General features: G+C 38.9%; 49 protein-coding genes, 11 tRNA genes and 1 pseudogene (1 of these 61 running past the window's edge). 26 read left to right on the forward strand and 35 right to left on the reverse strand.

Going from position 1 to position 57,671, the window contains the following annotated elements; all coding sequences use genetic code 11:
• The 10 genes from G6R09_RS11760 to G6R09_RS11805 all read right to left on the reverse strand — a co-directional run.
• Positions 1–555: alcohol dehydrogenase catalytic domain-containing protein (locus G6R09_RS11760; RefSeq protein WP_163922580.1), on the reverse strand; the 555-nt coding region annotated here is incomplete at its 3' end.
• 377 nt (positions 556–932) lie between these two features.
• Positions 933–1,502: an S-(hydroxymethyl)glutathione synthase gene (gene gfa, locus G6R09_RS11765; RefSeq protein WP_065168016.1), complete on the reverse strand. Its 570-nt coding sequence runs from the start codon at positions 1,500–1,502 to the stop codon at positions 933–935.
• 307 nt (positions 1,503–1,809) lie between these two features.
• The gene (gfa, locus tag G6R09_RS11770) at positions 1,810–2,421 is read right to left on the reverse strand and encodes an S-(hydroxymethyl)glutathione synthase (protein WP_163922583.1); all 612 of its coding nucleotides are present in this window, start codon (positions 2,419–2,421) and stop codon (positions 1,810–1,812) included.
• 190 nt (positions 2,422–2,611) lie between these two features.
• A complete protein-coding gene (locus tag G6R09_RS11775) occupies positions 2,612–3,838 on the reverse strand; it encodes an NAD(P)/FAD-dependent oxidoreductase (protein WP_163922585.1) in 1,227 nt (408 codons plus the stop codon).
• A gap of 553 nt (positions 3,839–4,391) precedes the next feature.
• Positions 4,392–5,285, reverse strand: a complete 894-nt coding sequence (locus G6R09_RS11780; protein ID WP_061000402.1) for a LysR family transcriptional regulator — start codon at positions 5,283–5,285, stop codon at positions 4,392–4,394.
• A 258-nt stretch (positions 5,286–5,543) separates the two neighbouring features.
• The gene (locus G6R09_RS11785; RefSeq protein WP_163922588.1) at positions 5,544–6,770 is read right to left on the reverse strand and encodes an NRAMP family divalent metal transporter; all 1,227 of its coding nucleotides are present in this window, start codon (positions 6,768–6,770) and stop codon (positions 5,544–5,546) included.
• A gap of 237 nt (positions 6,771–7,007) precedes the next feature.
• On the reverse strand, positions 7,008–7,727 hold the full coding sequence (gene budA, locus G6R09_RS11790; protein ID WP_240345735.1) for an acetolactate decarboxylase: 720 nt from the start codon (positions 7,725–7,727) through the stop codon (positions 7,008–7,010).
• A gap of 12 nt (positions 7,728–7,739) precedes the next feature.
• Complete coding sequence (gene alsS / locus G6R09_RS11795) at positions 7,740–9,404, reverse strand: acetolactate synthase AlsS (RefSeq protein ID WP_087846833.1); 1,665 nt, start codon at positions 9,402–9,404, stop codon at positions 7,740–7,742.
• A 270-nt stretch (positions 9,405–9,674) separates the two neighbouring features.
• Positions 9,675–10,865: a NupC/NupG family nucleoside CNT transporter gene (locus G6R09_RS11800; protein WP_163922594.1), complete on the reverse strand. Its 1,191-nt coding sequence runs from the start codon at positions 10,863–10,865 to the stop codon at positions 9,675–9,677.
• Between the two features lie 644 nt (positions 10,866–11,509).
• Positions 11,510–12,979 (reverse strand): lytic transglycosylase F, encoded by a 1,470-nt coding sequence (locus G6R09_RS11805; protein WP_163922597.1) that lies wholly within the window; start codon positions 12,977–12,979, stop codon positions 11,510–11,512.
• A gap of 192 nt (positions 12,980–13,171) precedes the next feature.
• Here G6R09_RS11805 and G6R09_RS11810 point away from each other — a divergent pair, with 192 nt between their 5' ends.
• The 3 genes from G6R09_RS11810 to G6R09_RS11820 all read left to right on the forward strand — a co-directional run bounded on the left by G6R09_RS11810 (position 13,172) and on the right by G6R09_RS11820 (position 15,933).
• Positions 13,172–14,068, forward strand: a complete 897-nt coding sequence (locus G6R09_RS11810; RefSeq protein ID WP_240345736.1) for a lipoprotein — start codon at positions 13,172–13,174, stop codon at positions 14,066–14,068.
• 77 nt (positions 14,069–14,145) lie between these two features.
• Positions 14,146–14,637 carry a DUF1456 family protein gene (locus G6R09_RS11815; protein WP_163922600.1) on the forward strand — a complete coding sequence of 164 codons (492 nt, stop codon included), beginning with the start codon at positions 14,146–14,148 and terminating at the stop codon, positions 14,635–14,637.
• Positions 14,638–14,850: 213 nt separating this feature from the next.
• Positions 14,851–15,933, forward strand: a complete 1,083-nt coding sequence (locus G6R09_RS11820) for an aspartate/glutamate racemase family protein (protein ID WP_240345737.1) — start codon at positions 14,851–14,853, stop codon at positions 15,931–15,933.
• Between the two features lie 64 nt (positions 15,934–15,997).
• Here G6R09_RS11820 and G6R09_RS11825 read toward each other — a convergent pair whose 3' ends face one another.
• From G6R09_RS11825 to G6R09_RS11845, 5 genes are all read right to left on the reverse strand, one after another.
• On the reverse strand, positions 15,998–16,498 hold the full coding sequence (locus G6R09_RS11825) for a copper-binding protein (protein WP_163922603.1): 501 nt from the start codon (positions 16,496–16,498) through the stop codon (positions 15,998–16,000).
• A 3-nt stretch (positions 16,499–16,501) separates the two neighbouring features.
• On the reverse strand, positions 16,502–19,657 hold the full coding sequence (locus tag G6R09_RS11830) for an efflux RND transporter permease subunit (protein ID WP_163922606.1): 3,156 nt from the start codon (positions 19,655–19,657) through the stop codon (positions 16,502–16,504).
• Entirely contained in the window at positions 19,657–21,375 is a 1,719-nt protein-coding gene (locus G6R09_RS11835) for an efflux RND transporter periplasmic adaptor subunit (RefSeq protein WP_163922609.1), read from the reverse strand. Before G6R09_RS11835 ends, G6R09_RS11830 begins: the two co-directional genes overlap by 1 nt.
• A gap of 8 nt (positions 21,376–21,383) precedes the next feature.
• Positions 21,384–22,754, reverse strand: a complete 1,371-nt coding sequence (locus G6R09_RS11840; protein WP_163922612.1) for a TolC family protein — start codon at positions 22,752–22,754, stop codon at positions 21,384–21,386.
• 223 nt (positions 22,755–22,977) lie between these two features.
• A complete protein-coding gene (locus tag G6R09_RS11845; RefSeq protein ID WP_163922615.1) occupies positions 22,978–23,373 on the reverse strand; it encodes a hypothetical protein in 396 nt (131 codons plus the stop codon).
• 292 nt (positions 23,374–23,665) lie between these two features.
• On the opposite strand from G6R09_RS11845, the gene lgt reads away from it, so the two are divergent.
• Positions 23,666–24,466: a prolipoprotein diacylglyceryl transferase gene (gene lgt / locus G6R09_RS11850; protein ID WP_065168030.1), complete on the forward strand. Its 801-nt coding sequence runs from the start codon at positions 23,666–23,668 to the stop codon at positions 24,464–24,466.
• Positions 24,467–24,521: 55 nt separating this feature from the next.
• On the opposite strand, the gene G6R09_RS11855 is transcribed toward lgt, so the two are convergent.
• The 5 genes from G6R09_RS11855 to G6R09_RS11875 all read right to left on the reverse strand — a co-directional run bounded on the left by G6R09_RS11855 (position 24,522) and on the right by G6R09_RS11875 (position 31,684).
• A complete protein-coding gene (locus tag G6R09_RS11855) occupies positions 24,522–27,125 on the reverse strand; it encodes a TRAP transporter permease (protein WP_163922618.1) in 2,604 nt (867 codons plus the stop codon).
• 128 nt (positions 27,126–27,253) lie between these two features.
• A complete protein-coding gene (locus G6R09_RS11860; protein WP_065168032.1) occupies positions 27,254–28,216 on the reverse strand; it encodes a TAXI family TRAP transporter solute-binding subunit in 963 nt (320 codons plus the stop codon).
• Positions 28,217–28,590: 374 nt separating this feature from the next.
• Positions 28,591–29,433, reverse strand: a complete 843-nt coding sequence (locus tag G6R09_RS11865) for an energy-coupling factor transporter transmembrane protein EcfT (RefSeq protein ID WP_065168033.1) — start codon at positions 29,431–29,433, stop codon at positions 28,591–28,593.
• Positions 29,434–29,435: 2 nt separating this feature from the next.
• Complete coding sequence (locus G6R09_RS11870; RefSeq protein ID WP_065168034.1) at positions 29,436–31,130, reverse strand: ABC transporter ATP-binding protein; 1,695 nt, start codon at positions 31,128–31,130, stop codon at positions 29,436–29,438.
• A 2-nt stretch (positions 31,131–31,132) separates the two neighbouring features.
• On the reverse strand, positions 31,133–31,684 hold the full coding sequence (locus G6R09_RS11875; protein WP_065168035.1) for an ECF-type riboflavin transporter substrate-binding protein: 552 nt from the start codon (positions 31,682–31,684) through the stop codon (positions 31,133–31,135).
• A gap of 663 nt (positions 31,685–32,347) precedes the next feature.
• Between G6R09_RS11875 and uvrY the strand changes: the two genes are divergently transcribed.
• The 5 genes from uvrY (at position 32,348) to G6R09_RS11900 (ending at position 37,076) form a co-directional block, all read left to right on the forward strand.
• On the forward strand, positions 32,348–32,992 hold the full coding sequence (gene uvrY, locus G6R09_RS11880; RefSeq protein WP_061000441.1) for a UvrY/SirA/GacA family response regulator transcription factor: 645 nt from the start codon (positions 32,348–32,350) through the stop codon (positions 32,990–32,992).
• Positions 32,992–34,845, forward strand: a complete 1,854-nt coding sequence (uvrC, locus tag G6R09_RS11885; protein WP_163922621.1) for an excinuclease ABC subunit UvrC — start codon at positions 32,992–32,994, stop codon at positions 34,843–34,845. Before uvrY ends, uvrC begins: the two co-directional genes overlap by 1 nt.
• 134 nt (positions 34,846–34,979) lie before the next feature.
• Positions 34,980–35,537 carry a CDP-diacylglycerol--glycerol-3-phosphate 3-phosphatidyltransferase gene (gene pgsA, locus G6R09_RS11890; protein WP_065168045.1) on the forward strand — a complete coding sequence of 186 codons (558 nt, stop codon included), beginning with the start codon at positions 34,980–34,982 and terminating at the stop codon, positions 35,535–35,537.
• Positions 35,538–35,729: 192 nt separating this feature from the next.
• Positions 35,730–36,521, forward strand: coding sequence for an SDR family NAD(P)-dependent oxidoreductase (locus G6R09_RS11895; protein ID WP_065168036.1), 792 nt, complete (start codon positions 35,730–35,732; stop codon positions 36,519–36,521).
• 63 nt (positions 36,522–36,584) lie between these two features.
• Positions 36,585–37,076, forward strand: coding sequence for a permease (locus G6R09_RS11900; RefSeq protein ID WP_163922624.1), 492 nt, complete (start codon positions 36,585–36,587; stop codon positions 37,074–37,076).
• A 181-nt stretch (positions 37,077–37,257) separates the two neighbouring features.
• On the opposite strand, the gene cobA is transcribed toward G6R09_RS11900, so the two are convergent.
• From cobA to nirB, 4 genes are all read right to left on the reverse strand, one after another.
• The gene (gene cobA / locus G6R09_RS11905; RefSeq protein ID WP_163922626.1) at positions 37,258–38,115 is read right to left on the reverse strand and encodes a uroporphyrinogen-III C-methyltransferase; all 858 of its coding nucleotides are present in this window, start codon (positions 38,113–38,115) and stop codon (positions 37,258–37,260) included.
• A gap of 39 nt (positions 38,116–38,154) precedes the next feature.
• A complete protein-coding gene (nirC, locus tag G6R09_RS11910; RefSeq protein ID WP_163922629.1) occupies positions 38,155–38,970 on the reverse strand; it encodes a nitrite transporter NirC in 816 nt (271 codons plus the stop codon).
• 111 nt (positions 38,971–39,081) lie between these two features.
• On the reverse strand, positions 39,082–39,408 hold the full coding sequence (gene nirD, locus G6R09_RS11915) for a nitrite reductase small subunit NirD (RefSeq protein ID WP_163922632.1): 327 nt from the start codon (positions 39,406–39,408) through the stop codon (positions 39,082–39,084).
• A complete protein-coding gene (gene nirB, locus G6R09_RS11920) occupies positions 39,405–41,954 on the reverse strand; it encodes a nitrite reductase large subunit NirB (RefSeq protein ID WP_163922635.1) in 2,550 nt (849 codons plus the stop codon). The genes nirD and nirB overlap by 4 nt, the downstream gene beginning before the upstream one ends.
• Positions 41,955–42,503: 549 nt before the next feature.
• Between nirB and G6R09_RS11925 the strand changes: the two genes are divergently transcribed.
• The 11 genes from G6R09_RS11925 to G6R09_RS11975 all read left to right on the forward strand — a co-directional run bounded on the left by G6R09_RS11925 (position 42,504) and on the right by G6R09_RS11975 (position 43,995).
• Positions 42,504–42,577, forward strand: a tRNA-Cys gene (locus tag G6R09_RS11925).
• A gap of 16 nt (positions 42,578–42,593) precedes the next feature.
• Positions 42,594–42,669 (forward strand) — tRNA-Gly (locus G6R09_RS11930).
• 64 nt (positions 42,670–42,733) lie between these two features.
• A tRNA-Leu gene (locus G6R09_RS11935) sits at positions 42,734–42,820 on the forward strand.
• A 52-nt stretch (positions 42,821–42,872) separates the two neighbouring features.
• A tRNA-Cys gene (locus G6R09_RS11940) sits at positions 42,873–42,946 on the forward strand.
• Positions 42,947–42,962: 16 nt separating this feature from the next.
• Positions 42,963–43,038: transfer RNA gene (locus G6R09_RS11945), tRNA-Gly, on the forward strand.
• Between the two features lie 170 nt (positions 43,039–43,208).
• Positions 43,209–43,295, forward strand: a tRNA-Leu gene (locus G6R09_RS11950).
• A 54-nt stretch (positions 43,296–43,349) separates the two neighbouring features.
• Positions 43,350–43,423: transfer RNA gene (locus tag G6R09_RS11955), tRNA-Cys, on the forward strand.
• Positions 43,424–43,440: 17 nt separating this feature from the next.
• Positions 43,441–43,516, forward strand: a tRNA-Gly gene (locus G6R09_RS11960).
• A 170-nt stretch (positions 43,517–43,686) separates the two neighbouring features.
• Positions 43,687–43,773 (forward strand) — tRNA-Leu (locus G6R09_RS11965).
• A gap of 45 nt (positions 43,774–43,818) precedes the next feature.
• Positions 43,819–43,892 (forward strand) — tRNA-Cys (locus G6R09_RS11970).
• Between the two features lie 18 nt (positions 43,893–43,910).
• A tRNA-Leu gene (locus G6R09_RS11975) sits at positions 43,911–43,995 on the forward strand.
• Positions 43,996–44,328: 333 nt separating this feature from the next.
• On the opposite strand, the gene G6R09_RS11980 is transcribed toward G6R09_RS11975, so the two are convergent.
• Complete coding sequence (locus tag G6R09_RS11980; protein WP_163922638.1) at positions 44,329–44,970, reverse strand: hypothetical protein; 642 nt, start codon at positions 44,968–44,970, stop codon at positions 44,329–44,331.
• A gap of 200 nt (positions 44,971–45,170) precedes the next feature.
• Between G6R09_RS11980 and G6R09_RS19930 the strand changes: the two genes are divergently transcribed.
• Complete coding sequence (locus tag G6R09_RS19930) at positions 45,171–45,524, forward strand: Arm DNA-binding domain-containing protein (protein ID WP_240345740.1); 354 nt, start codon at positions 45,171–45,173, stop codon at positions 45,522–45,524.
• A gap of 30 nt (positions 45,525–45,554) precedes the next feature.
• On the opposite strand, the pseudogene G6R09_RS20005 reads toward G6R09_RS19930, so the two are convergent.
• The 9 genes and pseudogenes from G6R09_RS20005 to G6R09_RS12030 all read right to left on the reverse strand — a co-directional run.
• Positions 45,555–45,653, reverse strand: a pseudogene (locus G6R09_RS20005) (winged helix-turn-helix domain-containing protein); the annotation flags it as partial.
• Positions 45,653–45,958, reverse strand: coding sequence for a helix-turn-helix domain-containing protein (locus tag G6R09_RS11995; protein WP_163922640.1), 306 nt, complete (start codon positions 45,956–45,958; stop codon positions 45,653–45,655). The pseudogene G6R09_RS20005 and the gene G6R09_RS11995, both read right to left, overlap by 1 nt.
• Positions 45,959–46,017: 59 nt before the next feature.
• On the reverse strand, positions 46,018–46,914 hold the full coding sequence (locus G6R09_RS12000; protein ID WP_087843352.1) for an AraC family transcriptional regulator: 897 nt from the start codon (positions 46,912–46,914) through the stop codon (positions 46,018–46,020).
• 167 nt (positions 46,915–47,081) lie between these two features.
• Positions 47,082–47,306 carry a hypothetical protein gene (locus G6R09_RS12005; RefSeq protein WP_163922642.1) on the reverse strand — a complete coding sequence of 75 codons (225 nt, stop codon included), beginning with the start codon at positions 47,304–47,306 and terminating at the stop codon, positions 47,082–47,084.
• Positions 47,296–48,516 carry a 4Fe-4S binding protein gene (locus tag G6R09_RS12010; protein ID WP_163922645.1) on the reverse strand — a complete coding sequence of 407 codons (1,221 nt, stop codon included), beginning with the start codon at positions 48,514–48,516 and terminating at the stop codon, positions 47,296–47,298. The genes G6R09_RS12005 and G6R09_RS12010 overlap by 11 nt, the downstream gene beginning before the upstream one ends.
• A complete protein-coding gene (locus G6R09_RS12015) occupies positions 48,516–49,778 on the reverse strand; it encodes a tetratricopeptide repeat protein (RefSeq protein WP_163922648.1) in 1,263 nt (420 codons plus the stop codon). Before G6R09_RS12015 ends, G6R09_RS12010 begins: the two co-directional genes overlap by 1 nt.
• A gap of 47 nt (positions 49,779–49,825) precedes the next feature.
• Entirely contained in the window at positions 49,826–50,146 is a 321-nt protein-coding gene (locus tag G6R09_RS12020) for a hypothetical protein (protein WP_163922651.1), read from the reverse strand.
• Positions 50,146–51,693, reverse strand: a complete 1,548-nt coding sequence (locus G6R09_RS12025; RefSeq protein ID WP_087843357.1) for a 4Fe-4S dicluster domain-containing protein — start codon at positions 51,691–51,693, stop codon at positions 50,146–50,148. The genes G6R09_RS12020 and G6R09_RS12025 overlap by 1 nt, the downstream gene beginning before the upstream one ends.
• A gap of 311 nt (positions 51,694–52,004) precedes the next feature.
• Positions 52,005–52,955 (reverse strand): metallophosphoesterase, encoded by a 951-nt coding sequence (locus G6R09_RS12030; RefSeq protein WP_163922654.1) that lies wholly within the window; start codon positions 52,953–52,955, stop codon positions 52,005–52,007.
• Positions 52,956–53,418: 463 nt separating this feature from the next.
• On the opposite strand from G6R09_RS12030, the gene G6R09_RS12035 reads away from it, so the two are divergent.
• The 4 genes from G6R09_RS12035 (at position 53,419) to G6R09_RS12050 (ending at position 56,141) form a co-directional block, all read left to right on the forward strand.
• Positions 53,419–53,760 (forward strand): helix-turn-helix transcriptional regulator, encoded by a 342-nt coding sequence (locus tag G6R09_RS12035; protein WP_163922656.1) that lies wholly within the window; start codon positions 53,419–53,421, stop codon positions 53,758–53,760.
• Between the two features lie 89 nt (positions 53,761–53,849).
• Positions 53,850–54,908: an ACR3 family arsenite efflux transporter gene (arsB, locus tag G6R09_RS12040; protein ID WP_163922659.1), complete on the forward strand. Its 1,059-nt coding sequence runs from the start codon at positions 53,850–53,852 to the stop codon at positions 54,906–54,908.
• Between the two features lie 120 nt (positions 54,909–55,028).
• Entirely contained in the window at positions 55,029–55,529 is a 501-nt protein-coding gene (locus tag G6R09_RS12045; protein WP_065168635.1) for a hypothetical protein, read from the forward strand.
• Between the two features lie 99 nt (positions 55,530–55,628).
• On the forward strand, positions 55,629–56,141 hold the full coding sequence (locus G6R09_RS12050) for an RNA methyltransferase (protein ID WP_163922662.1): 513 nt from the start codon (positions 55,629–55,631) through the stop codon (positions 56,139–56,141).
• A 74-nt stretch (positions 56,142–56,215) separates the two neighbouring features.
• Here the strand turns inward: G6R09_RS12050 and G6R09_RS12055 are convergent, their stop codons facing one another.
• On the reverse strand, positions 56,216–57,073 hold the full coding sequence (locus G6R09_RS12055) for a DMT family transporter (protein ID WP_163922666.1): 858 nt from the start codon (positions 57,071–57,073) through the stop codon (positions 56,216–56,218).
• Positions 57,074–57,438: 365 nt separating this feature from the next.
• On the opposite strand from G6R09_RS12055, the gene G6R09_RS12060 reads away from it, so the two are divergent.
• Positions 57,439–57,671: the 5' portion of a metalloregulator ArsR/SmtB family transcription factor gene (locus G6R09_RS12060; protein WP_082955756.1), read on the forward strand. It continues 541 nt past the right edge of the window; 233 of the gene's 774 nt are visible here — the first part of the coding sequence; the start codon lies at positions 57,439–57,441; its stop codon lies off the right edge, out of view.

Consider the following 57,671-nt stretch of genomic DNA (forward strand, 5'->3'; position numbering starts at 1 on the left):
GTTAAGTACTGCACCCATACCAGTTGTTACACCACAACCTAGTAGACAAACTTCTTCAAGTGGTGCTTCTTTGCTGATTTTAGCTAAAGAAATTTCTGGAAGTACAGTGTACTCAGAGAAAGTAGAACAGCCCATGTAATGGAAGATTGGCTGACCGTCTTTGTAGAAACGGGTTGTGCCATCTGGCATTAGGCCTTTACCTTGAGTTTCACGTACTGCCTGACAAAGGTTAGTCTTGCCAGATAGGCAGTATTTACATTTGCCACACTCTGCAGTGTAAAGTGGGATTACGTGATCGCCTACTTCAACACTTGTTACGCCTTCACCAATCATTTCAACAATACCGCCACCTTCGTGACCAAGGATTGCAGGGAAGATACCTTCTGGATCGTCACCAGATAATGTGAATGCATCTGTGTGACATACGCCAGTTGCAACGATGCGAACTAATACTTCACCAGCACGAGGTAGCATTACATCAATTTCTTCAACAGATAGAGGTTGTTTTGGACCCCATGCGATAGCAGCTTTTGATTTGATAAATTTGTCAGTCATCGTTTACTCTCTTAAATGTTTGCGACCCATGTTCAAGCATGGTGTTCGTTGTTAATTATAGTCACAGATTTAACATTGTCGTTGTGACTTGATGCAGCTATTATATTTATTTCTTAAAGATTGATAATCCCTGTAAATGGAAAATCATTATTACCACGAGGTAATAATATCGGCTTTTTTGATACAAAGATAATACTAAGTACTCAATTGAAGCTGATTGAAAGGGTAGACCAAGATAATCAATTAGGTATTTAATGGTTATGCAAGTGTGATCTGCGTCACGTTTATTGTTTTTTGTGTTAGTGAAATGAATAAAAAAAAAGCAACACCTTTAAAGAGGTGCTGCCTTATATTGTTACACAAGAGTAATGTAAAGATTATGCTTGTGGGTTATTTTGAGCGTAAACATGTGTTGCGATTGCATCCATTAAAGCTGGAGATAGGCAGTCGTAAGTGTTTAGGCCAAGTTCATTTAAACGTGCACGGATTGCAGTCATATCTTTTGGATCAGTACCTGTTTCGATGATTGAAGAAACAAATGCTGCAAACTCAGGTGCAGACCAACCTTCATCAGTAGATAGCTCTGTGTGAACAAAATCTAGACCAAAGAATGGGTGGTTAGTATTGTCGATACGACCATACATATGAACACCACACTCTTTACAAGCGTGACGCTTGATAGCTGCAGACTCATCGATAACAACAAGTTTGTCAGCATTTGCGATTACTTCAACATTGTCACGTGAAATAACAGCGATTTGTGAAAATACTGCGCCTTCTGGCTTCCAGCACTTAGAACAACCACAAGCGTGGTTATGTGCAGTTTGACCTGATAGTTTTACGCGTACAGTATTTGCTGCACAGTTACAGTTTAATACGCCACCTTGAAAGTTTTCTTTAGTTGCAGCGAAACCGTTATCAATTGCAGGGTGTAGAGATATAGACATAATTTTTCTCTTATTTAATTGTTATTAGATAATATTTATTTTGTAGGTTTATTATAATTAATTATAAACGACATTTTTAAAAGTACCGTGTTTAGTAGTACCTGTTTGAAAAATGGAAATTAATTATAATAATAATCAACGAAATATATATTTGGTTGATGCGATATATATTATGCTTAATTTCATTTTTCACAATAACGAATATTGTAATTGATTATTACTAAATAGGAACAATCAAAAATTGATAGCTCTAATAAGGCACAACTTAAAAGAGCCATTATTACAATGAAATAAAATAGCGGATATTTTATTTATTTTTACTGATATGTGCAGCAATTGCATCCATTAAATCTGGAGATAAGCAATCGTAAGCTTCTAAGCCTAATGACTCAAAACGTTCCCTAATTTCTGGCATTGACTTAGGATCAGTACCCGTTTCAATCACTGATGAAACAAACGCAGCAAAAGCAGGAGCAGACCAACCTTGCTCACTAGATAGTTCTGTATGAACAAAATCTAAGCCATAAAATGGGTGGTTAGTGTCTTCGATACGGCCATACATATGTACACCACAGTCTTTACAAGCATGGCGCTGAATCGTAGCAGCTTCATCGATAATAATCAGTTTTTTAGCATTTGCAATAACTTCAACATTATCACGTGGAATAACGGCTACTTGTGAAAATAAAGCGCCTTCAGGCTTCCAGCATTTAGAACAACCACAAGCATGGTTATGGGCTGTTTGTCCGGTTAATTTAACATTCACTTTATTTTTTCGACAATGACAGCTAATTAAACCACCTTTAAAAGTATTATCCGTTGGTTTAATTCCATTATCAATTGCTGGGTGCAATTTAATAAAAGGCGATGTTGTACCTTCAGTATTATTACCGAATAATTTAGCAAAGAATTTTATCATTATATTAATCTTATATTATATGTAGAGTAAGAGTATTAAATTCTGGTGATGAAATATCACTAGTTATATTTTAAAGTATTAAGTATTAAGTATTAAGTATTAAGTATTAAGTATTAAGTATTAAGTATTAAGTATTAAGTATGTATATTTGACTAATGAGATTAGCCAAATATACATATACTGCTAGTTACTACATTCCGTTAGGTTGGAATAGTGCTTTTAAGCGTTTAGTAATAATTAAACGTGATACAGTAAACATACCTTCAACGGTACGTTGGTGTAGACGGAAAATAGTATCGTAAAGACGACGAATAAGGCGTCCTTTAAATACCAAGTTGTTTGCCATCTTTGACTGAGGAGCAAATGAACCTACAGCAAAGTGATGACCAACTGCGACAACCATACCACCATCTTTAAATTCAAAGTCAGTCAGTTCTTTACCACGTAATAAGCCAGTTAAACTTTTGCTTAAATGCACAGCTGCACGGTTTGCCGCTTGTGCTTTTGGCGGAACAAAACTGCCATCAGCTTGTGGAATTGATGCACAATCACCTAAAGAGAAAATGCTATCGTCAATTGTTGTGGTTAAATTCGCATTCACCATAATTTGGTTCATACGGTTATATTCTAAACCACCCAGTCCTTTAAGCCATTCTGGTGCTTTTACACCTGCAGCCCAAAATTGAATATCAGCTTCTAATGGCTGATTATCAGCAGTGACCATACCATGTTCTGATACTTTACTAATTCGAGTATTTAAAAGTACATTAATATTGGTACGTTGTAGCTCTTTTAATACTTTAGCTGACATTTTTTGTGGGCTATTTGGTAACACACGATCTGCAGCTTCAATTAAATTGATTGTTAGTTTAGCTGCATTGTAACGTTGTAATTTATGGCTTACTCGTGCAAGTTCAGCTGCAAGTTCAACACCTGTTGCGCCAGCGCCTACAATATTTACAGTGCGATCACTACCTTCACGTAGCAAGTGACTGATTTTGTTCCATGCATGACGAGCTTGGCTTGCCGAATCAAGGAAAATACAGTTATCACGAGCACCGCTAGTATTAAAGTCGTTACTTACTGCACCAACAGCGACAACAAGGTAATCATATTTTACCGCTGCTTCTGTGCCATCGTTACGGCGAACACTAAGCATTTTATTTTCACGGTCAATATCAGTCATTGCTGCTTGATAATGTTGGTAACCATTAATTGCACCATGGGTGAAATAGCAAACTGAATCTAACTCGCGATCAAAGGTACCTGCAGCAATCTCGTGTAAGCGGGGTTTCCAATAGTGATCCGTTTCTGGTTCAACCAGAATAATTTCATGTTTTTTACGGTTAGCTTTTGCTAACAAAGTCGATAGTTCTATACCGGCAGCACCGCCACCTACAATAACGATTCGTGACATAACGAATACCTCAAAAAGTGAACCCTAGATATCATTCTCAGGGGATGGTCTTCCATCATTAAATTGATGAGCTGATCCGTTGCTACAAAATGACTTTTTATTAGCCACAACACGCAGGGCGGCTACCTGATATCTTATGTGTGATGAATTTCTTTGATATAAGACAATTAAATCAGTCAAAATTCAAGTTCTGTGAACTCGACACGGGTATTTTTTTTAAAATATCACTGTTGTGCCATTGGTGACCATTATATTCCAAACATATTTAATGACAATGGCGTCAAAAAACAAATGACCTTTACATGTTGGTAATAATGGTGCGAAAAAAAATGCACTTGTAATTATTAGTAACAATTATTTACTGGTAAGGTGTTGATTTGTATGTATCCGAATAATGTGCATAACTATACAATTGTAAGTAGAAAACGAATGACTAAAGCGAAGGGAAAAAGAGGGCGTATTCTTATAATTTGGGAATGTTAACGCAGATTAGAAAAGTAACAGTAAGTATTAAGCATGAGCAAAACTGCTCATGCTTAAGTAAGGCGGTAATTTAAAATGATTCTATGTCAGTAAATTGCCCTTGCAACCAGTGAATTGCTGGACTTAATTGAGAGCCAATAGGGTAAATAAGAGAAGCCGACCATACATTACTGGTAATTTTACTGAATGAAAGATTAAGTTTCTTTAGCATTTCATTCTTAAGATCATGTTTTAATACAAAATCAGGTAAGCAACAAATGCCAATATCTTCACGGCATAATGACAAAATAGTATGGATATCTTCAACATGCCATAATTGTAGTGCTGCTTTTGCTTCATCAAATGGCAATGAATCTAAAGATGCAGGGATCAATAGACGTTGCTGACAAAAATCTTGGTAGCTTAATGTTGTTGCACCCGCATTATATTTATCAAGGTACGATTGAGTCGCTACCCAGCTAACATTAATATTAAATGCTTGGGTGTACTCTAGGTTAATTTTATTTTCGTGATCAAAAATACCTAATGCAATATCAAGATTTTTAGCTTTGATTTCTTCCGCTAAACGCTTACTGTTTTGCTGCATAATAAACAATTCAATATTTGGCAAATCAGAAGATAATCTTTTGATTATTGAAAGTATTTTTTCATTACAAACCAGTGGATCAATACCGACTTTGATTTTCACATCATTCATGTGATAAATAGATAATGAACGCTCAAGGAATGTTTGATATTGCGCCATCATTATTTTGGCATTTTTTAATACGTGCTCACCTTTTTCTGTTAGGCGAGGGCATTTGCTTGAACGATCAAAGACTTGAAATCCTAAATCAATTTCAAAGTTTTGGATAGTGAGGCTAACTGCAGCTTGGGTTTTATTCAGCTGTCGTGCAGCAGCACTAAACGAACCATATTCGGCAGCAGCAATAAATGAGCTAAGAGTTTCAATCTTTATATTCATTTTTTAACGATTCATCTTATTTTTATAATGGGTAATAGGTCATATCTTATCGTTCGACATAAGAATAACGACATTGGTGTTGCTCTAATATAACTAAAACCTATACCTAAAGACAACTATTAGTGTTTTTTATATTGATATTTATTATATTTATGGCTTTGGTAGCATTTGACAAAATTTAGCTTATACGTATTTTTATTTTATTAGTTGATATAAATCAGTCGCTAAAGGATATACCTAGCGGCATACCCTTAATGTTTAGCCAATAAATTTAGTGATAAAGCCGCTAATATTAGAAAGGCTTGCTAGGCTCATAATAAGGACAATAGTGACACCAATTATCGTAAGGTAGAGTGGATGCTTGTAGGTTCCTACGATATTGGGATAGCGTGTAGCGCCAAGTACTGTTGCAAGTACGATAGGTAAAATGATGCTGTTAACAAGTCCAGCGAGCATTAGTAATAGGATTGGCATATTCATTAATACAGTGCCGAAGGTAGTGAACATGATAAACCCAACACACCATGATTTTTCATTACGTGCAACAACGGGGAAAAGGGTTTTTATCAGTGATATTGCCATATATGAGTTGCCAACCACCGAGGTAATTGAAGCGACAAATAATACCAATCCAAAAATAAAGTAACCAATATCCCCTGCACCATGACGAAACGCATCTGCTGCAGGGTTTGATGGATCTAATGTTACTCCAGTAGTGATAACCCCTAATACTGCGCAAAATAATAAGATACGAATAATGACCGCAATAGAAATACCGGCCCATGCGGTTTTGGTAACATTGTGGGTATTTTCAATGCCAGTTAAGTTCACATCTATTAAGCGTTGTGCGCCGGTGTAATAACCGCCGACGGCGCCACCGACGATAGTTAATGTTGGTAATAAAAGATTTGAAAAATCGGAAGGTGCTATCGCAGCGACCACTGTTGGTGCGAGTGGTGGTAAATTGGTGAGTGCAACATAAGCAATTAATACGATCATTAATAAGCCTAAGTAACGCGCCATTTGATCCATACGTTTAGATGCATTATGAACAATGAATAACAGACTACCAATGACTCCTGTAAAAATGGCTCCCCACGTCGTATCCAGTCCTGTGAGAACATTCATGCCAAGTGCTGAGCCACTGACGTTGCCAAAGTTAAAAGCAACGGCGCCAAGTGCTAATAGGATACCAATAAAGTACCCCATTCCAGGTGCTACCTTATTTGCAATATCTTGAATTCGTAAGCCAGAGACGCCAACGATACGCCATAAGTTCATGACAATACCAAAAGTAATAAACATTGAAGCAAAAACAGGAAAAGCCATATCAATGTTATAGATATTGGTAAATACAGCGGTTTGCGTTAAAAAGCCAGGGCCAACAGAGGTCGTCGCCATTAAAAAGGCAACACTTAAAATGGCTTTATTTTGCCAGTTAGTGTGGCGTGGGGAAGTTGTTGTGGTTAGTGTGTCAGTTTGCATTATCAATCCCAAAATCAAAGTCTCTCATATTTATAAAAATAGAAAGACAACTGATAGGATCAGCTGCATTATGGGATGATACATTTGATGACAAAAGCAATAAAATGTAATCGATTGCTTTGGTTGGCGCGGATAATAGAGATAGTTATTGGGAGTGTCAATAGTCTTTTTTTAAACAATAAAAAAAAGCCCTATTCTTGTAAAAAGATAGAGCTTTAAGGTATTTTTTAGGTCGTGTTATTTCTCTGTGGTATGAATGGCTGCTTTAAGATCATCTGGATTTAAATCAGCGCGATCAAACTCTTGAGAAGCTGGCATACGTAAGTGGAAATCTTTAAAGATCTCAACTTCAGCAGTACCTTCAGTTAAAATAAAATCACTTACATGACCACCTTGAGTGCGATCGTCACTAATAAAGTGGAAATGGAATCCTGGAACGTTAATACCGATCATGTATTCAGGGATTTTAAAACCAATCATGACACCAGAAACATGGGTCATTTCAGCAATTGGCTGATGCTTTACTACCTCTACCATGGGCGGGTAAGGGCGATGCTGTGCAGGTACTGTACGGGTTTTAACGTATGAGAATTTGCCGGTTAAACGGATCGCATTAATGGCGTTATTAGCGACAAAATCTTTTTCTAAGCAGGCTTCAAACTCAGCTTTGGTTAGCTCAATAAGACTGATAGTGTCTGTTGGCTCGAAATTAACTACGCCAGCAAATGGTGTCGTAATATCATGGTTGACAAGATGTACATCGCCAGTACTGGTGAGTTGATATACATCATCACCTAATACAATCATCTCGCCGTCAAGATCATTAAAAGTACCAATACCAAAATTACCATGATCCAATAATTGACCAATTGTAAAATCACCTTGGTATAAACCTGCAATTAAGGCACTCATCATTGAGGTTTGATAAAACGTTTTGCCGCTATTTTGATAACTCATGATGTATTCCTCTTAATCTTGTTGGCAAGGGTGAAGTTGATCAAGTAGACGGCTGTTATCGCGGTAATCAACATTAACATTAACCAATACTGGACCACTTAATGCCATTGCTTTGCGAAGTACTGGCTCGATGTCATCAGCATTATTAATTGCCAAGCCATGTGCACCAAAACTTTCTGCATACTTAACAATATCTGGACCGATAAAACTAACGGCACTTTCACGACCATATTTTTTCAGCTGCTGAATTTTAACCATGTCGTAGCTATGATCTGTCCAAACAAAGTGAACAATATTACATTTATGACGAACAGCAGTTGCCAATTCCATTGATGAGAATAAGAAACCACCATCACCAGACATTGAAATAACTTTTTCATTTGGCGTTAGTAATGAAGCGGCTATCGCCCAAGGTAAGGCAACCCCTAGCGTTTGTTGACCATTGCTAAATAACAGCCGACGTGGTTCAAAAGCGTGGAAATAACGCGCCATCCAAATGTAGATAGAACCTACATCACAACATACAGTTGTATCATCACTCACAAATCGACGTAGATCATGTACAAAACGCAGTGGGTGGACACCCATTGATGAAGTTTTGTTAACACCCATACGCATAATATGTTGTAAGTCTTGACGCAAATCTTGTAGTTTTTGATTATTTTCAAGAGGTTCGCGTTGATCTAATTCTGCTGCAATAGAATCAACAGAAACGGCAACATCGCCAACAACCTCACAAATTGGATTATAACTAATCTCTAAATCTGCTTGCTGGTAGCCAATATGAATAATCGGTGTTTTACCGTCTTTATTCCATAAAATAGGATCATATTCGATTGGACTGTAGCCAATTGTGATTATTAAATCAGCATTGTTTAATGCGATATCACCCGGTTGGTTTTTAAATAAACCTACACGACCAAGGAAACAATCATATAAATCATGTGAAATCACGCCAGCAGCTGCAAAGGTGTTAACTACCGCTATTTTTGTTTGTTGTAGCAATTGGCGAATAGATGCTGTTACAAAAGGTTGGCTGGCATCCATACCCAATAGTAATACTGGATTTTTTGCCGCATTAATACGATCGGCTGCTTGGCGAATAGCTTGAGGGTGCGCACCACCAAATAAAATAGGCTTAGGTTGCTGTACAGGAATAAACGGGATCTGATTGGTTAGCACATCTTGAGGTAAGCTAACAAAACTAGCCCCTTGAGTAGGTTGCTCTGCAATACGGAATGCTTTATGAACCACATCAGGGACTGAGGCACTGTCCATTACTTCGGCTGAGAACTTAGTAATAGGATTAAACAGTGAACGTGTATCCATTGATTGGTGCGTATTATGAGAATACATCGAAAGCGGGACCGCACCAGCCAGTGCTACAACAGGGTCGCCTTCACTATTTGCTGTTGCAACACCAGTAACAAGATTCGATGCACCAGGACCTGATGTAGCAAGACAGATACCCGCTTTACCTGTTAAACGTCCAGTTGCAGCTGCCATGAACGCGGCATTTTGTTCATGGTGACAAATAATGATTTCAGGGCCGTTATCACATACAGCATCAAAAACTGAATCGATTTTAGCACCAGGGATACCAAAAATATGTGGAACATCGTGTGCGTTTAGAGTTTCAACGACAAGCTCGGCACCTGAAATGGTTTTATTTAACATATAAGCCTCATGGTTATAATTATTAATCGGCTCAGGACATGTTTTCGCTAAATCGAATTTTATGTGATGAGTGGCACAAAATTTAAATTATTTATCATACAAATTAAAGAGGCTAAAATTGGAAGTTAATATTTCTTATTTAACCGTGGGCAGTGTAATTAGTTGCATTTTGATGGTGAGGAAGAAGGAAATCCAGATTGGAAGGGAAAATCATGTGGCAAGATAGAACAGGGGCTTCAAAAAGAAGCCCCTAATCATTAACGGAAGTGTTTATAGCATGATGTTTGCAATGAGTGCTGATAACACACTAACTAACGTTGAGCCGTATAGTAGACGCAAGCCAAAACGCGCAACCATATTACCTTTTTCTTCATTCACCCCTTTTACTGCACCAGCAATAATACCGATAGAACTAAAGTTCGCGAATGAAACCAGGAAGATTGAAACCGTACCAACGGTATGTGCCGATAAGCTTCCCATTTGTTTTTGAAGGTCCATCATAGCAACAAATTCATTGGTCACTAATTTAGTTGCCATGATACTGCCTGCTTGTAACGCTTCATGAGCAGGTACACCCATAAGCCATGCAACAGGATAGAATAAGTAACCAATTAGGTTTTGGAAACTGATACCAAAAGCAGCATCAAAGCCCGCATTAATCATTGAGATTAGTGCGATGAAGCCAATTAGCATAGCAGCAACAATAACGGCAACTTTAAAGCCCATTAAAATGTATTCGCCTAGCATTTCAAAGAATGTTAATTTTTCACTACTTTCAGCCGCCATCATTTCATCGATATCCATCTCAGCTTCATGATCATAAGGGTTGATGATAGAAAGAATGATGAAAGTACTAAACATGTTAAGGAACAATGCTGCTACTACATATTTAGGGTCAATAAGTTTCATATATGAGCCAACGATAGACATCGAAACTGTCGACATTGCAGTGGCTGCAAGGGTATACATACGACGCTCAGACATACCGCCTAAAATATCTTTATAAGTAATAAAGTTTTCAGATTGGCCAACCATTAATGCACTAATTGCGTTAAATGATTCAAGTTTACCCATGCCGTTAACTTTAGACAGTAAGAAACCTAAGGCTTTGATAATATAAGGCAATACTTTTATATGCTGTAGAATACCAATTAATGCAGAAATAAAGACAATTGGCATTAATACACTAAGGAAGAAGTTAAAATCATTGTTATTCGATAAATTACCGAACACAAAATTAGTACCATCAGCAGCAAATGCAAGCAGACCATTAAAGGCGTCAGCAAATTCTTTAACTATGCCAGTACCCGCTGATGAATTAAGTAAAAAGTATGCTAATGCTAATTCAATAATAAGCAGTTGAAGAATATATCGATATTTAATGTTTTTACGGTTATTACTAGCAAGTAACGCTAATACTGCAATAACGACTAACCCGAGTATAAAATGTAGATAGACCATATTGGATTGTGCTCAGTGTGATTATTATCTGTTTATGTGGTTATGCTGAACGATTTCATTCTCAGATAAAGTGATATATATCGCATTTTTAATCCAGTGCTTTTTTTTGCAATTGACAAGAACTTATTTCTCGGAATTACGCAATCGCTTGCTATTTTTAAAAATCCGACGCTAGATATGTTAAAAATCATCTTTTCGAAGTAAGAGTTATCATTGATTATGATTTTTTCTGTGATCTAAGTAGTAGTATAAGCGTCATTTATCCTTTGTTTTTTAATTGTTAATGTCATAGATGGGGGGATTTTGTTAAAAATAATGAAGATAGGTTTGAAGGAGAATAGTGTGAGCTTAAAGGGTAGGGTATATTTGTCGAGTCAATATTACAATTTAACATTGTAAAGATGATGCGTTGTTGTTAGCGGCATTAATTTACATTAAGACTAAATAATAGGATGATATTTACTCTATTTTTATTGTAATTGGTAATGTAATGAAAAAATCATCTAAAAACCGTAAATTATGGTATTTCCAGAAGCAAGAACGTCGTACTAAGCATTTATCTATCCCTAACTTAAAAGCATAATATAACATTGCATGTTAGGTGCGCACTTATATTACATTCATAACATTACTATCGATATAGGTTATTTAAATAAGACTGAACCATCAAATCGATATGGTGGAATAAACGGTCGAATACCAGAGTCACGAAAGCGTTTTAGTTTCATTATTTGCTTATAGACAATGAAATAACGATTAATATTATTAACATAGACAATAGGCTGTAATCCAATATGTTTACGAGTAATAAGCTCGACATTATTAAACCAAACATTAGGGTTATAGCCTTGCTCTTTAGCATACCGTCGCATTTTATTGATATTACCTGGTCCTGCATTATAAGCGGCTAATGAGAGGTAAATTTTATTGTCATAATCGATTTCATTGCTACTAAAATACTGATCTTGTAAGAAACGCATATATTTAATACCTGCGTGAATATTATTGGTTGAGGTATAAATATTAGGAATATCAACATTAGGATCACGCGCAGTACTAGGTAATACTTGCATTATACCTACGGCTCCTTTATTTGAGACTTTATGTTGATTCAACCCAGATTCTTGAAACCCTTGTGCCATCAACATTAAATAATCAAAATCGTATTGTTTTGAGTAACGGAAAAAAGTGTGTGATAATTTTTCCATTCGGTCAATATTGTTAGGATCAAGCAGAGTATCAAGCCAACGATGATTTTCTAAATATTTGTTATAAATCATATTGCCTATTAATGTGCCTTCCTTAACGGTATTAATATATTGATTAACTAAAGTCATCAGCTTAGGACTATCTTTACGCATTGCCCATGCGATCTCACCATTGTTACGTAAAACAAAGCGATCATTTACTCGAATATTTTTTAAAATTGGTAGCCAAATTTTTAATTTATGATCGTCAATGACCGTTGCATTTAATAAGTCTAAATTTATTAATTCCAATAATTCATAGTCTTGTAATGTTTCATCAATAAAGAATATTGATGCGATTGGTAAATTTTGCATCCTCAATTTATTATTAACTTTAAGTAAGCTTTGGTAGTAACTTGAACTTTTTCTGATCCATATAGTTTGACCACTTAAATCAGTTACCTTATTGAAGGCGAGCTGTTTTTGATTATTAATTAAAACTTCTGAAATCTTACTTAATACTGGTTGACTAAAAGCGACTTGCTTTTTGCGCTCAGTAGTAATGGTAATATTAGCTACGGCTAAGTCGCCTAATCCACTAACAATATAAGGCAGCAAGTTGTCACGGTGGACAGGAATAATTTGTAAATGTAACGTTGGGTGACTTTTATGAATGTTTTTTTCAAAGTGTTGTAATAAATCAGCAATAATGCCTTTAGTGATACCATCCTCGATGTAATAAAAACCTAAATCTGCTGCGACCAATACTCTCAATACTCGCTTTTTTTCTAATACAGCTAAATCACCGGTATATTTAGTACCGCTCAGAGGAGCAAGTTGAATTGAATAGCTCTGAAAACTTATGAATAACAGACACAATATTACTAATTTGTATTTATGTTTAATGAAGTACGGTATCTTGAACATAACTTACCTGCCAGACCTAAGTAAACGTAAATTAATAGGTTTGGAGTTAATTATGGTTGTTAATCGTAAAAAATGCTTATTTATATCGCTATTTTGTATGATTTATACTGATTTTTCATATGTTAAAGATAGTGATATGATAGTTAATTATTGCTTCATTATATTGTGATTTTTATGGGTAACTAATTAATAATGAAAAGAATTCTAATAGGATTGTTAGCTGTGTTATTACTGTCATCATGCAGTGTGGCAGCTACTTATTTTGTGCGGAATACCCTTTATGTAGATATTTTGGCATATATGCCTAAAAAGCTAAGCGAGACATCAGGGTTAGCCATCATTGATGGTGATATTTGGACTCAGAATGATACTTATGGCCAAAATAAAATATATCGATTAAATAATGATTTAACAGGTATTGCTCAGACAGTTAAAATTAATAAAAGTCTTAATCGTGATTGGGAAGATTTAGCGCAAGATCAGCAATATATATATATTGCTGACATTGGTAATAATCTTGCGAGACGTAAAGGCGGCTCTATTTATAAAGTCGACAAAAGTCAGCTTCATCATCAAAACAATGTCACACCAACAGCAGTATTAAATTTCCAATATGCTGATTTTAAAAAAGGTTGGTTTAATAAGCATAATTTTGACAGTGAAGCGATTACTATTGTCGGTGATCAGTTGTGGTTGTTTACTAAAAACTGGGAAAATGAAAACACAAAATTGTACCGTTTAGACACATCCACAGTAGACCAAATGCAATATGTTAAACCTGTAGCGGAATATCCAAGTAAAGGTCTTATTACTGGAGTTGATTATGATCCACAAACGTCAACCTTAGCCTTCATTGGTTACCGTAAAAATATGTATTTAGGTTACTCATTCATTTGGCTGGTAAAAGTGAAGAATAACGAGCCAGATTGGTCAACAGGCATTTATAAACGGTTAGGTATTTATTCACAGTGGGAAGCTATTCATTGGTATGGTGAGGGAAGATTATTGATTACTGCTGAGAAAAACCCATTGAACAAAGCTATGATCGGTATAGTTGATGTGCAAAAGCTACTAGAGACGGGTGAATAGCAATGGATTATCTGTTATTCTGCGCCGATAATTTCGCTGTGATTATTGCAACCACAGCATACTAAATTGGATAAATTGTGACTAATAACGATGTTTTGCGCCGTGTTCGCTATACTTTTGATTTAAATGATAGCGAGATGATCGCTATTTTTGCAGCAGCTGATTGTGAAGTAACACGTGAGCAAGTGTGCAGCTGGTTAAAAGCGGATGATGCTGAAGGTTATAAAAGTTGTTCTGACGAGCAAGTTGCCACTTTCTTAAATGGTTTTATTAACCAAAAGCGCGGCAAAAAAGAAGGTGTTCAACCAGCACCAGAAACAAAAATCACAAATAATATTATTTTTAGAAAATTACAAATTGCACTTAATCTTAAAGCAGACGATGTGCTTGATTTGTTTAAATTAGTTGATTTTCGTTTAAGCAAGCATGAATTAAGTGCTTTCTTCCGTAAAGTAGATCATAAACACTACCGTGATTGTAAAGATCAAGTATTGCGTAATTTTTTACAAGCATTACAGATCAATCATCGTGGCGTAGAATCATTAGAAGAAACGACTGACGAGAAGTAATTGTCTGCGTTGATTTGACTATTAGAAGCAGCTTCCATTGAAGCTGCTTTTTTGTTGGCTGTAATATGGTAATAAATATTAACCATTGTGTTTCGAAATATTTACTAACATATTTATCAATTTATTGGTTGGATTAATTATATTCATCAAAGAAAAAAATCGCTGAATTTGTAAGCTATTCACTTCTGTCATAAATATTGAGTCAGTGAGCTTATGAAAATTATGGATAATTTACACCACCCACGTATTGGTATCATTGGTGGTATGGGCAACGAAGCTATGGTCGATCTGATGCTAAAAATGGCATCGTTACCAGCACAAAGAGACTACCAATTTGTTGCTTTTGGTAATGCACGTTTGGCCTATAAACCTCAAGAAGTGATGCAACAATGGCTACCGACTGATATCCCCGAACTACGTAAATATGATACAGCTGCCTATACATTACGCTTAATGCAATATTTAGCCGTTGATCAGCTTGGTTTGGCATGTAATAGCGCTCATGAATTATTTCGTCGTATTTTACCAAATATACCAGTGACTTTTGTTGATATGATTAAACAGACCGCAACGTCGTTACAAGGCTGTCAAGAGTCGGTATTAGTGATGGGGGTGAGCAGTCTTATAGAATCAAAATTATATCAAATAGCCTTAACTGAAGAGGGAATTAAAGCCACGCAGCCTTCTGCAGATAATCAAGCTAAGATAATGGAAGCCATTTACAATCCCAGTTTTGGTATTAAAACTGCTAAAATAACCCATCAAGCAGAAACACTATTATGTGAAGTGATACGTGATGAGATAGTCAAGCAAGGCTGTACTAAAGTAATATTGGGCTGCACTGAATTACCGTTAGCTTTAACAGCTATTAGTTGTCAGCGATTTAAAGCACAAGGGCTATTACCTGAAAATGTTGAAGTGATTGATGCATCGATGGCGTTAGCGCAGGCATTAGTGTCAATTCAAGGCCAAAGTGACGCGTTAATTCAACCTTTGGCAACTTATCAAGGACAATACTTAGATTGGGCACAACCATTAGCGTTTAAAGTATCATCATTAGTTGAGGCAATAGCGATTCAACAGCGCATTTTTGATTATACGGTAGACTATTTAACAGAGCGTAATCAAAGTCTTGCTGGAAGCTATTTTCATTTACCAACATTATTTTTTTCAGCGCCAGCCGCGGATATTGAGCATAAGCTACAGGCGTTAGGTATTGATGTTTATTGTGGCATTAATGCGTTAGATGATATTATTGAGGATAAATTAGCTCAGTATTATTCTGATTTTGAATAATATTTAGTTAAATAAAACGAGGCAGAGAATAGTATCTACCTCGTTTTTAATTTTGAAAAGTAGCTTATAACGTGATTGTTTTGGTCATACCTACAGCGGCATGTCCTTCCATATTACAAGAAAATTCTATCTTGTTACTGCCGTGAAAATGCCATAATACTTGTTTGGCTTTTCCTGGTGCGACCGTTACTGCATTGCCATGCTCTTTATGGTGATCTTTTCCAATTTGTCGAGCTTGTGCTTGCTCTTGGGGAGAGCCAATTGCAAATTCATGTGCCATTTTTCCTGTATTCATTACTACAAATTGCACCACATCGTTAGGCTGAATATCGGCTGCTTCTTTAACGGTAATCGTCATATCGTCAGCAAGGGTGACATAAACCACTTTGTCGGGTTTTGAACCTATCGCAGGCATACCTACCTCAGATATGCTTTTCATATTCATCATCTGATGGTCCATTTTAGTGGTGTTCATTTGTGAGTGATCCATACTACTGTGATCCATAGCAGCCATAGTCGTGGTGGTTGTTAAGGCCAATAGTAAACTAAGTAGTGTTTTTTTCATGACTCATTCCTTTGTGATTGAAGATGAATTAATGACGGTTGTGCTAAGTTCGCGACTTTTCCAAAGTTTAAAGATGGCAGGTAACACTAATAATGTTAGTAAAAGCGCTGACGCCATTCCGCCAATCATTGGTGCGGCAATACGTTGCATGACTTCAGAGCCAGTACCTGAACCATACATTATCGGAATCAAACCAATGGTAACGGTCAGTACGGTCATCATTACGGGACGGACACGTAATCCCGCACCGTCACTGATTGCTTGCTGTAAATCTATTGCAGTTAATGGACGCTGCTGATCTTGTGCATCTTGTTTTTTAAATGCCCATGACTGGTTTAAGTACACCAACATAATCACCCCTATTTCAACTGCGACACCAGAGAGTGCGATAAAGCCAACCCCAACAGCAATAGAGAAATTAAATCCCAGTATGAGCATCAGCCATAAACCACCTACCATCGCTAATGGTAGGGTTGCCATAATAATGAAGACTTCTTGTACACGGCGGAAACTGAAATAAAGCAGCAGCATAATAATGGCAAGAGTAATTGGGGTAACAATACTCAAGCGTGCTTTTGCTCGTTCCATATATTCATATTGACCTGACCATGCCAATGAGTAACCAGCGGGCAGTTTTAATTGTTTGGCGACCACTTGCTGTGCTTCGACAACATAAGAGCCTAAATCACGCTGTTCAATATCGACAAACACCCATCCATTTGGACGTGCATTTTCAGTTTTGATCATTGGTGGTCCATCTTCGTAACGAATATCTGCAACATCAGCCAGTGCTATACGGGCACCATTGGGGGTAATCAATGGTAGATCTTTTAATTTTGCTGCTGAATCACGGTAAGATTGTGGGTAACGCACATTAATAGGGTAGCGTTCTAGACCTTCAATGGTTTCACCAACGTTCATTCCGCCAACAGCAGTAGAGACTATCTGTTGAATATCTTTAATAGCTAACCCATAACGCGCAGCTTGACGACGATTAATATCAATAGTGATATAACGCCCTCCAGCAACGCGCTCGGCATAAACAGAGGTTGTGCCTTTGATGTTATTTAAAATAGGCTCTAGCTCTGCGCCGATCTCTTCGATCACTTTAAGATCTGGGCCTGCAATTTTGATCCCTATCGGCGTTTTAATTCCTGTTGCTAACATATCAATACGGGTTTTGATCGGCATTACCCAAGCGTTAGTTAATACGGGAAATTGGATCAATTGATCAAATTGTTTGCGTAAAGATTCAGTGGTGACACCTGCTCGCCATTGATCGCGAGGCTTTAATTGGATCACTGTTTCAATCATGGTTAACGGTGCAGGATCGGTCGCTGTATCAGCTCGACCAACTTTTCCCCAAACCGTTGCGACTTCAGGGACGGTTTTAATCAGTTTATTGGTTTGTTGTAATAATTGCCGCGCTTTACCTATTGATATTCCTGGATAGGTAGTTGGCATATACATCAAATCACCTTCGTCTAATGGGGGAATGAATTCACTGCCAAGTTTTGTTAACGGGTAATATGAAGATGCCATTAAGCAAAGCGCAATAACGATCATTGTCTTCGGAAACTTAAGACTTAGATTCAATAATGGTCGATAGAGTGCAATAACCGCGCGGTTCACTGGATTTTTATGTTCAGGTAGAATTTTACCACGAACGAAATAGCCCATTAATACTGGTACTAAAGTGATCGCTAAACCTGCTGCTGCGGCCATGGCATAGGTTTTGGTAAATGCCAATGGTGAGAACATCTTACCTTCTTGCCCTTCGAGCGCGAACACGGGCACAAAACTTAAGGTAATAATCAGCAATGAAAAGAACAGGGGGGTGCCGACTTCTTCAGCAGCTTTTCCAATAACTTGCCAACGGTTGTTGTCGGTGAGCGGAGTACGTTCAATATGTTTATGGACGTTTTCTATCATGACAATGGCGCCATCAACCATTGCGCCAATGGCTATTGCTATACCACCTAATGACATGATATTGGCATTAATACCTTGCCAATGCATGATGATAAAAGCTGATAAAATACCAATGGGTAAGCTAATCGCTATCACTAATGAAGAACGAATATGGAATAGAAATAGCGCACAAACGATGGCGACTACCAGAAATTCTTCAGCAAGTTTTTGCCACAGATTTTTCACCGCATGATCGATTAAAGTTGAGCGATCATAGGTAGCAACAATCTCAACACCTTCAGGTAATCCTTGTTGTAATTGCGCCAACTTAGTTTTGAGGTTAGTGATCACTTGGCTGGCATTTTCGCCAAAACGCATCACAATAACCCCACCGACAGCTTCACCTTCACCATTAAATTCAGAAATACCTCGGCGCATTTGCGGTCCCAGATTAATATCTGCAATATCTCCTAGTAACAGTGGCGTACCATTTTCTGTTACTTTTAAAGGCAGTGATTTTATATCTTCAATATTGGTTAAATAGCCCGTAGTACGAACCATATGTTCAGCTTCAGCCATTTCAATAACGGAGGCACCAGTTTCTTGGTTACCGTTTTGAATTGCCATATTGACTTGTTGGAGAGTAAGGTTATAAGCGCGAAGTTTAGATGGGTCGATCTGAACTTGGTATTGTTTTACCATTCCGCCAACCGTTGCTACCTCAGACACGCCCGCTACAGTTTGAAGTTCATACTTTAGAAACCAGTCTTGTAAACTACGCAATTGTGCTAGATCATGCTTACCTGTTTTATCTTGTAATACATAACTATAAATCCAGCCAACCCCTGTCGCATCTGGACCTAAGGTTGGTTTTGCATTGGCGGGTAATTTAGGTGCAACTTGGCTTAAATATTCTAATACTCGCGAACGTGCCCAATACATATCGGTCTTATCATTAAAGATAATATAGACATAGGAATCGCCGAAGAAAGAATATCCACGGACAGTTTCAGCGCCTGGTACGGCTAACATGGCTGTTGTGAGTGGATAAGTAACTTGATCTTCAACCACCTGTGGTGCTTGACCTGGATAACTGGTTTTAATAATAACCTGAACATCAGATAGATCTGGCAATGCATCAACGGGAGTATTTTTAACGCTGTATAAACCACCAATAGTTAAAAAGAGAGCGGCAATTAATACCAATAATCGATTATTGATTGACCAACGAATAATAGCGGGGATCATTATTTATTCTCCATTGGTTTAAGATCTTGCAGAATATAATCACTGCCATTTTTGACTAGCTTGAATCGAATTGATTGCCCCTGTTTAAAATCACTTAATACAATGGTGTCACTGACGGTAAAATTCATTTCACCCGCAGGCCATTTCCATTCAGGTACTGCTTGGTGGTTAACCGTGATCATATTAAATGCGGCCATTAACATTGAGATATTACCGTTAACCCACACTTTATTGGCAATATCGTGCTTCTGCTTTTTATAATCAATGATGTTATATTGATTATCGGCTGTTTTTTGTAGCTCAAATTTAATCTGTTGACCAACGACTAAGTCTTTAATTTTTATATTTTTATCAATATTAAAATCCATTGTCATCGCAGGCCAATTCCAAGCACTGACTGGCTGGTGGTTGATGGTTAATATTGTTTGATCAGCATTGATCGCAGTGATCTCTCCTTGAGCCCAAGTGACGGTGGTGGCTTTATCGACACTGTCGACACCATTAATACGTGAGAGATCGGCGCTTTTACTTGATTCTGAATCAAGCATAAATTGTGCAGAGGTGACAATACGATCTGCGGTGGTTAATCCTGCCACAACTTCAACTAAATCATCAGCTTCACGACCAATGTTGATTTTTACTGAACGGTATTTTCCATTGCCTTCAGCAAGTACTACACGCGTCATGTCACCTGAGCGAATGACGGCTTGAGTCGGAATAGTTAGCACGGCTGTTTCTGTTTTTGGAGTTAGGGTGATATTGGCAAACATATTAGGTTTTAATTGACCGTTATGATTGGCAAACTTTAACCGCATCCGTAATGTACGTGTTTTTGGATCTAGAATAGGGTAAACATAATCAACTTTTCCTTGCCATTGTTGGCCGGGAATAGCATCTAATGTCATGCTTGCTTTATTACCAGTGGTTATCCAATGTGCTTGGCGCTCAAATATTTCAGCATTAACCCAGACTTCATTTAAAGGCCCTGCACTAATTGCAGCTTGTGCTGGTGATAAATAGCCCCCTTCACGAATATTTAAGCTCGCAATAACACCATCAGTAATTGCTTTTACTTCGATAGTTTTAGTCGCTTTCCCCGTTTTAATGATGTGCTCAATTTGCTGTTTATCAACGCCAAGGGCCGCTAATCGCTCACGCGTACCTCGCATTAATCCACTGCGACCGGTACGATAGGCATTGAGTAATTCTTGTTGAGATTTAACGAGCTCAGGTGAATATAAAGTAAATAGTACATCGCCTTTATGTACTTGTTCACCCACTGAGTTAACATACATTTGTTGAACCCAACCACTGACACGAATATTGGTTTGCCATAGATGACTTTCATCAAAAGCCACATAGCCAGTGGTCTTTATTTGGGGAGATAACTTTTGTTTAATCACCGCTGCCGTTTTTACGCCTAAGTTATTTTCAAGCGCAGCATTAATAATCACCGTGCCGGCAATATTTTCTTCTGCTGTATTTTTCTCGGCATAGACAGGAATTAAATCCATCCCCATTGGTGATTTACCTGGCTTATCACGTTGGTAATTGGGATCCATTGGAGCAACCCAATACAAGGGTTCACTGTTTGAAGTGGTCGCTTTTGAGTCCATCGATACAGAATGATGTGACATATAATATGTAGCACTAACTCCAATAGCTGTACCAATAAGTAAGGCAACAGCCGCAATTTTAACGGTATTTTGTGACGTCATGATATTACCTACTTATTGATGGTTGTTGAGTGCTGAAGCTGTAACGAGTGTGGTTGAACATCAAAACCATTGACTAATGAGGCTAAGTTGCTGTTAGTAATGTTTAAGTCGGTAATAACCCGTGCTTGTTCAATGACTAAAGCGAGTTCATCAGTGGCTGCGGTGATTACATTATTAAACTGTGCGGTATTATTTTGATAACCACGCTCAACAGCTTGCGTACGTGCTTTTGCTTGAGTAAGTAGGGTGGTTGTATAACGCGATAAGCGCTGGCTTAAATTATCACGTTCAACCAGTAAGGCATTTACCTTGGCGTTCATTTGATTGAGCAGTAGATCTCGTTGTGACTTTGCGGCTCCAACTTGATATTGCGCTGCGGCAAGATGATGATCTTGACGGTTATCAGTAAATAGCGGTAAATCCATGGTGAGATATGCACTCATTAGATCAGACGCCGGTTTGCCTGACATACCATTAGCTTGGCGAGAGGCGTACATAACTTCGATGCCAAATTGAGGTTTATAGGCTTGCTGGCTAATAGTGACTTGGGTTTCATTTGCAGAAATTGCACTATTGGCAATCAGTACCAGTGGGTGTTGTTTCAGTAGTGAATAATGCTGTGTTGTGGCCGTTAAATGTGGCATTAGTTGATTAAGCTGCTGCCAAGATAATTGATTTGATGCTTGAATCATGGTTTGAGTTGTAAGCCAATCTGCACCCAACCACTCAGATAGTTGTGCCATGATACGATGTTGTGTTTGTAGGTTTGTTTGTAATTTGTCTTCTATTTTGACGAGTTGTAATTTAACTTGCAGTAAATCTTGCGTTTCACTACTGCCAATAACGTAATTAGTGTTGGTGAAATTAGCGAGCTCCATTACTAAACGGTGGTTACGCTGTAAGGTGCGGTAAACAGATTGTTGATAGCCCAATTCTAACCACAATTGTGTCATTTTATTGGTAATATCAAGTTCACGAACAGCGTGTTGAATACCAATAGCTTGAGCTTGAATTTCACCTTTTTGTTGTTGTAATTCAAGGGTGTCGCCACGGTCAAATTGTTGCATTAAACCAATAGATAGCGTGGTCATTGGATCAGTATTAAGAGAGAAACTATCTGTTGGCAAGCCACTAACTCCCAGTTTTAACTTGGGATCAGGTAAGCTGTTATTGCCTAAACTGGTTGCTCGCATTGCATGTTGTTGAGCACTGATTTTTGCCATCTCGGCATCGTTTTTAAGTGCATTAGTGATCAGCTGTGTCAATTGTTGCGATTGCTGTATTTTTGTCACGGTTGTTGATGGTGACGCAAACAGTGTTACTGGTGTTATCGCGCTAGCACTGATAGCCAGAACGAGCATAGAAGTTGTAACGTTCATAACGAAATCCAATCTTCCATAAGCGAATATAAAACAATAGTCGTGATGTTCTAATTATTATTACGTAGTGAGTGAAGTAATAACGACCTAGAACAGTCATTGAATTAAATAAGGCTTATGGTGATCTTAGATCTGCTGTAAAATAATTAAATGCAGATCATAAGATACAATTAATCTGTCACGGACAATAATGATACCGTGGGTAAAAATAGATTAAGTGGATTTATACTATTGGAGGACGGTGTAGCGTTGGTGTCGTCGTACTTAATTGATGTGTTTTTTCTATAGCAATGAGTGTTAGATTTGATGGCTGGGATAAGCTTTCAAATTGACTAGGAAGAAAAGCAACATTACTTAAACATGCGATAGAACAACATTTATCCATCCCACCGATTTTATCACAATGAGAAGTAGATTCTTGTACTTGATGGTGTTGATGATCAGTCATTGATTCATCATCACAGTAATCCATCATCGGTGACATTGTGACCATCGAATTATTCATGCTAAGCATTTTTAACGACATTAAAGGCGCACTGGAAGCAACACTCGATAGCAATAATGCCATCAGCGTAAAGCTTATAATCCAAATTGTGCGAAGACGTTTACGATACATCATAAGCCTTTAATTAATGTTAAGTTATTATTATATGCAATGATTACTATTTGACGTCAAGTATTAATTGTTATGCAGTGTGTTATTAATGCATAAAATACCAAATTTAATGCTTTAAAATGTTTGCTATATTGTTTGAAATTTTTTTATGGCGAATTATTAATCGAATTTATTATAAATAGTTTAAAAAATTAAGCTGCTGTTTATTCACCCCGATGGTTTTTCTTGCTAGTCTGTGATGATTATCGATAGCAACTATTGTTTTGGCTATTGTTCACTCAGAAGGTAATCTTGTTTGAATCATTTTGTTTGGGATGTTAATCCAATACTGGTGTCATTCTTTGGTTTAAAGATACATTGGTATGGCGTGCTATTTGCGCTCGCTATTACGTTTGGCTTCCAAGTTATGAAGTCAATTTATGAGCGTGAAAATAAACCTGTTGAAAGTTTAGATTCATTACTAATGTATGCCGTAGTCGGTATCATTGTTGGCGCTCGATTATTTCATGTTGTGTTCTATGATCCAGATTATTACTGGGCACACCCTGCGAAAATCTTTGCGGTATGGGAAGGTGGACTTGCAAGTCACGGTGGTGGTTTAGGTTTAATCATTGCGGTTTACTACTACAGTAAAAAATATGCTATCGACCGTATGTGGTTGCTTGATCGTTTAGCAATAGCTACAGCGTTATTTGGTTTCTTTGTCCGTTTTGGTAATTTCTTTAACTCAGAAATTTTAGGTACTCCAAGTAGCTTGCCATGGGCGGTGGTGTTTGAGCGCGTTGATTTAGTGCCACGTCATCCAGTAATGCTTTATGAAGGTTTCTCTTATCTGGCGATTTTCTTCTTATTATTTGCTTTATATCGCAAAACCGATATTGGTAAATATAAAGGGTTACTGCTTGGTTGGTTCTTAGTGTTAGTGATGACAGTACGGTTCTTATTAGAATTTATTAAAGTTCATCAAGCTGATTACTCTACCGATATGGTAATTAATACTGGTCAGTTATTAAGTATTCCGTTTATTTTGGTAGGTATCTATTTGGTGATTAAAGGCCAAAGAGAGCGTAGCTTACAGCGTGCTAAAAATAGTTAATGTAATGCTTTCAATATAGACAACAGAAAGCCGATCGTTTGATCGGCTTTTTTTGTTATACGATAGCTGTTTTTGATGGTGTTTCTGCTATCGGTGCCACTATTAAGCGCCGACGCTGATTTCTGATGATGACACCAAAAAGTAAAATAGCAGGTAACCATAACCACTCTTTTCGCCAACGCTCAACAGGGACTCGAATATCAACAATTTGTTGGTCAAATTGCAATTGTTCGGTTGCTGCAGGGCTGCCAAATGTCACCATATCAATGAGCGTCTTACCTTGATATTGATAGGTTTCAATGCCGAGCTTTGTAAGTTTCTGTTGGCCTGTTTTAGCGTCTGGTACAGTGAATAACACACTAAATTCACGATGTTTACCGATAGCATCTTCACCTGCAATTCGCATTCGAATAACATCGCCAGCCGATAGCTTATCAAGGGTACTTACTAAGTGTGTTGGCGCAATATTTTGATAAGGCTCAACAATTAAATCTTGCCAAAATCCAGGTCGAAATAATGTAAATGAAATCAATAAGAGTGCGATATTTTCATACCAATGATTACGGGTAATAAACCATCCTTGGGTTGCCATTGCAAAAATAAGCATCGCAATTGTCGCGATAACAAAAATAATGATCCCGTGACTAACGCTAACATCTATCAGTAACAAGTCAGTGTTGAATATAAATAAAAATGGTAAAGCCGCGGTACGTAAACTGTAATAAAACGCAGTAATACCGGTCTTGATTGGATCACCTTTTGATACCGCAGCTGCAGCAAATGAGGCTAATCCTACAGGAGGAGTAACATCGGCCATAATGCCAAAATAGAACACAAATAAATGTACGGCAATTAAAGGAACGATTAAGCCATTTTGTTGGCCAAGGGTGACAATAACGGGGGCTAATAAACTAGAAACAACAATATAGTTCGCCGTGGTTGGCAATCCCATACCGAGAATAAGGCTTAATAGTGCTGATAAAATTAGCATCAGCATTAAATTACCCATCGATAGCATTTCAACTAAATCAGCTAAAATTAAACCCACACCGGTTTGAGAAACTGCACCGACAATAATACCCGCAGTTGCCGTCGCGATACCAATGCCGATCATATTGCGTGAGCCTGCAATTAAAGCTTCAATCAGATCATTTTTACCATCAACAAAATTACCATAATGATAACCGTCTTTACGTAATAAACTAAGTAAAGGACGTTGCGTCACGATAATACCCACTAGCATCACCGAGCCCCAAAAAGCTGAAAGTCCAGGTGATAAACGTTCAACCATTAAACACCACACCAAGACCACGACAGGTAAAATAAAATGTAAACCCGCTAATAAAACGCTACGAGTTTCAGGTAATTCATTCAGTGGCGCATCAGGGTTGTCTTCAGGTAATGGCGGGTGGTTGGCTGCCACTTTGAGTAAGCTGATATAGACCGCGACTAATAACCCTCCAATGACATAACCAGCATAATGACCTAATAGCGGTTTTATCCATCCTAAACCGTAATAAATCGCTAATGAAAAACCACTAATTAACAAGCAAGCAAAACTAAAACTGGTTAGGCGTACTAGCCAAGGTTTATGGTGTTTGGGTTCAATGGCTGTCATACCGAGTTTTAACGCTTCTAAATGAACAATATATAGCAGCGTGATATATGAAATAGCGGCAGGTAAAAAGGCATGCTTAATAATATCGATATAGGGAATACCGACATATTCCACCATCAAAAAAGCAGCAGCGCCCATCACTGGTGGCATAATCTGACCGTTTACAGATGAAGCAACTTCTATTGCACCGGCTTTTTCTTTACTAAAGCCAACTTTTCGCATCATCGGAATGGTAAAAGTTCCCGTGGTAACCACGTTAGCTATTGAAGAGCCAGATATTAATCCCGTTAATCCTGATGCAACCACTGCAGCTTTAGCGGGGCCTCCACGCAGGTGTCCTAATAAACTAAAAGCTAACTGAATGAAATAATGTCCAGCGCCCGCACGCTCAAGTAGAGCGCCAAACAACACAAATAAAAATACAAAGCTGGTGGATACCCCAAGGGCAATACCAAATACACCTTCAGTCGTGATCCATTGATGGTTTGCTAGTGAAGCAAATTGGACACCGCGATGAGCAAGTAACCCTGGCATCCAAGGGCCGGCAAAACTATAGCCAATAAAGCCAAGGGCAATAAGAGGTAAAGCTGGGCCTAATACTCGCCGAGCAGCTTCTAGCAGTAACGGTAAACCGATACATGCAATAACTAAATCAAATTGAGTGATGCTGCCAGGGCGCTGAGCAAGCTCATTATACATAACAAATAAATATAAAGAGGTTGCAGCTGCTATCATACCAAGTGCGATATCACTGTAGGGCACCCGATCTGTCGCTGAACTATGACGAGCAGGGAAGACTAAGAAAGCCAGAATAAGCGCAAAGGCTAAATGGATTGCACGAGTTTCAGTATCATTAAAAACCCCAATGCCAATAATAAAAGGCAGAGGAGAGGCAATCCATAATTGAAACAGCGACCATGAAATAGCTAAAAAGGTAATAACTTTTGCCATTATCCCCGTTGGTAAACGTGCACCAACGTCTTTGGCGATTAAATCTTCGGTTGAAAGGGCTGTGTCATTGGTGAGATGTTGTTGAGCCATAAGTATTCACTTACTCGTTAACACTAATGAAAACAGAAAATATGATTAAAACAATGGCATGCTGTGTATTTTCATTAGCAAAAATAAGGGGAAGCGAGATAAGTGATTATCTCGCTTAGCGGTGAAATTTACATCCAGCCACGTTCTTTGTAGTAACGTACAGCGCCATCGTGTAATGGTGCTGTTAAGCCTGTTTTTATCATCTCAGTTTCTTTTAGATCAGCAAAAGCAGGGTGTAGACGCTTGAAACGATCAATGTTAGTAAATACTGACTTTACTAGCTGATATACCATTTCAGGATCAGTATTGGCGTTAGTCGATAATACCGCTTTGCCACCGATAGACACGGTATCATTAGGGTTACCACGGTACATACCACCTGGGATTATCGCTTTGGTGAAATAACTTTTTTCTTTTAGTAGTGCATCAATGTCAGGTCCAGTAACGGCAATTAAACGGGTGTCAGTAGTGGTAGAAGCTTCTTGAATGGCCCCATTAGGGTGGCCCACAAAATAGCTCATCGCATCTATTTTATTATCACTCATTGCTGGGGCTTGTTCTGCTGGCTTGAGATCAGAAACTAAACTAAACACATCACTATTCCAGTTTTTAACCGCTAAAATTTGCTCAAATGTGTCACGTTGACCAGAACCAGGATTGCCTAAATTCACTCGCTTGTTTTTTAAATCATCAAAAGAATGAATCCCTGAGTCTTCACGAGCCAAAATGGTAAATACTTCACTTTGCAAAGAAAATACCGCACGAATATCGTTCATTTTGCCATGATCTTGAAAAGGGGCTAAGCCGTTAAGGGCTTTAAATTGATGATCAGACTGCATGATGCCAAAGTTATATTCATGGCTACGGAGGCCATTTACATTAGCAACACCGCCGCCACTGGTCGGGGCATTACATTTGATGTGATGGGTATCAGTAGTACGGTTTACAAAGCGACAAATAGATTGTCCGGCAATGTAATAAACCCCTGTTTGGCCACCAGTACCAATAGAAATAAAGTTGTCAGCTGCGGTGGCGAAGGAGGGGTAAAAAATACTGCCTAACGCACTGACAAAAATGGCGAGTCGTTTCATTTTAAAATCCTTTTCATGATTATTACACAGTGATAATTGTTATTTTTCATCACAATGGTATTGATGTTGTGTTTGTTAATATTAATGAATGAATGAAGTGCTTTTTTTGACACTGACTAGCAATTAAAAAGCATTGTTTTGTATATATAATGATCAATGAGTTTGTTTTTTGTTAACACAAGGTACGGTTAAATAGGTAAGGTGACAATAAGTAAAAATTTGCTTTTCTTATAATTTGAGAAAGAGGTGAATATTGTTAACGAGGAGGAATATTAAAAATAAGGTGTTGGGAAAGTAATTAAGCGAGCGATGACAACAGTTTAAACAAAAAAACCGCCAATAAATGACGGTTTTTAATTCAGTTTTAGTGCGGCTTAATGGAACGGATACCAGAACAGCGTTGTTGATTGGTAACGGTGTAAAATCCCCAGTCCAAGCACCAATGCAATAATGATTAATGTAATAACATCATTTCTGGTCATTGGTTTTAAACTATACCAAGTACGCTTTTTATTACGACCGAAACCACGCAGTGTCATCGCATTAGAAATTACATCAGCACGATCCAAACTTGAGAAAATCAGTGGCCCCAGAATTTTAGCAACATTACGAATACGCGTAATGACAGGGGCTTTCTTTGAAATATCCACCCCACGTGCTTGTTGAGCATGCATAATATTGGTGAAATCTTTCATTACCTCTGGCAAATATCGTAATGTTAGGCTTACTGCATAAGCAATACGATAAGGTACACCGAGTTTATTCAAACTGGCTGAAAATTCCGTTGGGTGAGTTGTGAAAACAAACACTAACGCAATCGGGAACATACTGAAATATTTAAGGGTAACAGTCAGTAAGTAAAATACAGTCTCAAGGGTTATATTGTAGTGCCCAAAAAGATGTACTAATACCGTGGTTGAATGCATGTAATCGGTGCCTTGCTGAGGGGCAATCAAAAACATAAATAAAGCATTCATTAATAATACCACAGTGGTACCGACTAAGAGGGGTTTATAGACCGCAAATGGAATTTTAGTGGCTTTTAATAGCAATAATCCCACTATGATTAGTCCACATATGACCCGCAGATCAAAGGTGAGCAGTACCATAGTTACCCACGCCATAAATAACACAAACTTGGTAATACCGTTTAAAGCGTGCAGCCAAGAGTGAGTGTTGACATAACTGATGCCAAATTTTAAATGTTTGCTTTTCATGGTTATTTATTTTTAAGTTCGTGGGCAATAAAACAGCGAATAAATTGATCGATGTGCTCAATACCCACAGCTTGTGCTAATGAATATAAGCTCGTAACGGTTAAGTTAGCTTGATCCAGTAATGCTGGCTGGCTAAAAATATGGTTCACTTTATCATCAGTCAGTAAACGATTATCAGCAATCACAATCGCGCGTTGGGTATATTCAAGTACCAAGTGCATATCATGTGAAATAATAATAATAGTTAGCCCTAGCTTTTGATTCAGTTCTTGAATAAAGGCCATCATCGCCGTGTAGTGATGGTAATCTTGGCCCGCTGTTGGTTCATCAAGGATCAATAATTCAGGCTCTAGCACCAGCATTGTTGCAATGGTCACCCGTTTTTTCTGGCCAAAGCTTAATGCATCAACAGGCCAGTGGTGGTAGCGTCCCAGACCACAAAGTTTCAGCGTCGCTTCTACTTTGATTTTAATCTGTGCTTCATCCATACCACGGTTACGTAACCCTGATGCTACTTCATCAAAAATCATATGGTGTGAGATCATATGATTAGGGTTTTGCATCACCACACCAATACGTTGGCTACGCTCAAAAATGGATTGGTTAGCTAAATCTTCACCATTGAGGGAAATAATGCCGCTATCAGCTTCTAACACGCCCATAATTAAGCGAGTGATAGTTGATTTACCAGAGCCATTTTTTCCCATAATCGCAACAAATTCACCTTTATGAATATCAAAGCTGACATCATCTAAGGTATTGCGAACCCCATCATAGGAATAGCTAAGGTTGCTCACGCTTAATAGCACTTCATTGATAGGTTCTAGCTGTGGTTGCTTAACCTGATGGAACCAATCTTCAATTTGAGGCTTGAATTTATTAAGATTGATGGTTGAAAAATAAGCAGGTTTATCTTCTGCTGTGATCGTACATCCCGCCGCTTTAATAGCAGAAATATATAATGGCTCACGAATACCATGTTGTTGTAATAATGGGCTGGCTAATAGTTCATCAGGGGTCATATCTGCAATGATTTCACCACGCTCCATCATAATAATACGATCAATAGGGCGGTGTAATACATCTTCTAAACGGTGCTCAATAATGATCACTGTTTTATCTGAATCTTGATGTAGATTATCAATGATTTCAATTGCCGCTTTACCTGTTTTAGGATCAAGACTTGCTAGAGGTTCATCAAATAATAAAATATCAACGTCATCAACCATGACACCAGCCATAGACACGCGTTGTTTTTGACCGCCACTTAAGTCAAAAGGAGAGTGATCTAAAATACTGTTTAAATCGACCATATCGGCGGTAGCTTGCACGATTTCCCGCATTTTTTGCTGTGGAATCATTTGGTTTTCAAGCGCAAAAGCAATATCTTCGCCAACACTTAAGCCGACAAACTGACCGTCAGTATCCTGTAATACTGTTCCCACCATACTGGTGCAATGATCAAGATCTAAGCTGCGAGTATTTTTACCGTTAATGTATAACTCGCCGCTGCAATCACCTTTAATTGCATGGGGAATAAGTCCATTAAGGCATTGACCTAAAGTAGATTTACCACAACCACTTGGGCCAATAAGCGCAATTTTTTCGCCCTTATTTATTGTTAGGTTAATATTTTTAAGGGTTGGGTTTTCAAGTGCCCAATATTTAAACGAAAAATTGTTAAAGACAATACTCATTATTAATAAGCCTCTTTTAGGTTGAAGCTTTGCTGCTTACGTTTAGCGACTGACGTTAAGATTAAGTGACCCACAAAGGCAATAATAACAGTATTACTTAATGCAATAATCACCAGTTGCAGCAGTACTTTGGTAAATGGTTCAGCATAAAGTACCGCATCAAGGAAAGCAGAACAGCCATAGCCGACGACATTGGCAACGAAGGCAAGCACGACAAATAGACTAAAATCAAGCTTAGAAAAAAGTCCCATGTCTAAACGACCACGAGTAAGAATAGGATAAAGACCAATAATTAAGCCAACTATGCCTGAGCCTAGTTCCCAAGTGAACCATACGCCCCAACCCGCAAATAGATCTGTCACCCAGTGACCAATAATACCAACTAGAAAGCCAACCAAAGGGCCGAAGAGAACTGCAAATAGGGCGAGAACTGCCATTGCAGGTTTAAGTGTAGTATTAGCAAAAACAGGAATACCGAACATAGGTAAACCACCAATGCCATATAGGGCTGCACCAATTGCAATAACAACAACTGTTTTAGCAGAAAGACTCATAACTTAACCTTGTTAACTCAGCCATCGAGGCATTATATCGCCATCGATGAAATGCAATAATTGGATTATAGAAATGCTTATGGTAGTAATCGTCGCGTTGCAGATTCGACAGACCAAGCCAATCAGTAGAGTACCGTATGATAGTAAGCACTATTTAATAAGGTAACTCAGTACTAATAATCCATTATTAAGTAAGAGCGGTGTAAGTCTTTTCAATATGAAAACGGAGTAAATTTTAAAATGTGAAACCAAAAGCGGCGCTATGATAACGTAATCTAACCAGGAAAGGAATGCTTTACATCTAGACGGCTAAAGAATAATCAGCATTAATTTATGTTCGCTAAATGAGGTTAATAAAGTGTTATAGATTACTGATTTGGCTATTTTTTATAGTAGTATTTGGTGTATATGAACATCTGCATTTTTTGGGGCTTTATTTTTATTATAAAATAGACAATAATCGAACAACGGTCATTATTTTACAGCGCGTAAAAAATAGATAACCGTAAACTGTCAAGTCTTAACTTTATGTGAAACTTTGCACTGATACACAGAATCAGTATGAGGTTAATGTCGAAGTTGAGGTAGAATTATAAGTATTAGTGAGTTAGCTGTCCCGCCATTGTGGCAGGGTGCAGAGCCAAATCATATTGGAGATACAGCTTGATTAATGTATTCCTTGTAGATGATCACGAACTGGTTCGCACAGGGATCCGACGTCTTCTTGAAGATGTCCGTGGTATTAAAGTGGTAGGGGAAGCCATCAGTGGTGAGGAAGCCGTAAAATGGTGTCGTAGCAATTATGCTGACATTATTCTTATGGATATGAATATGCCAGGTATCGGTGGTCTTGAAGCTACTCGTAAAATTTTGCGCTTCAACCCTGATGTTAAAATTATTGTATTAACGGTTCATACTGAAAATCCGTTTCCAACCAAAGTTATGCAAGCCGGTGCTTCAGGTTATTTAACTAAAGGTGCTGGGCCAGATGAAATGGTAAATGCCATTCGTATGGTTAATAGCGGTCAACGGTATATTTCATCTGAAATTGCTCAACAAATGGCTCTAAGTCAGTTCGCGCCCGATTCAGAAAATCCATTTAAAGAACTGTCAGAGCGTGAATTACAGATCATGATGATGATCACTAAAGGCCAAAAAGTTACCGATATATCAGAACAATTAAGTTTAAGCCCTAAAACTGTGAATAGTTACCGTTATCGTCTATTTAATAAGTTAAATATTAGTGGTGATGTTGAGTTAACACATCTAGCTATTCGTCATGGCATGCTTGATACTGAGACTTTGTAGTGTCTGAGTATGTTGATGATGGTACTGTTTTTGATGCCAAAAGTTTTCTCAAAACGGTCACTCACCAACCTGGCGTCTACCGTATGTACGACGCCAGTGGTGAGGTCATTTATGTTGGTAAAGCTAAAGATCTCAAAAAACGTTTAGCCAGTTATTTCCGTATTAATGTTAACGGGGAAAAAACGCGCGCGTTAGTTAAAAATATTTGTAAAGTGGATGTGACTGTTACCCACACAGAAACCGAAGCATTAATACTCGAACACAATTATATCAAGCAGTATTTACCCAAATATAATGTCTTATTGCGTGACGATAAGTCCTATCCTTATATTTTGTTAAGTGCGAGTAAACATCCTCGGCTGTCTATTCATCGCGGTGCGAAGCGCCGTAAAGGTGAATATTTTGGTCCCTATCCTGATGTTTCTGCTGTGCGTGAAAGTTTGCATCTGATGCAAAAAATATTTCCTATCCGTCAATGTGAAGATTCGGTTTATGCTAACCGCAGTCGCCCTTGTTTAATGTACCAAATTGGACGTTGTTCTGGCCCTTGTGTTGCAGGTTTGGTGTCTGATGAGGATTATCAGCAACAAGTACAATGGGTGCGTTTGTTCTTACAAGGTAAAGATCGCCAAGTGATCAACACCATGGTCGAAAAAATGGAGCAGGCCAGCATGGCACTCGATTTTGAACGAGCAGCTGTCTATCGCGATCAGATCCAAGCTTTACGCCGAATTCAAGAACAACAATTTGTTAGTCAAGATAACGAAGATGATTTAGATGTTATTGGTATTGCGCATCAAAATGGCATGGCGTGTATCCATGGATTGTATATTCGACAGGGTAAAATTTTAGGCAGTCGAAGCTATTTCCCTAAAATGCCCGTCGATGCTTCATTAACGGAAGTGTTATCCAGTTTTATTACTCAGTTTTATTTTAATCAAGCGGAAGGACGAGTTATTCCAAGCCTGATATTATTGAGTGAAGAACTTGGTGATGATAGTGATGCTATTTTAGCGGCGCTGTCAGAGCTTGCTGGACGTAAGATTGCGATTAAATATCATCCTCGTGGCACGCGAGCAAAATATTTGCAGCTAGCACAAACCAATGCTGCAACAGCATTAACCAGTAAACTTAATCATCGCATGACGATTCAAGAGCGTTTCTTTGAACTACAACAAGCACTGAACTTAAAACCTATTTCACGCATGGAATGTTTTGATATTAGTCATACTATGGGTGAAAAAACCGTGGCATCTTGTGTGGTCTTTAATCAAGAAGGCCCATTAAAACAAGAATACCGACGTTATAATATTAGTGGTATTACTGGTGGTGATGATTATGCTGCAATGGCACAAGTATTAGAGCGCAGATACAGTAAAAACATGGAATTAGATAAAATTCCAGACATAATTTTCATAGATGGGGGTAGAGGTCAGCTCTCAAGAGCGTATGATGTTGTTAAGCCTTACATTGCTGAGTGGCCTAAACGACCAATGCTAGTGGGTGTTGCTAAAGGAACCACACGAAAACCAGGGCTTGAAACGTTAATTTTCGTAACCGGTGAAGAATTTTCTATGCCAAGTGATTCTCCCGCGTTACATTTAATTCAACATATTCGAGATGAAAGTCATAATCATGCGATCAGTGGTCACCGTGCCCAGAGAGCAAAAGTAAGAAAACGTAGTACACTTGAAGATGTCGAGGGAGTTGGACCTAAACGGCGTCAGGCTTTATTAAAATACATGGGTGGAATGCAAGAACTGAAAAAAGCAAATAAAGAAGAAATTGCTAAAGTGCCTGGTATCAGTTTAGCTTTAGCGGAAAAAATAGTCGATGCATTGCAACATGGTTAGTCTGTCGCTTTGAAGGTCATCATTGCAACAGTACTTTAATTGGTTGAATTTACAGAAAAGGCACACTCTTTTCGTTTTTTTAGAGTAGTCTAGGTTGTATGTTAGGCCCAGATCTTGAACATAAGAATAAAATTATGCGTTTATCAATCCCAAATATTTTAAGTTTTATCCGACTCATTCTAATCCCATTTTTTGTTATTGCCTTTTATTTACCTTATGAATGGTCGGCGTTTGCTACTGCGGTAATCTTTTGGGTTGCTGGTGTAACCGATTGGTTTGATGGTTATCTTGCGCGTAAGCTTAATCAAACAACCCGTTTTGGTGCTTTTATTGATCCTGTTGCCGATAAATTAATGGTTGTTACTGCAATGGTGCTGGTGGTTGAGCATTACCACACGTTGTGGGTGACAGTGCCTGCGATCACTATGATTGGACGTGAAATTATTATTTCAGCGTTACGAGAGTGGATGGCAGAGTTAGGTAAACGCGCAAGTGTTGCCGTTTCATGGGTAGGTAAAGTAAAAACAGCATCACAAATGTTCGCGTTATTATTACTACTGTGGCATCCACATGAGTATGTTGTATGGCTAGGTTACGCATCGCTTTATATTGCAATGGTGCTAACGTACTGGTCAATGGTGCAATATCTTAAAGCTGCAAAAGGTGATTTGCTGAACGCAGAAAATCACTAGTAAACAAGTAATGAAAAGGCCTGATTATCAGGCCTTTTTTGTATTTGTAGTTTGAAAATGGTTTGGTTATTCCAGTTGTATCGATAAGCTTTTTCAAGTGTGTTTTTTATATAATTTAGTGTATCTATAGCAAGATTCATTATTAATGGCTATTATATAACACTAAAATAAAACAGTGTTCGGTGGTGGTTTATGTTTCAAAATAAAACAGTTTTAGTACTAGCTGGTGCGCAAGGTATTGGTAAAGCTTGTAGCTTGTTATTGGCTTCTCAAGGTGCGAATGTTTACGTTGCTGATTGGAATGTTGATGAAGCAACAGCGACTGCTGATGAAATTAAGAAAAATAACGGCAAAGCAACAGGCATGTTTTTTAATGCTTTTGATAACGATTCTTACGCGCCGTTAATTGATTCTATTCTTGAAAAAGAAGGAAAGATTGATGTGTTAATCAATAACTTTGGCGGTGTTGATTTACGTAAAGATCGTGATTTAGCCCATACAGAAGTGACTGATTGGGAAAAGAATATGCTTGCTAATATTAATAGTGTATTTATTCCATCAAAAGCAGTTATTCCAACCATGGTGAAACATGGCGGTGGTAGTATTGTAAATATTTCATCACTGTCTTCTTTAAGTGCTGAAATGTCGAGTATTTCATATGGTACGGCTAAGAATGCGATTAATCATATGACCCGTCAAATCGCGATTCAATACGCAAGTTTTGGTATCCGCTGTAATGCAGTATTGCCAGGTATGATAGCGACAGATGCTGTGAAAAATAACTTGAACCAGGAGTTTATTGATAATTTCTTAGCAACTCAGCCAATTAAACGCATGGGTGAGCCTGAAGATATTGCAAATGCAGTCAGCTTTTTAGCAAGTGATCTCGCCGGTTTTATTACAGGTGTTTGTTTACCTGTTACGGGCGGTATGAATATCGCGCCAGCACGCTACTACTTTGATGCTGATAAAGTTAGCTTTTAATCTCCTTGGTTTTATTTTTCTATTATTAACGGCTGCACTATGCGGCCGTTTTAAGTTGCTATTATGAATACTGTAAAAATATCATTTAAAGACTCACTGATCGGTGCGGTTATCAATGCGGTGATTAACTATTTTGTTGCTTGTCATGCTTTCGCGGATAAATTGCATGTTCCAATGTCTTTAGATTTAATCTCGACAACGGAAGTCTCAGTATGGGGACAAGCAGTATCATTATCGTTTGGTCTTGGCGCTATATTGTCTTTCATTACCGCAAAGATATTTAGCTCACATACCTTAAAACAAGCGCCACATTTAAAACCACAAATATCATCAGTGAAATTACCAAGTCTTATCGCTATTTCTCTTAATAACACCATGTTCTTATTTGGTTGGTTTGTTGCTCTTGCAGTATTGTGGACGTATTATTTTGGTGTTGTTCTCGTACCTGTCATGTATGCATCAATCATTGTTGCTGCCTTAGCATTTTTTGTGACGATATTAGTAGAGCAAAAAACAAAAAGTAGTTTGCTGCATCGTTGGAAAGAAGTTGCGTAAATAAGCCATTAAAAAATGGCTACTAGTCGATAGTATTTAATTAGAATTGCTCTTAATTAGTCGCTAAGGTGAACGATTGTTTCGATTGTAAAAATGATGGTCACAATACGCATTTAAAGAAGGCACTTAGGGTGTTCTCTTTGTCGTTAAAAGTATTTAAGTGCCTTTTTATTTGATTGCGTTAGCTTACCTTTCGGGGTGATTGATACTGGTGAACTTTAGGATAGCTGTGTGTTTCTAGCTCTTGTTTCGCTTGAAACCAATTTAAATTGTGAGTGAGTGTCGTAACACTGCCTATCACAATAAGAGCAGGGCTTGCTGCCTCTTTAGCTAATGATTCTAAATGTGCTAGATCACCAGTATGTACCCGTTGCTGTGAACTGGTACCTCGCTCTACGATGGCAATAGGTGTTGCCAGCGACATACCATAAGCACTGAGTTTATGGCGAATAACATGGCTCTGGTTTAACCCCATATAAAAGACTAAAGTGTGATTAGTGCGAGCCAGTGACGACCAGTCAATTTGATCTTTACCTTCTTTTAAATGCCCAGTAATAAACTGAACACTTTGTGCATGATCGCGATGGGTTAATGGAATACCAGAATAAGCCGCACAGCCAGATGCCGCCGTAATACCAGGTACCACTTCAAAGGGGATATTAAATGGTAATAAGGCTTCTAGTTCTTCACCGCCACGGCCAAAAATAAACGGATCGCCGCCTTTTAGCCTCACTACTAATTTTCCACTGAGTGCCTGTGTTACCAGTATTTGGTTAATATCAGCTTGTGGCACACAGTGATTGCCCGCTTCTTTACCTACAAATATATGCTCACAATGGTGAGGGAATAGCTCAACAATCTCGTTAGATACAAGGCGGTCATAGACGATGACATCAGCCTGTTGAATACAACGTAATGCTTTGACTGTTAACAAATCAGGATCACCAGGGCCTGCACCAACCAGTATTACTTTACCGTTAGTAGCAGCAGGTTTTTCTTTCGATGTTGGCAGTGAAAACACAGTTTCATTGGTTGTCATTCTATTTGCTCCAGGCTGATTTTTATTTTAGATCGTCAATTAAGCGGTTTGCTGTTGCGGTTCTGTTTTCTGTGCAGATCCCAAATATGGACGTTGGGTACGAGGCGTGGTGAACCAGTAGCCTAAGCCCATAAATACAACACCTGAAATTGTGTTACCTAGCGTTACCCAAAATAAGTTATGACCAATTCCCGCTAGGGTGAATACTTCCTTATGTTGACCAAACCATGACAGAGCAAAGATGGTCATGTTAGCGATTGAGTGCTCATAACCTGATGCGATGAAGGCAAGTAAGCACCACCAAATAGCAATAAACTTAGCCGAACCTTCAACACGCTGGCACATCCAAATTGCCAAGCAAACAAGCCAGTTACAAAGAATACCTTTGAAAAGTAATACTGATGCTGGTGCCGTTGTTTTTGCGAGTGCGACATTGTTTAGTAAGCTGTTGCCATCATTTAAAAGATGACCACCGCCAGCATAGAAGAACAATAGCGCAACACCGACAGAGCCTAAAAGGTTACCCATCCATGTTTGCGGTAATACACGTAGTGTATCAGCAATAGTAATTTGACCTGTTTTTACACCAAAAGTTAAAAACATAGTGTGTCCGGTGTAAAGCTCTGATCCTGCAATAATGACCAAGGTCAATGCGATACCAAATGTAGCCCCCATAACGAGTGGTCTAATACTAGGATCAACCATATTACCTAAAGTAAAAATTAAAATAATACCTAAACCAACGTAAGCGCCTGCCATAGCAGAACTTAGCCAAAATCCTAATTTTTCTTGTTGTGCAAATTCAACAATACGAGCGGCATTAGCTGAACATTTTTTGATGGTATCAGTGTACATACGTTTTCCCTGTAGTAATTAAAACTGTTTGTCATAGATTGATAACGATGCTGCGTTTCAACCTATGGCAAAAGAGTTTGGCAATTACCGCCAAACTCATTACTGCTCTGATTACAAACGGACTTGTACTTGACCCTGTTGTACTTGAATTTGATAACAAGCGACTTTAATCTCAGGCTGTTCTAGACAATGACCATCAATTAACGAGAAGCGCTGTTTTTTGAGTGGACTAGCAACCCAGAGTTGATTTTGATGTTGGCAAATAAGACCACGAGAGAGCACATTTGATTGTGCAAAAGGATCGTTATTATTTAGAGCAAACAGTTGTTCGCTGTTATCTGGACGGAAAATGGCTACTTGCTGGTCGTTAACTAAAGCACAGATACCCGTACCTGGAATTAAGTCATCAAGTTGACACACAGAAATCCACTGACTCATGCTTTTTCCTCCAATGAAATGTTAAAGGTTGTGGCTTTTTCATTAACGGTAGCTGGGCGATGTTGGTCACGCTCTGGCACAAAAACCACGTTATCATCACGTTTGGTACTATTAATAAAATGAGCAAATCGTTTTAATTGCTGCTCGTTGCTGAGGGTGGTTTTCCATTCACAGTGATAGCTGGCAATCAATCTTTCAGCATCAGCTTCTAGTTGTTGATTAAGGCCTAGCTTGTCGTTGATGATGACCTCTTTAAGGTATTCGACACCACCGTCTAAACTGGTTAACCATGTTGAAGTACGTTGTAATTTATCAGCGGTACGAATGTAGAACATTAAGTAGCGATCAACGTATTTAATCAGTGTTTCAGTATCGAGATCGGCGGCAAGAAGATCGGCATGACGCGGTTTCATGCCGCCATTACCACCAACATACATATTCCAACCAGCATCGGTTGCAATAATGCCTAAATCTTTGCCCTGTGCTTCGGCACACTCACGAGTACAACCAGAGACGCCAAATTTCATTTTGTGAGGGGTACGAATACCTTTGTAGCGGTTTTCTAGTTTAACACCTAAGCCGACACTGTCTTGTACACCAAAGCGACACCATGTGCTTCCGACACAGGTTTTTGCCATACGTAGTGCTTTGGCATAAGCTTGACCTGTTTCAAAACCAGCATCAATTAGACGTTGCCAAATCTGTGGTAAATCATCTTTTTGGGCACCAAATAGACCAATGCGTTGTGCACCTGTAATTTTAGTGTACAGCTGATAATCGTTAGCAATTTGCGCTAGAGCTAATAATCCTGCCGGAGTGACTTCACCGCCTGCCATACGTGGAATAACAGAGTAAGTGCCATCTTTTTGCATGTTGCCAAGGAATACATCATTGGTGTCTTGTAATGGTGTATTTTGTGGTGATAATGCGTATTCATTCCAGCATGAGGCTAAAATAGAGCCGACTGTTGGTTTACAGACTTCACAGCCGTAACCTTTACCGTGTTTGGCAAGTAAAGCTTCAAAAGATTTGATTTCTTCGACACGAATAAGGTGAAATAGCTCTTGGCGAGAATACTCAAAGTGTTCACATAGGTGATTCTTAACCTCGATACCAGCTTTAGCTAGTTCGCTATTAAGAACTTGAGTAATAAGAGGGATGCAACCACCACAGCCAGTACCTGCTTTAGTAACCGCTTTTATTTCGCCTAGTGTTGTATGACCATCAGCAACAGCTGCTGCAATTTTGCCTTTAGTCACATCAAAGCATGAGCACATTACTGCGCTATCAGGAAGAGAATCTGCACCCATCGCTGGTTTCTCTGCGCCCGCATGAGCCGGTAAAATTAGGCTGTCTGGATTTTTTGGTAATTCAATATTGTTGAGCTTTAGCTGTAATAAGTTGCCATAGTCAGCAGTATCACCGACTAAAACCGCACCTAATAGTTGTTTACCGTCTTCTGAAACGATAATGCGTTTATACACATCTTGCTGTTCGTTAAGGTAAACATAGCTTTTACTGTTAGGCGTTCGACCATTAGCATCACCAATGCTACCTACCTTTACGCCTAATAGCTTTAACTTAGCGCTCATGTCAGCGCCTTCAAAAGTATGAGCTTCACCCAATAAGTGGCTTACAGCAATTTGCGCCATTTTATAGCCAGGCGCAACCAATCCAAAGAACATGTCGTTCCATGATGCACATTCACCGATAGCATAAATATCGTTATCAGAGGTTTGGCAGTGATCATTAATAGCAATTCCGCCACGATGACCTAACGTTAGGTTACAGTTATTAGCCAGTGTGTCTTGCGGGCGAATACCGGTAGAGAAAACGATGAAATCTACCTCAAGCGAGGTGCCATCAGCAAAAGCGAGAGTGTTACGTGCAGTTTGGCCTTGAGGAATAATTTCTTGGGTGTTTTTACCTGTATGAACCACAACACCAAGTTGTTCGATTTTTTTTCTAAGTTGAGCACCGCCATGAGGGTCTAGTTGCTCAGCCATCAATACAGGGGCAAATTCAATAACGTGAGTATCAACACCTAATGCTTTAAGTGCTCCGGCAGCTTCCAAGCCAAGAAGACCACCACCAACAACAACGCCACTTTTACTGTGTTTAGCGGTTGCTTCAATTGCTTTAAGATCTTCAATGGTTCGATAAACAAAACAGTCTTTGGATTCATTGCCTTTAATGGGTGGAACCCAAGGATAAGAGCCTGTCGCCATCACTAATTTATCGTAATGAATCTCGCGACCAGTATTAGAGTAAATAATTTTTTGATTACGGTTAATTGTGATCGCACGTTCACCTAATAAGACATTAATATTGTGCTTTTGATAAAAACCATGTTTAACGAGTGATAGTTCTTCTGCTGTATGGTGAGAGAAATAAGATGAGAGATGAACCCTATCGTAAGCAACGCGTGGCTCTTCACAAAAGACCGTTACATCATACTTATCCATGTCAGCTTTATCGATTAGCTCTTCGATATAGCGGTGGCCAACCATGCCGTTACCAATAATCGCTATTTTGACTTTGCTCATAAATCCTCTTAACAACATCGTGAATTGCGATAATCTTATTAAGAGTTCTGTAGAATAAATATGATGCAAATCAAATCCAACTTTAAATAACCCTAAAGAGGTATGCTTTAAAATCAGATAATTAGCTGTAATTATTGCCTCCTATTCAGGGGATGAAGAAGATAAAAGAACAGCGCTACCTTTAGTGGTAGGTATTTTAGGATGCGTATTGTCGTTGCTTTTCAATGTAAGTTATCAGCAAGATGGTTAATCGAACTAATGATAAAAGAATGTGTTAGGGGCGGAGAATGTAACACTCAGTCCACCATATAAAAAAACAAACCACACTAAACAAGCGTTGATGATTTTTAAATTTGGCGTTGTTATTCTGCTGTGGGTGGTTTTTGATCAGAAACGGGCTGATTTTTAGGTTGATGTAACGGAAAATGACCACTTAAATAAAAAGTGATAATTTTTCATTGACTCAGTCCGTAAAATCAGTAAATTACACCACATACCGCAGCGGGGTAGCTCGCTAAGGTTTAGTAAAGAATATCATTCTTTATGAATGGCGCGTTGGCAGAGTGGCTATGCAGCGGATTGCAAATCCGTGTACCTCGGTTCGACTCCGGGACGCGCCTCCATTCTCTTTGAGAATATGCGACACTAGCTCAGCTGGTAGAGCGCAACCTTGCCAAGGTTGAGGTCACGAGTTCGAACCTCGTGTGTCGCTCCAAATTAAAAAATACGGCTTAGGCGGTATTTACAGATGGTGTCTTACCCATCGCAAGAAATTGCGTGCCCTGGTGGTGGAATTGGTAGACACAAGGGATTTAAAATCCCTCGGCGTTCGCGCTGTGCCGGTTCAAGTCCGGCCCGGGGCACCATCTATTAGGTTGCTAAGTAATTAACAGCAGGCTAGGGAAACCTAGTAACGTTGGCGCGTTGGCAGAGTGGCTATGCAGCGGATTGCAAATCCGTGTACCTCGGTTCGACTCCGGGACGCGCCTCCATTCTCTTTGAGAATATGCGACACTAGCTCAGCTGGTAGAGCGCAACCTTGCCAAGGTTGAGGTCACGAGTTCGAACCTCGTGTGTCGCTCCAATTTAGAAATATTGACGTTGTCAGTATTCAGCAACACAAGAGGTGACTCAACAATGTTGAGGTCACGCCTGAGTTTACAAGATCGGGAACCTCGTGTGTCGCTCCAAATTAAAAAATACGGCTTAGGCGGTATTTACAGATGGTGTCTTACCCATCGCAAGAAATTGCGTGCCCTGGTGGTGGAATTGGTAGACACAAGGGATTTAAAATCCCTCGGCGTTCGCGCTGTGCCGGTTCAAGTCCGGCCCGGGGCACCATCTATTTAGGTTGTTAAGTAATTAACAACAGGCTAGGGGAAACCTAGTAACGTTGGCGCGTTGGCAGAGTGGCTATGCAGCGGATTGCAAATCCGTGTACCTCGGTTCGACTCCGGGACGCGCCTCCATTTCTCTTTGAGAATATGCGACACTAGCTCAGCTGGTAGAGCGCAACCTTGCCAAGGTTGAGGTCACGAGTTCGAACCTCGTGTGTCGCTCCAATTTGGAAATATTGACGTTGTCAGTATTCAGCAATACAAGAGGTGACTCAACAATGTTGAGGTCACGCCTGAGTTTATAAGATCGGGAATCTCGTGTGTCGCTTCAAATTAAAAAATACGGCTTAGGCGGTATTTACAGATGGTGTCTTACCCATCGCAAGAAATTGCGTGCCCTGGTGGTGGAATTGGTAGACACAAGGGATTTAAAATCCCTCGGCGTTCGCGCTGTGCCGGTTCAAGTCCGGCCCGGGGCACCATCTATTTAGGTTGTTAAGTAATTAACAACAGGCTAGGGAAACGTTGGCGCGTTGGCAGAGTGGCTATGCAGCGGATTGCAAATCCGTGTACCTCGGTTCGACTCCGGGACGCGCCTCCATTCTCTTTGAGAATAAAAGCCCGAGTGGTGAAATTGGTATACACGACGGATTCAAAATCCGTTTCCTTCGGGAGTGACGGTTCAAGTCCGTCCTCGGGCACCAATTAAAATGATAAAGCCTCAGCTCACGCTGGGGCTTTGTTGTTTCTAGCCTAATCAAAAACTTAGCCCTGTCTTTTTCTGGTCAACTTCCTGTCCCATTCCGTTAAAATCACTTCGTGAAACTGCCGTTCCTGCTCATATCCGGGTGTGTTGAAAATTCATAGCCGATTACTGTCCTGAAAATTCCAACATAATCTAACGCTTTTTAGGGCGTTTAAATGTCCATATCTTGTACGCCAAGAGATTATTTGGGGGAGGTGAATTTTATAGGTGGGTATTCTTATAAGGATTTGTCACCACTAGATATTTAGTGATGACAAGAAAATTCTTAGTTCTAACCTGCAATTACGGTAAAGTTAAATTGAGTTTGACCATGATAATTTAAATTTGCCCCAATCGATTTAGCAGCACTTATATCAAGACCAAAGCTCAAATCAAATGATTCATTTAAACCAAATAATCCATTAGAAGCATTATCAACTAACTCGATTATATGAGGGAATTCATCAATCCATAAGTATTCTGTTTTCTTTTCAGAAGCTTTTAATGGAGATAAACATTTTATTTTGACGGTATATTCATCCGCCATGTTTAGCTTTGTGGAACCTTCCATAGGGATATTATCAATAATACCTTTCAAGCCGATTGAACCAGCCTTGCTTGTCTTAACGTTAAGATCTAATTCTTTTACTCTTAAATTGGCTCTGACATATGAAATGATATCGCTAATTTGCTCTCTCATGATATATTTATGAAATTGACTTGCCGGAATTAAATAGTTTGTACGTGTTGATTTAGGATGTCGAATATAATATTGATCTTCAACCCAATCATTACCAAAAGCTTCAGTGAAGCGATCAATTTCATCTTTATTACTAAGAACGAAAGAATTATCTCTTTTGTAATCTTTATAATTTTTTATCATGCCACTAAATAAACTTGCTGTAATCGCTACTGGAAGATCTGGTTTCTTCATTCGATTATTCATTTTTCCAAAGAAGCTAGTATCTATTCGATATATTTTAAGAGACATATTTTTTACCAATATTAAAAAATTATTATGCGTTATGTTTATTATTGGATTATTGAGAGTGATCACATTTTAAACTTACTGCAATAAAACAAACTTCAAACCTATATTACTTCTTTGATTTTGCTACCTAAATTGGAGTTAGCATGAAAAAGAAGTTTAAATTTACCACTACCAACCTTAAATCGTTACCATGTAACCCAATAGATTCACCCTCAACAGAGCTTGAATTTTCCGATACAGATGTAACGGGCTTAAAATGCTTATCGGGTAAGACAGGCAGTAAGCGATTCTTATTGCGTTATCAAATCAATGGTAAGAAAACCAGCATTGCTATAGGTCGCTTTCCAGACGTTGATTTATCGACTGCTCGTATTTTGTTGTCCAAACCTTGCTTCATCTTGAAACCATACATCGACCTTATCGAGCCCTATATGTCCTGGGATCTTAAGGATCGTTTCAATTTTAAATTTTTTAAAATTATCCTGAGTTTGCTGTGATTGTTTTGGGTGTTTTGACCGTGATGTTATCCACGAAAAGCCCATGCGCTTAAGTAGATAATAGATAGAATCTGGATGATAGTTTTTATCAAATTCTTTGATAATGTAAGCATGAATATCTGCACCTATTAATCGCCACCAGAAGAATCTTGAGCTTTAAGTTTAATATAATTAGATAACTGCTCACGTTGTTTAGGTGTGAGAAATGTAGGACGCCCACTTCGCGGTTTTTCTTGAAGTCCTTCTAGGTCTTCTTCAAGAAAAACGCTCACCCATTTATTAACACTTGTTCGGCTAACTTTGAGATATTTAGCAATTTGAGTACGAGATTTACCTTTCTTGAAGTGCTCTAAGGCAAGTAACCTCATTTTCATTTGAGTTGTTTTTTGTTGGCGAGCAAGCTTTTTAAAGTCGGTATTATCTAGGCTATCCATAGCGAATCTCATCTAAAAATGATGGTTTCAATTAGATCATAATTTTAGTTAGATTGGTGTTAGTATCCCATTTGACCATTTTGCTGGTAATTTAGACGGCTGATTGAGCGAAAGTCGCGAGGGGACAATTCCGTATGGCGACGAAAAAATTTTGCTAGGTTGGTCGCCTCTTCAAAACCCAGTTGGATCGCAATCTCCCCAATAGATAAAAAAGTATAGGCCAGCAGCCGTTTTGCTTCTAATAGTAGTCGGTCATCGATCAAACGTTTAGCACTGAGTCCGGTTTGCTGCTTGCACACGCTACCCAATTTTTTACTTGAGCACCCTAATAGGTTGGCATACTCCGCCACGTGGTGATGTTGATGAAAATGTTGTTCTACTGCAGCGCGAAAGCGATCGAACAACCTTGTTGGTTGTAGTGGTGTGAACTGTGCCAATTTGAGGTTAGCACGATAGATGCGGTGAATTAAACTGCGAAGCAGGCAATGTAACATGTCGTTGCGATGAGGGTGTCTGCTTTGAAATTCAGCATAGATCTCAGCAAAAGACTCTGCCAAATCTGGAGCATGGCAATGATTAATATGCTCAAACATGGCAATGATATCAGGTTTGAAAGTGTCATCTGCACCAGCAAACAACATGTTATCGGTGAAGGTCATAACATAGCCATCACTGTGTTCATTGAGAATAAAGTGATGAATTTGATGGCGAGCAATCAAAAAAAGGCTTCCCGGTTGATAGCGAAACGGCTTGGTGTCAATCATGTGTAGCCCTTCACCATGATTAATGTAGATCAGTGAGTAGAAATCTAAACGGTGTGGAGTGGTGAGAGGATAACGGTCGATTTCTGTTAGCAGGGTGCGTAGAGGACGCAGTGTTATCTCAACGAGGTTACAATCTTGGCTATTGAATGCAATACGCTGAATGGATTGGTGTTCTTGAGTACTTAGCGACATATGAATAATGCTCTTTTACTATCACGCGTGTACTTTATTCACTCTGGTCTATTTGTCTTTGATTTACATTCGGTTTTAGGTAGGGCGATAAATAATCTCGCCCTTTATTGATAGAAATGTGAATATGCGCACTGTTTATAATGGCATGATAAAGTCTCTCCCTATAGCTACCAACCTTCAGCTTTAGAAGTTTCGGCATTCAATTCGGCTAGGCGCTTGTAGTCAATTTTCACCGGAGTGGTCACGGCCGCTTTAGTTTCGGTACTCAACACTCGATAAATAGCATTTTGCTGCTGAGAATGAGTGTTTAAGCTCATCGCTGTTTGTACAACATGGGCTACGATAAGGCCGTTAGCAATGATAAAAAAGGCGAACGATATTTTATCGCGCATGCGGTTTCTCCTGTTGTTTTGTCGGTCGAACAGAACGTTTTTTCTTAGTTAGCGATTTCCCCCATAGCTTCATTGCACGCAGGAAAGCCATAGTCTGGGTGATCGGACATAAAGTTTGACACCATGGTTTGTGGATAAACAATGATGTTAGTATCACAAGAATGGTTAAGGCAAAAAGGATCGGTCCACCAATCATGTTAAACGCCATGCCAAAGGGCTCGAAGCTGAATGATGACGGGCTGCGGAAATACAATCCCAATGCTAAGGTGAACGTAACCAGTATACGTGGAAACCATAGCATCAAAGGATGATTGGATTTACATGCTTTTGCTTTATTGAGTTTACCAATGCATTCCTGTGCTGCTCCAAAGGGGCATACAGTGTTGCAGTAGATATTTTTGTTGGAAAATAGCAAATAACCAACAGTAAATAGTAACAGCATCAGGGAGGTGTAACTGGCTACGCCATCCACCCAGAAACCATTTAGCAGATAACCAACAGTACCTAGACCAAAAGGAGCTGCTGCATAGAAGCCTAACATGATCAGTGATACACCCATGATGATGCGACGACTTGCCACTTTCCATTTGAAACCAGCTTGGTTTATTACGATAGCTGCGATGAATAAAACAAGTGCTAATCCATCCATCCAATTAGGCATTGATAATGCTGAAGTGGAAATTGGTGGGATCGTTTGTTGTAAACCATCGCGGGCGCTGTGCTGACTGCTGATAAGTATGGCTTGGTGTATCGCCTTGCTAGTAAGGGTTGCTCCAGATGTTCCATCAACTATGGGTAATATTAAAGGTAATGATTGAGCCTTTTTATTTAAAAAATCATCAACAAAACCACTATCAATTACTTGGTTGAGATAAGATTCGGTTTCTGCACTGGCTGTAATTGCAATACCGGTTAATTCACCTACGTTATCGATCGCGGTGACGATTTCTAGTGGCCCTCCATAGCCGACAGCTGTAGCAAGAGAAAGCCATGTTGTCGGGTTGTTTGCGTCAAGGTTACTATCTCGTGCACGTGCTTGCCAAAGGTTTTGACCCATAGCGGTGTACACGAGTCCACTCGGTGTCGCTTGTGAAAGGGTTTTCTGAACGCTGCTATCTTGGCGTAATCCGCCCAAAAGCCAAGCAAAAAACAAGATAAATAGCGTCGCAACAATGGCGACTTTCTCTAGCAGATCGCGTTTTAAGTGCACTAGTGTTCCTCCTTGTTTCCGTCAGCCGTAACTGTAGCCGCAGTAATAACAGGCTGGGTTATGATTTTGACTTGTTGGTGGATTGTTTTAAGGGCATCAGCGTATGGTATTGTGGCTTGCGGATGCATGCCTTGTAAGAAGTAATAGCAACGCTCTGCCTCAGCATACCGTTGTAATTCAAATAAGCATTCAAACTCCAATGCGGAACTGCGGATGTTGTATGGTTCAATTGCTTTTAGACGCACTAGATCATTTAATGCTGGTTGGTATTGCTTAATACTAACCAGACATTCCGCACGAGCAAGGTATAATCCGACTTCATCTGGCATACTTTCTAAGGCTTGGTTGAGATACTCTGCTGCGATCTCTTGTTGGCCCATCGCTTTGGCTGTGAGCCCAAGGGTTTTGTGCAATTCAGGATGGGCATCACCTAAAGTAAGAGCGTGCTGTAATGTGCGCCAAGCTTCATTAGTATTATCGAGTGACAAATGACATTTACCGAGCGCTATCCACGAGCCTGCAAAGTTCGAAGATAAAGTACAAGCTTGCTCAAAACAAGCAATAGCATGTTCAAAATCTTCTAACTGATATAGGCAGACGCCTTTGTTGTGCCATGGACCTGGTAACGTTGGTATACGTTCTATTACTTGATCAAATGTACGCAATGCGTCAGCATGTCGACCTAGGCGCATATATTCGCCTGCAAGATGGAAATAGGGCGCGTAATCTTCTGGTTGTCGCAATGACATCGCTAAATAACACGAAATCGCGGCCTCAGGTTGGCCTAAGGCAGACAGAGCTTTGCCTCGTAGCAATTCTAATGCATTGTATTGAATTGTAGTTATCGAGTTTTGCTGGTGTGACTTATTGTGTTGCTCTTCACTTTGTTGTCCACGGCCAATGCAGGTCAGAGCTGATTCAGGTAGCCCCAGTTGAATTAAACCCGCGAGAAAACGCTGTTGATGTTCAGCGGCAATGCCATTTGTACCCAGTCCATCAAACCCTAATTGCGCTAACCAAAGGTTAACCTCCATTTGTAAGGCTTGGTGTTCAATCCAGCTATATAAGGCGGCTGGTTCGTCACCATTTAGGCTATTGACGCGTTGAGTGAGTAGGAGTTTGGCTTGCTCACTCACGGCCAACGTAATGGCATCAATATCGAGTTCAGACTCGAGAGTATGCATGCACAGCGATGAAAGAGCAGTTATTTGATCGAGAGTGTGTTGCGATAACATGGTGATGTCTCTTAGTGATCGTTTCAAGTATGCCCCTGCACAACAGCAGGGGCAAAATGGCTTAAATGATGGGATTACACTGTCTTAATTGTATGGCGGTCGCGTAGCCAAATCAGTAGACGCGCTATACCAAAGCCAGCAATGACTAAGGCTGTACCGACAACGCCAAGGAAGTACCAACCAGCATTACCTTCATTTTCCCCAAGTAAGGTAAAGGCACCAGCAATTGTAAGGAGAAAAGAGCCCCACCAACCTCCAACCAGTAACCATTTAGCAGGGTTCATATTAAGTTTGAATTCTGCTGCCCAGTAGCGTGCGTTTTGAAACAGATAAAGCTGTATCGCACCCATAACCATCCAAAATAGTGGGTCGAGTATAGTCGCTTGTGGAAACATTAGATCCCCTCCCAGTTACCGTCGTATTGCCAAGTTTTATCAACATTGAAGAAGTTTTCTGTACGCATCCACTCTGGTGGCTGGTGATAGCCTGCCATGTGGCCTCCATTCCAATCGCCGTGGTAGGCTTCTGCTTCAGGGTAATAGAACATATTGTGTTGCATCGCTAATAGAGCGGTGCGTGTTAAGCCCGTTTTATCGCGAGGATCGGCTTCACGTACAATGGTATGGATCCAGTTATTTTTACGAGTGTAAGGACACACAGAAATACAGGCACGACAGCCCATACCCATCGCCGTTGGGCCACTTTGCCACATACGGTAGCAACTATCTTGATTGAAGTCGTAACGCTTGAAGCCCCTGATCACGGTGTCGGGTTTGTCAGACAATGAGATTGAGCCTGATGGACAGCTTGTTGCGCAAATTTTGCAGTCCTGACAGAAGTGCTGCATGCCTAGATCAACTGGCTTGTCATGTTCAAGTTCGATGTCGGTTATTAAAGCTGCTAAACGAACATTAGTCCCTAACTCTGGAGTCATCAGTGTTCCATTTCGACTGGCTTCACCTAAACCTGCGAGTACACCCAATGGTGGTATAGTCATTTCATAATCATTACCCGGAACTTGACAGCGAGAACCATAACCTAGTTCACCAAGGAAGATTTGTAGTTTACCAATTGCCAAGCGACACTTGTGATATGCGTCGTACGAGGTGGAATAACCGATCGCCGAGTACATTGGATCCCAGTTCATAGGAATCCCGATAACTACGATGGATTTCCAGTGAGCTGGTACATCTTCACCCCAGCTATCAACACCGCGCATCATGTTCTTAAAAATGAACTCTTTGTGTATGCCTGTAATACCGACTAAGCTGGCACCAAATTGATGCGCCATGGTTTTCACTAATTCAGACGCATGTTGTGGTGATTTAAAGTCTAGTTTTTTGCGACTAGGATCGACAAAGTAGTAATCTGCTACTTCCGGTGGGCCTTCTGGTGGTTTAGGAAACTTAATTGGGTGATCGTGAGTTCCATATGCGGCTTTCTCATGAGCACAATCGTACGCCCAGCCAATGGCAAATTGATCACGTAAACGCTCTATATTGGCTTTACGAGATTCATTTTCACGGAAGGCGCGTAGCATTTCTTCAAAGCGATCTGGTATATCACGGTAGTAAATGCGGATACGTTCGTCAGGAAAGGTATCGAGCCCCATATCTGGCGTCCAGCCTTCGTTAAACGCATTACGGAAGCTACCAGTACGGTTAAATAAGTGAGAAGCCCATTCTGGACGTTCAATCTGAGCGACTTTACGAAATGTTGGTGGATAATCGACACGGAATGAATCTCGCTCAAAGAACATATCTTTGCCTTCTTCGGTGCGCCCCCAGCCCACATAGCTGTCAGGATCGCGACCTAGCTGGAAGCCAGCACCAATGGCACCAGCAACAGATGCTGCTACCGCGGTCGCGCCGCCAATTTTCAGGAAGTTCCGTCGTGACGGATTTGTAACATCTTGCGTTGCCGTATGTTTTTCGTGGGTCATCACGTTCATCCATGGTTAACATTATGCTCGAACAGAGCAAAAATCAGTGATGAGTAAATTGTTAACGATACGGCTAGTGGTCAAAAGGTAAATTTCTGACATAAAAAGATAAAAAAAGCCATATTTGTTGAGGTAATGTTATTTATGCTGTTTTTATCGACACTATGAATATGGTTGAGCTAAATATCAATTTAGGGGGAGGTGATGGTAGGGAGTCAGATAGAGATGAGTTGATGGCAGTAATAGCACAGTCAATCGAAGCCTAAATTATCACTGTACTATTACTGTTAATATTATTTCTATTTCTATTTCTATTTCTTTAATGTCACTTTAATAACACTATGCTCTGTGGGTACACCTAATCGAAAAGGAAAGCCATAATGACCAGTACCTCGATGTACATATAGCTTAGTATTATCTATTCCCCATAAGCCATGATCTGGCGATTTTGAAAATAGACTGATTACTGTCGTTTTTAATCCTAAACTGACAAGTCCCATAAGACCACCATGTGTATGACCACTTAAATATAAATCAATAGGGTGGCTCGCTAGAGGCAGATCTGAAAGGTGAGTTGGATCATGTAGCATAGCAATACTTGCGATGACATTCTTTTCATTAGGTAAGCTTTTGATTGCGTTACTGAGTTTAAGTTTTCTATCTTTAGAGTGAGAATCAAAGCCAATAACTTCAACAGGCCCAAGTCTAGTTTCTACTACCAGTGCTTCATCTATCAACAAAGTAATATTATTGTTAGCTAAGGCTGTTTTTACTATTTCAGGTGCTTCGTAATCATGGTTACCCATACAAGCGAACACTTTACCGCGATAGTCTTTTAATGGCTGAAGTGACTGTGACAATGTTTGTACTGATCCTTTTGACTCCATGGTCAAAAAATCGCCCGTTAATAAAATAAGATCCGGTTGTTTATCGACTGCGTTTTTACAAATATGCTGAAGTCGAGCAACAGACATATATGGGCCTAAATGTGGATCGGTTAACTGGATAATCTGCAGTGTGTCGTTATTATTTGAACGTGATGGCGCTAATTCTAAACGACTTAGCTGTGATGGTTGTGCATTATCATTTAAATCTATAACAACACTTTCTTCAGAAATACGGAAATTTTGTAATATACCGATTAAACCAAGTATATAAGGGACATACAAAAAATCAGCATTGTTAAAAAATACTAACCATAGTGCCCAAGGGAAGGCGATTATTGTTGCACCTAAAAACCATTGCCCAGGCCAATTTATCACAATGCGAACCCAAAGAGGTTGCATTTTTGGTCGAATAAGAAGCAAGGTGTCTATAAATACTAAACTATATAACAACAATATTATCAAAGGAGGAATGAAGCTAACCAGAGTGCCAAATATAGTAACAAAAACTAAACTATAAACCGTTAAAATAACGCCTCTAATGATGGCAAACTCTTTAGAGCGAAATAACCAACTAACAACAATAGTAAACACTAATAAAAATAACGTTATTGTGCCGATATTATCTAAAACAAAAGTCAATGAATTAATCCTATAAAATAAGTATTATCTTAATACAGTATTGCTAGTATTTTAGCTAAATATACCGTTGAGAGTATCCTTTTATTGGCGTTTTTTACTCAAGGCTGTTTGAATTTAAAATGTTCGGTGTTAATTTATTTTGCATCAAAGTTGAATATCTAGTATCGTTAATCGACGATGAACGGTTAGGTGTGAACAGATGAATAATAAATGCTCGAGTTCTTGTTATATTTCCTTTACGGCAACAGACCAACAACTTAATGATGAACAAATGTTAGCTGCACAAGCGAAAGCACTATCGCATCCAGCAAGGCTGCGTATTTTATATATTCTGCACAGTTTAGATGCGGTGAATGGCTGTTTGAACAGTGATTTAGTCTCTGAATTGGGTTTAGCACAATCAACGGTTTCTGAACATTTGCGTATATTAAAGCAAGCTGACTTTATTACAGCAGAGCCAAATCCTCCTAAAGTATGTTATCGCATTCATCGTGAAGCACTTGATAAATTCCATACTAGATTCGCCAGCTTTTTGTCTTAACGTATGACTAAAGATCTTGATAACAAAAAATTATTTACCAATTTTAATCGTTATTCGACGATTAACGATTATTAAAATAGAAGGTTACTATGACGAGTGAAAATGTAAAACGTTCAAATAATAAAATGCACTTTATTGATCGTTACCTAACCGTGTGGATTTTTGCTGCAATGATTATTGGTGTCGGTATTGGAGCTATATTTCCTGATGTAGCGCAGTGGAATGAATCGATGTCTGTTGGCAGTACTAACATTCCGCTGGCGATTGGTTTAATCCTTATGATGTATCCGCCGCTGGCTAAAGTGAACTATAGCTTAATGGGGAGTGTAACCAAAGATAAGCAAGCCATGACATTATCGTTAGTCATGAATTGGATTGTCGGCCCAATTTTAATGTTTAGCCTCGCATTACTCTTTTTGGGAGATCATCCCGGTTATATGGTCGGCATTATTTTGATTGGTTTAGCTCGTTGTATTGCAATGGTACTTGTATGGAATGATATTGGTGGCGGCAATAAAGAATATGGAGCGACACTGGTTGCGCTAAACAGTGTGTTTCAAATTTTTACTTATAGCTTTATGGCGTGGCTGTTTATTACAGTATTGCCTCCTATTTTTGGTTATCAAAGTGTTGTTGTGAATATTTCGATAATGAACATTGCTGAAAGTGTATTTATTTACCTTGGCATTCCTTTTATTGCAGGTTTTCTTAGCCGTAAGCTGTTGGTCGCTAAGAAAGGGGAGCTGTGGTACAACGATGTATTTATTCCTCGTATATCACCGCTTACACTCATTGCGCTGTTAGCAACAATTGTGCTTATGTTTAGCCTTAAAGGCGATATGATCTTAGCATTGCCAATGGATGTGTTTCGTGTCGCTGTTCCCTTGGTTATTTATTTTGTATTGATGTTTTTTATTAGCTTCTTTGTTGGTAAGAAGATCGGTCTTCCTTATGACAAGAACGCCTCTATCGCTTTTACAGCAACAGGTAATAATTTTGAATTAGCCATTGCTGTATCTATTGCGGTATTTGGATTGAATTCAGATCAAGCATTTGCTGGTGTTATTGGTCCTTTGGTCGAAGTGCCAGTATTAATTGCTTTAGTGAACGTGGCACTTAAAATGAAACAGAACTATTTAAATAATTAAATTAAAAATGGTGGTTTTATGAACGGTTGTGTAATTGTTCTTGCACAACCAAGGTAATTCCGTATAACCATTATCGACTTTGTTATTTATTTTTATTCAACTAACTGTTAAGGCATATGTATGACCAGCTACAGCGTAAAAACGTATACTCGATCTATATTTGATGACGATTTTGAGGATGATTCTATCGATGATTTTTGTGACGACTCGCTGTCTGTAACAGATGTGTGCTCTGAACAAGCTGATATGTTTGTAACGTTAATCGATAACGGAATAGCTGTTGTTGATGATAGCTATCACATGCTGGGTGACGCTCAAATACGAGTAGGCTATCGTGCTGTTATTGATGACAATGATCTGAATATTATACGTGTCAATTTAGTTCACATTATCGCTCAGGGATCGCGTAATCTGAAAGCTTATAATATTGAAGTAAAGGCGATGCCTGAAACTAGTACGCTATATATTTCAATCATGCCTTATATGCCATTCTTTACCACTATCCTTGATATGTATGACGCTAATAAAGCTCAGCAGATAGATGCCTTAATGCAGCAAACAATCGACACTTTAGCTAAAGGGTGGCTGTTTAAACGTTTGATGGATAATAACGAGAGTTAGTGGGTAGTTTGGTTACCACTTTCTGTAAAGTAGTAATTTCAGTATAATAACCGCTTGATTTATAGTTGCGGTTAAGCGAAAAAATAAGGTATTTCTGACATGAAAGATGCATCAGTCATCATTGGATTAAGCAATCCTAAAAGTCCAACTAATATAGGTGCAGTACTCAGAGCTGCTGGCTGTTATAAAGCGGATGCTGTTATTTATACCGGAACCCGTTACGATAAAGCTGCAAAGTTTCAAACCGATACAAAGAAGATGGCGCAGAGCATTCCATTATCTGGTGTTGAGTCCATGCTTGATAATCTGCCACAAGATATGAAAATTGTTTGTGTCGATTTTGCTGAAGGCGCAACATTACTGCCGCATTTTGTGCATCCAGAAAAAGCGATTTATATTTTTGGTCCTGAAGATGGTTCTATTTCACAAGACGTAGCAGATAACGCTGATCACGTTGTTTATGTACCAACTGTAGGGTGCATGAACTTAGCAGCATCCGTTAATGTTGTTTTATACGATCGTCTTGCGAAACAAGAGAATATTGCTCAAAGCGATGAACATATTCGCCAAAATCGTGACAATAAAAATAACCTTCGTGTAAATATTAAATAAGTAAACACTAAAATCTCGATAGATTATCGCCGTGTTAATGATGAACGGCGATAATTTTATAACGAAATTACATATCACCCTGACTGTTTCACATCCCATATAGTATAAAGTCCCAAGGTAATTAAAATTATTGCGCCACCTAAAATATCATTTAAAGACGGTTGCTCACCAAGCACTAAAAATACATATAAAGGGCCTAATAGGATTTCCATTAATAAAATTAAACTTGTTTGAGCAGCAGGAATATAGGCTGTTGATTTTGAAATACAGAGATAAGAACCCGGTACAATGATCCCGCCTAATACTAATAAATATAGCATTTGAATATGTGATAGTGAAAAAGGTTGCGCGCCTCGAATATAAGCAAATACAGCGATCATAAATCCGGCTACAATCAAGATGTTTGCCGCTTGTTCACCTTTTGTTTTACGCATAGCGACAAGGTAGATAGCTGTTGCTAATGCAGTAATCAATGCCAGTAGATTTCCGACCCATTGTCCGCCAGCAGGGGCAAAAGCAAATATAATCCAAATACCACTTGTCGCGACACCGATAGCCAGTAATGTTGGCCATTTGAGTTTTTCTTTTAATATTAAGAAACCTAAAATAGCCGTAAAGAAAGGGGCTGTATTAATGATCACCAGCGTACTTGCGACTTGAGTATAATGTAATGATTCTATAAAACAGACAGTAGAAGCTGCAAAAATAAAGCCTAATCCTAAAAGAGATAAAGAAGGACGTGATATTTCAGCAGTAAATTGCTTACGGTTGTAAAGTAGTTGCACAATGACTAAAACAATACATTGAAACGCGCCACGCCAAAAAAGTACATTCCATGCGGTTGAATCTGATAGTTTTACAAATAAGCTATCAAAGCTCAGTATCATTATGCCAATGAAAGCTAATAATAATCCGCGATTTTTATCGCTCATAAAAATATTTCCTATAATTTTTAGCTGGTATATTTTCGTATTAATCAATATTTTTTGTTAAATATGTAATGAACGATTAATAAAATGTATGCTTATATCGTATTAGTCACTATCTGTTAGGATTAATCAACCATTGAATCTAATATTGTATATGTCGTCCTCTATTTAAGAAAAAAAATTCATTGTTATGATGATATTTGCGATTTGTCGTAAAATGTGACTGCCTTTATAAAGATTTTATTGGAATAATATTTACCTCACCCAATAATTGAAGTGGTTAAGGTCACTTTTTTTTATTCGTACACTTGTTATATATGCTTTATCGTATATCCTGATGTTTTCGACGGTTATTTATAAGGTGTATTGTGAAACGCATTTTGTTTCTTTGTACTGGTAACTCCGCCCGTTCGCAACTTGCAGAAGCATTGATGCGTCACATGTGCCGAGATAGTGCCGCCACCATTGGCCAATTTGAAATAATGAGTGCAGGGATGGCACCTGAGAATGTTGATCCTCGAGTATATGAAGTACTGAATTATCATCATATTAATGCTGATAATTTAGCCAGTGTCTTAGCATCCAGTCTCCAAAATCAACA

The sequence above is a fragment of the Photobacterium sp. Alg240-V54 genome (assembly GCF_900537155.1).
GTDB lineage: Bacteria > Pseudomonadota > Gammaproteobacteria > Enterobacterales > Vibrionaceae > Photobacterium.

Excerpts from the sequence above, each read along its gene's own strand:
- gfa (WP_065168016.1), bottom strand. The coding sequence starts at position 1,502 with ATGTCTATATCTCTACACCCTGCAATTGATAACGGTTTCGCTGCAACT.
- gfa (WP_163922583.1), bottom strand. The coding sequence starts at position 2,421 with ATGATAAAATTCTTTGCTAAATTATTCGGTAATAATACTGAAGGTACA.
- G6R09_RS11775 (WP_163922585.1), bottom strand. The coding sequence starts at position 3,838 with ATGTCACGAATCGTTATTGTAGGTGGCGGTGCTGCCGGTATAGAACTA.
- G6R09_RS11780 (WP_061000402.1), bottom strand. The coding sequence starts at position 5,285 with ATGAATATAAAGATTGAAACTCTTAGCTCATTTATTGCTGCTGCCGAA.
- G6R09_RS11785 (WP_163922588.1), bottom strand. The coding sequence starts at position 6,770 with ATGCAAACTGACACACTAACCACAACAACTTCCCCACGCCACACTAAC.
- budA (WP_240345735.1), bottom strand. The coding sequence starts at position 7,727 with ATGAGTTATCAAAATAGCGGCAAAACGTTTTATCAAACCTCAATGATG.
- alsS (WP_087846833.1), bottom strand. The coding sequence starts at position 9,404 with ATGTTAAATAAAACCATTTCAGGTGCCGAGCTTGTCGTTGAAACTCTA.
- G6R09_RS11800 (WP_163922594.1), bottom strand. The coding sequence starts at position 10,865 with ATGGTCTATCTACATTTTATACTCGGGTTAGTCGTTATTGCAGTATTA.
- G6R09_RS11805 (WP_163922597.1), bottom strand. The coding sequence starts at position 12,979 with ATGTTCAAGATACCGTACTTCATTAAACATAAATACAAATTAGTAATA.
- G6R09_RS11810 (WP_240345736.1), top strand. The coding sequence starts at position 13,172 with ATGAAAAGAATTCTAATAGGATTGTTAGCTGTGTTATTACTGTCATCA.
- G6R09_RS11820 (WP_240345737.1), top strand. The coding sequence starts at position 14,851 with ATGAAAATTATGGATAATTTACACCACCCACGTATTGGTATCATTGGT.
- G6R09_RS11825 (WP_163922603.1), bottom strand. The coding sequence starts at position 16,498 with ATGAAAAAAACACTACTTAGTTTACTATTGGCCTTAACAACCACCACG.
- G6R09_RS11830 (WP_163922606.1), bottom strand. The coding sequence starts at position 19,657 with ATGATCCCCGCTATTATTCGTTGGTCAATCAATAATCGATTATTGGTA.
- G6R09_RS11835 (WP_163922609.1), bottom strand. The coding sequence starts at position 21,375 with ATGACGTCACAAAATACCGTTAAAATTGCGGCTGTTGCCTTACTTATT.
- G6R09_RS11840 (WP_163922612.1), bottom strand. The coding sequence starts at position 22,754 with ATGAACGTTACAACTTCTATGCTCGTTCTGGCTATCAGTGCTAGCGCG.
- G6R09_RS11845 (WP_163922615.1), bottom strand. The coding sequence starts at position 23,373 with ATGATGTATCGTAAACGTCTTCGCACAATTTGGATTATAAGCTTTACG.
- G6R09_RS11855 (WP_163922618.1), bottom strand. The coding sequence starts at position 27,125 with ATGGCTCAACAACATCTCACCAATGACACAGCCCTTTCAACCGAAGAT.
- G6R09_RS11860 (WP_065168032.1), bottom strand. The coding sequence starts at position 28,216 with ATGAAACGACTCGCCATTTTTGTCAGTGCGTTAGGCAGTATTTTTTAC.
- G6R09_RS11865 (WP_065168033.1), bottom strand. The coding sequence starts at position 29,433 with ATGAAAAGCAAACATTTAAAATTTGGCATCAGTTATGTCAACACTCAC.
- G6R09_RS11870 (WP_065168034.1), bottom strand. The coding sequence starts at position 31,130 with ATGAGTATTGTCTTTAACAATTTTTCGTTTAAATATTGGGCACTTGAA.
- G6R09_RS11875 (WP_065168035.1), bottom strand. The coding sequence starts at position 31,684 with ATGAGTCTTTCTGCTAAAACAGTTGTTGTTATTGCAATTGGTGCAGCC.
- pgsA (WP_065168045.1), top strand. The coding sequence starts at position 34,980 with ATGCGTTTATCAATCCCAAATATTTTAAGTTTTATCCGACTCATTCTA.
- G6R09_RS11895 (WP_065168036.1), top strand. The coding sequence starts at position 35,730 with ATGTTTCAAAATAAAACAGTTTTAGTACTAGCTGGTGCGCAAGGTATT.
- G6R09_RS11900 (WP_163922624.1), top strand. The coding sequence starts at position 36,585 with ATGAATACTGTAAAAATATCATTTAAAGACTCACTGATCGGTGCGGTT.
- cobA (WP_163922626.1), bottom strand. The coding sequence starts at position 38,115 with ATGACAACCAATGAAACTGTGTTTTCACTGCCAACATCGAAAGAAAAA.
- nirC (WP_163922629.1), bottom strand. The coding sequence starts at position 38,970 with ATGTACACTGATACCATCAAAAAATGTTCAGCTAATGCCGCTCGTATT.
- nirD (WP_163922632.1), bottom strand. The coding sequence starts at position 39,408 with ATGAGTCAGTGGATTTCTGTGTGTCAACTTGATGACTTAATTCCAGGT.
- nirB (WP_163922635.1), bottom strand. The coding sequence starts at position 41,954 with ATGAGCAAAGTCAAAATAGCGATTATTGGTAACGGCATGGTTGGCCAC.
- G6R09_RS11980 (WP_163922638.1), bottom strand. The coding sequence starts at position 44,970 with ATGAAGAAACCAGATCTTCCAGTAGCGATTACAGCAAGTTTATTTAGT.
- G6R09_RS19930 (WP_240345740.1), top strand. The coding sequence starts at position 45,171 with ATGAAAAAGAAGTTTAAATTTACCACTACCAACCTTAAATCGTTACCA.
- G6R09_RS11995 (WP_163922640.1), bottom strand. The coding sequence starts at position 45,958 with ATGGATAGCCTAGATAATACCGACTTTAAAAAGCTTGCTCGCCAACAA.
- G6R09_RS12000 (WP_087843352.1), bottom strand. The coding sequence starts at position 46,914 with ATGTCGCTAAGTACTCAAGAACACCAATCCATTCAGCGTATTGCATTC.
- G6R09_RS12005 (WP_163922642.1), bottom strand. The coding sequence starts at position 47,306 with ATGCGCGATAAAATATCGTTCGCCTTTTTTATCATTGCTAACGGCCTT.
- G6R09_RS12020 (WP_163922651.1), bottom strand. The coding sequence starts at position 50,146 with ATGTTTCCACAAGCGACTATACTCGACCCACTATTTTGGATGGTTATG.
- G6R09_RS12025 (WP_087843357.1), bottom strand. The coding sequence starts at position 51,693 with ATGACCCACGAAAAACATACGGCAACGCAAGATGTTACAAATCCGTCA.
- G6R09_RS12035 (WP_163922656.1), top strand. The coding sequence starts at position 53,419 with ATGAATAATAAATGCTCGAGTTCTTGTTATATTTCCTTTACGGCAACA.
- arsB (WP_163922659.1), top strand. The coding sequence starts at position 53,850 with ATGACGAGTGAAAATGTAAAACGTTCAAATAATAAAATGCACTTTATT.
- G6R09_RS12045 (WP_065168635.1), top strand. The coding sequence starts at position 55,029 with ATGACCAGCTACAGCGTAAAAACGTATACTCGATCTATATTTGATGAC.
- G6R09_RS12050 (WP_163922662.1), top strand. The coding sequence starts at position 55,629 with ATGAAAGATGCATCAGTCATCATTGGATTAAGCAATCCTAAAAGTCCA.
- G6R09_RS12055 (WP_163922666.1), bottom strand. The coding sequence starts at position 57,073 with ATGAGCGATAAAAATCGCGGATTATTATTAGCTTTCATTGGCATAATG.